Raw genomic sequence first — 54062 nt, 5'->3', positions numbered from 1 at the left:
TCGCCTTTTTCCAGCGCCACGTAGATGAACTCCACCGGCAGCTTCAAATGCCTGGCGACGGCGCAGGTTTTTCGCGGGTTCAGCGTGTCCGAGTAATAAAGCTTCATGCAGACTCATTTCATCGTTGATTTTCAGGCCGCCATGCGCGGCAGGTCGGACCACACCGGCCTGACCTCTATGGTCGCGGCCCTGGCCATGGGATGGCCGGCTGCGATGTCGATCGCCTCCTGCATGCCGGCGCATTCAATCAGCCCGTAGGCTGCCATTTTTTCCGCGCTATCGGTGAAGGAGCCATTGGTTACCGCGCGCTTGCCGCCGCGCACCCGCACCGTCATCGCGTCTCCGGGCGGGCGCAGCGGGTTGCCGTGCTTGAGGATGCCGCGGCTTTCCATGTCCCGGACCCAGGCGCCTATGTCGGCCACCAGCATCGGCGTGGGCGCGAAGGCCGCGTCGTGGCAAATGATCAGCAGGAATTGCATGGGCCTTCCCATCAGGGCATGGGCAGAGGCTTGATGACCATCCACGACACGCCGAAGCGATCTTCCACCATGCCGAAAGACGAAGCGTAAAAGGTCTTCATGATGGGCATCTCTACCTTGCCGCCGTCGCTCAATGCCTTGAACAGGCGCTGCGCTTCGGCATCGCTGGCCGCAGTCAATGAGAGCGAGAAGCCCTTGAATTCCGGCTTGCCGTTGCCCATGCCATCGGAGGCCATCACTTCCGTTTCGCCGATCCTGAAGCTGGCGTGCATGATGTTCTCACCCGGGATGGCGCCGCCGTCCGGCCCGCAGCCTTCGGTCATGGGTTCCGGGTTCTCCTTGAAGCGCATCATCATCTTCACTTCGGCGCCAAGCGCCTTGCGGTAAAACTCGATGGCCTCTTCGCAGCGGCCGTTAAAAAAGAGGTAAGACTGGATCAGCATGATGGACTCCTTCGTGGGTTGATAAGGTTGGGGGATTTTTTTCAGGCACTCATTTGCGCAGCGTGGGCTTCAACGTTCATCCAGGCGAGCTCCCAGAGATGACCATCCAGATCCTCAAAGCCGTGCTGGTACATGAATCCGTGGTCTTGTGCCTTGTTGGGCGTGGTCGCGCCGCCAGCCACGGCCTTGCTGACCATCTCGTCGACTTCCTGACGGCTGTCACAGGAAAGGCAGATCAGCACCTCAGTGCTTTTGCGTGCGTCGCTCACCGGCTTGGGGGTGAAGGTCTTGAAATAGTTCTCGACCAGCAGCATGACGAAGCTTTCCTCGCTCACGATCATGCAGGTGGCGTTTTCATCGGTGAATTGCGGGTTGAATTTGAAGCCCAGCGCGGTGAAAAACTTCACCGATTGGTTCAGGTTTTTCACGGGCAGGTTCACAAACATCTTGGTCGTCACGGGTTTCTCCTTGAATGATTGAATGAGTAGGTGCTTCTTCAGGCCCTGTCATAGGCTTCCTGGAGTTCCTTGATATTGATCTTGCGCATCTTCAGCATGGCGCTCATGGCGGCGCCGGCCTTGGCCGGGTTCTTGTCGCCCAGCATGTCGCCGAGCGCGGTGGGGATGATCTGCCACGACAGGCCGAATTTGTCCTGGACCCAGCCGCACTGATTGGGTGCCCCGCCCGCGGAGAGCTTGTCCCAGAGCTCGTCCACCTCTTCCTGCGTCTTGCAGTCCACGAACAGCGAAATAGCCGGCGTGAAGCTGAAGTGCGGGCCGCCGTTGAGCGCCATGAATTCCTGGCCTTCAAGCTGGAAGCTGCCGGTCATGACCGAACCCTCCGGGCCCGGGCCTTCCTTGCCGTAGCGCCTGAGCATGGTGATCTTCGAGTTCTTGAAGATCGAAACATAAAAATTCATGGCTTCCTCGGCCTGGTCGTTGAACCACAGGAAGGGGGTGATTTTCTGCATGGTCTGGTTCCTTGAAAGAAGAGCGTTTAAAGAATCGTTAAAGGCTTGCGGGCCTTGTGCGGTGGCTAAATCAGCAGTATTGTGTACACCGTCCACAAAAGAATAGCAAAGATAATGAACACTGTCCACATAAATAAGTAACAAGCCATGTCGAGTGCGCCCCCTTCCCAGCCAGTCCCGCCGCCGCGCAGCACTTACCGCCACGGCGACCTGCGGCGTGCCCTGCTGGAAGCCGGGGTGGAACTGGCCCGCTCCGGCGGGCCCGGGGCCGTGGTGTTGCGCGAAGCCACGCGCCGCGCGGGCGTTGCGCCCAACGCGGCCTACCGGCATTTCGAAAACCGCCAGGCCTTGCTGTATGCGGTTCGTTCAGCCGCGCTGGCGGCCGTGGCCCGCGCGATGGAGGCCGAACTGGCTGCGCTGCCCCGGGGTTTGCCGCCAGCCGAATTCGCCCGCGCCAACGTGCGCGCCGTCGGCGCCGGCTATTTGCGTTTTGCGCAGGCGGAAAGCGGGTTATTCCGCACGGCCTTTGGCCCCTCGGATGATTTGAAAGAAAGGGCCCAGGGCGCGCCGGCCAATGCCGAGCGCAAAGGGGGAAGCGGCCTGGACCCGTTCGAGCTGCTGGGCGCCGCGCTCGACAAACTCGTGAGTGCGGGTGTGCTGTCGCCCGAACGCCGCCCTGGCGCCGAATTCCTCGCCTGGTCGGCGGTGCACGGCCTGGCCATGCTGGTGATCGACGGCCCGCTGGGCCCTCTCATCGGTCCGCAGATGCAGCAGATCGGCGAGCATCTGCTGGACATGGTTGAAAAGGGTCTGTGCGGGGACTAGGGGGAGTTGACGCCCATTGATTGAATTCGCCCGAGATTTGGCCGGTGCATTGATGACAAAAGCCCGCCGGAGGCGGGCTTTGTGTACCAGCTATTTACGCCAACGCCTGGGCGCTCAGAAGTTGTGCTGAATGCCAACCCCGTAAACGCGGATCACGTCATTGGCGACGCGGTTGTTGGGATCGTTGCGGTCGTAGAAGGCGTACAGCGAAGTGCGGTTGCTCATCTTGTAGGAGTAGCCCGCCTGGAAGCGCTTGAGCTTGGCCGCAGGATCGCTTTGCACATCCTTGCGGATGTAGTTGGCCATGACCTTGCTGCTGGGCGTGATGTCCCACGAGGCGCCGATCATCTGCGCCGCCACCTTGCTGCGCGACAGCGCATTGCCCTGAAAGTTGTCACGGTTGTAAACCGCCCAGGCCCGGATCCCGCCGAAGTCGTAGGAGCCCACCAGCATCCACTTGTTCTTGAAATCATTGAGCAAGGCACCCCCGCGTTTGCTGTCCTTTCCGTAGCCGACACCCAGGCCCAACGGGCCGCCGCCTTCACCGTAGCTCAGCGAGACGTCGGTCTGCTTGTAGTCGCTTTCAAACCGGATCGGGCCCGCCGGGGCTTCGGTCAGGCCTTCACCATTGAAGTAGTGGCCGGCGCGGAAAACGAAGTTGCCGATCACTGGGCTGGCGTAGCCGATGGCATTGGACACACGTGAGCGTGCATTGAAAATGGATGTACCGATGGCGGTGGCGCCGCCGTCGTGGATAACGTACTCCACATTGCGGCTGAGAATTGCATAGATTGGCGTGCGGCTCGGTGCGGCCGAGTCGATACGCCCGATGTTGACCACTCCGAAGTCACCGCCTATCCCCACGAAAGAGTTGCGGTACATCGGCGAGGTCGTCGCCCCGGTGTCGGAAGAGATCGCAGCCTCGATCCCGAAGAAGGCCTTGAGCCCTCCGCCCAGGTCCTCGGTTCCCTTGAAGCCGAACCGGGACGCGTTGCCCGTAACAAGCGCTTGCGATACGGAGCCGGTCTTCGAATTCTCAAAGCTCGTATCGATTTTTCCGTAAATCGTCACCGTGCTCTGTGCGAGCGCGGCAACAGGGGTTATTGCACCGGCGGCAACCGCTGCCAAGCAAACCATTTTGTAGTTCATTCCTCACTCCTCAAGTCATTTTGTTGATGGCGATAGATCAATCACCGCCGTATGGATATTCACGGGCAAAGTTCGCCCAGGCCCGAGAAGATTTCGTCTTCAACAGGACAGCAAATTCACAGGTACGTGTACGTGCGCGTCAACCGTCTGGCTGTGGCATCGTGGTGAGATGGTGGAGATTCATATGCGGCTATTCCAGAACAATCTTGTTGGCCTGGGCGATGTCCTTGAAGAAGCGGATCCGCTGGATCACTTCCTGCCGGTATTCGGCCGGCCGCACGTTCTCGGGCAGCATTGCGCCGCGTTTGCGCCAGGCTTCCAGCGTGTCCTTGTCACGAAGGATGGTGCGCACTGCGTCGTAGAGCTTCTGCACGATGGCCTCCGGCGTTTTTGCCGGCGCTGCCAGCCCCGTCCACGACGTGAGGTTCAGGTCGGGCAGCTTGAGTTCGTCGAAGGTGGGAACGTCCGGCAACTGCGGCGCGCGCAGCGGCGAGGCGACGGCCAATGCGCGCAGGCTTCCGCTCTGCAGCATGGCCAGGTTGGAGGGCAGGTTGTTCCAGGTCAGCTGAACCTGCCCCGAGAGCAGGTCCGTCAGTGCCGGTCCGGCGCCCCGGTAGGGAATGTGCGTGATGAACAGACCCAGCTTGGACTTCAGAAGCTCCATGCTCAGATGTGCCACCGAGCCATTGCCTGACGAGGCATAGTTCAATTTGCCGGGGTTGGCCTTGGCGTAGCGCACAAACTCCGCGAAGTTTTTGACCGGAAGCTTGGCGCTGGCCACCAGCACGTTCGGCAGCCTGTCGATCAGCGTGATGTAGGCGAAGTCATTCACCGCGTCATAAGGCAGGTTGGGCGACACCGCCGGATTGACCACATGGGTCGACTGCGAAGTGACGACCAGCGTATAGCCATCGGGCGCGGCCTTTGCAACAATGCCGGTGCCAATGGCGCCACCTGCGCCGGCCTTGTTGTCGATCACGACCGGCTGCCCCAGCAGCCTGCCCAGTTTGTCGGCCATTGCGCGCGCGGAGATGTCCACCGCCCCGCCGGGAGGGAACGGCACGATGAGGGTAATGGGACGGCTCGGGTATGCCTGCGGCTGGCTGAATGCCGGGCAGGCCACCGCGCCCGCCGCACCGGCCGCTATGCCCAGGAATTTCCGACGGCTTGGGACGATGTTCATGCTGTGTCCTTGAGGTTGACGTGGCGTTTCGGGTGAATGGATTCTTCCCTGATGTACCCCGCGATGCCCTGCAGCACCAGGTGAATGCGCTTCTTGAGTTCAGGAAACTGCCGCTTCGGTTCGCGTGTTGTTTCGTTGAGGTAGAGAGACCTGTTGATCTCGATCTGCAGGCTGTGCTGTCCGTGTGCGGGCCGGCCAAGAGTGCGCACCAGGTCTTGCCCTGCGTAAGGATCGTTCAGCGCGACGGTATAGCCTTGCCGCTTGAACGCTTCCCCGACGAAGTCAGCGAAAGCCGCGCTGCAGCTGGCGCCATGCAGGTTGCCCAGCACGATGTCGGCCAGCGGCTTGTCCGGCAGCCCCAGGCGCACATACGCGTTGCTTGGCATGGAATGAAGGTTGAGGTGCCACCGTTCACCCTGCGGGGTGCTTGACTGGGCCAGCGCGTCCTCTAGCGCATGGCGATACGGCCGCCAGCAGCTTTCAATCCGGTGTTTGATTTCGCTGGCATGAAGCCGGCGGCTATAGATCGGCTGTAGCGTCGGCGTCTTGCTGAACACCAGGCCGTTACCCAGCCGCAGGCAGGGTTGAGAAGGGGCCACCGGCTCAGCCCACTCTCCGTCCAGCATCGCAAGGTCGATGTCGTCCTCACTGCGGTTGGGGTCGATGTAGCTGCGCGGAAACGTCGCATGCACCAGCGTCGCGCCGACCAGCGGTGCGGCGTCCCAAAGCTGCTCGATCAGCGTGTCTTCGCACTGCCGCAGTTGCTGCAATTCAATCGAGAAATCGAAGTCCTGCGGATAGTAGGTGCCGCTGTGGGGAGAGTCGCACACCAGTGCAATGGGGTCGACGACGGGGCGGACGATCTTGACGGGTTCGGCGCGGGATGCGGCTTGATTCTTCATGGCTTGGCTCATGGCCGGTAGTGTGGCGCTGCGGGTGCCGCGCGACAAACGACAATTTCAAAGCTGCTGATTAGATGATCTAATACGGCCATGAAATTCAAGTCGCCGTCGCTGGCTGAACTGCACGCGTTTCTCGGGGTCTGCCAATTGGGGAGTTTTCGCCGCGCGGCGGAAGTTCTTTCCGTCACGCAGGGTGCCGTCAGCCAGGCCATCCTTCGCCTGGAGCAACGGCTCGGCTGCAGCCTGTTCGACCGCCAGCAGGCGGGTGTTGTGCCCACGGCCCGCGGGCGCGAATTCCAGAAGCTGGTCGAAACCCATGTCGCCGGGCTGGAGGCGGCCGTTACCCAGTTCGGAGGCGCGTCATCGCAACGCAAAGTGCGGGTGAGCGTCATACCAACCCTCGGAACGCGATGGTTGGTCCCCAGGCTCGCGCAATTCAAGTCCTTGAACCCCAACGTCGAGGTGGAGCTGCGCCAATTCCATTTCGACGAAGACTTCAAGCGCGACGACGTGGACCTGTGGATCGCGCTCAGGCGTGCCGGAAGTAGGTGGCCACGCGGTATCCGCGGACGTTATCTGCTGGGCAACGAGATCACGCCCGCCTGCACGCCCGCACTTGCGCGAAGCATTCAGCATCCGCGGGATCTCGCCGCACATACCCTTCTTCATCACATCAACTACCCCGACAACTGGGCCGTGTGGATGGAGGGTGCAGGTTTAAAGCAGCCCAAGCCAGCATTGGGCCCGGGGTTCGATCTGGGCAACAACCTCATCGTCGCGGCATGCGCCGGCATGGGGGCCATCGTCATCCAGCCGTGCCTCATCGAGAGCGAACTCGAAAGCGGCAAGCTGGTCTTGCCCTTCGACACCCGGGTCCTGATCTCGCGCGGGTATTACCTTTGCCAACGATCAGCTGCCGCCCACAGCAATCGCGCCGTTGAAGCGTTTGCCTCATGGCTGCAAGAGCAGGCCGGCAACACGGCCGGCGCCTGACCTCTCCCAGGCGCTGCGATCAGGCTGCGCCGGCCCCGTCCTCGCGGGCCGGCAGGCCCATGCCTTGGGCAATCCCTCGCGCAGTGCTTCGATAAAGCGGCGCAGCTTGGCTGGGTAAAAATTCGAATAGGGGTAGATCAGGTAGACCGGCAAGGGCTCGGCGCACCACTGCGGCGTCAGATGCAGCAGCCGGCCTTCGGCCACGTCGCCCGCCACCAGCCAGGTCGAAGCGATGCTCGCGCCCAGGCCCAGCAGCGTGGCGTTGCGCAGGGCAAACAGGCTGTCAGTGCCCAGGCGCGGCTGTATCGCAAAACGGTGCTCTTCGCGGCGCTGGTCGGCGTGGCGGCGGATCAGCACCACCTCGTTGCGGTAGAAGGTTTGCAGCGCCAGCCAGGGCAGGGCCTGCAGACCGGTGGGATGCAGCGGCGGCGGTTTGTCTTGCAGCAATGAGGGGGCTGCCACCACGATGCGCCGGACTTCAGCGATCTTCACAGCCACCAGGGAGGGGTCTTCCACCGCGCCCACATGCACCGCGCAGTCGATGCCTTGCGTGATGAAGTCGGGCGTGCCGTCATGCAGCAGCCATTCCACCGTGACGCGTTCGTGGCGCCGCAAATAGTCGACCACCGGCCCCACCAGCTGCTGCTGGCCCAGCGCATGCGGCACCACCACACGCAGCGTGCCCTCCGGCACTTCCTGGGTGCCGCGCAAGTCGGCCTCAAAAGCCCCCCAGTTGCCCAGCAGCTCCTTGGCACGGGCAAAGCAGCGCTCGCCGCCCTCCGTCAGTTTCATCGCGTGGGTGGAGCGCTGCAGCAGCTTCAGGCCCAGCGAACGTTCCAGCGCCTGAAGGCGCCGGCTGACTGTGGGTTGCGTGGCGTTCATCTGCGCTGCGGCGGCGGACAGGCTACCCGCCTCCACGATGCGCACAAAGGTCTGCATGAGTTCGATCCGGTCCGGCGCGGTTTTCATGAGGTACCCCAGGTTGCTTATGCGTTTTGCGTATGGCCATTGTGCCCAATAGCAGCCTTCACAGCGCAAAACCCCGCCCGCATACTCGCGTCCTGCATCAAATCGGGATTTTCCTCATGACTTCTACAGCTAATACGCATGACCAAACCGGGCCCGGCTTGCCGTTCCCATTGATTCTCCTGCTCGCCACCGGTGCCGGCCTGGCCGCGGCTTCGCTCTATTACAGCCAGCCCATGCTGGCCTTGCTGCTTGCTGAATTCAAGTCCACCCCCGCCGCCATCGGCCTGGTGCCCACACTGACAACGCTCGGTTACGCGCTGGGCATCGGGCTACTCGCGCCGCTGGGCGACCGCTATGACCGCCGGCGCATCATCCTCGGCAAGGCCGCCGCTCTGGTGCTGGCGTTGCTGCTCGCCGCCGCCGCGCCGTCCGTGGCGGTGCTCGCACTGGCCAGCCTCGCGATCGGTCTTGCGGCCACGCTGGCGCAAGACATCGTGCCGGCCGCCGCCACACTCGCACCCGAAGCCCAACGCGGCAAAACCGTGGGCACGGTGATGACCGGCCTGTTGCTGGGCATCCTGCTGTCGCGTGTGGTGGCCGGCGTCGTGGCTGAGCAGCTTGGCTGGCGCAGCATGTTCGTGGCCGCGGCCCTCAGCATTGCGCTGCTGGGCGTGGCGGTGTGGCGGCACCTGCCGCGCTTTGCACCCACCACGCAGCTGCCCTACCTGGCGTTGCTCGGCTCGCTGGCCACGCTGTGGAAGAGTCACGGGGCGCTGCGCCGCGCGTCCGTCGCCCAGGGCCTGATCAGCATCGGCTTCAGCGCCTTCTGGTCCACACTGGCCATCATGCTGCACGCAGAGCCCTTCAACCTGGGCAGCGGCGCCGCCGGCGCCTTCGGCCTGGCCGGTGCCGCCGGTGCGCTAGCCGCGCCGCTGGCCGGCCGCATCGCCGACAGCAAAGGCCCTGAAGTCGTGACCCGGCTGGGCGCCGCGCTGGTCGTCGCGGCCTTCATCGCCATGGCCCTCGGACCCAACCAGCTGTGGCTCATTGCTTTGGGCGCGGTGGTGTTTGACCTGGGCGCGCAGGCCACGCTCATCGCGCACCAGACCATCGTCTACGGCATTGAACCCGCCGCGCGCAGCCGGCTCAATGCGGTGCTGTTCATCGGCATGTTCAGCGGCATGGCCGGCGGTGCGTGGCTCGGCAGTGTTGTGCTGGCGCATGCCGGTTGGCAGGGCGTGTGCGTGATGGCCGCGGTATCGGGGGCGGCAGCGTTGGTGGTGCGGCTGTGGCCAGCGAAGAAACTGGTGCGCTGCGCCGCGTGAAAACGACGCTGAACCGTCAAGCCATTTTGGGAATCGTGGCCACCATGCCCGCCGTGCGTGCCCTGACCTCCGGCGTAGCCAGGCAGGTCATCACCGCCTCGTAGCCCGGCGCGCCGGGATAGGGCACGACGCGAACCGGCGGGCTGTGGTTGGCCGGGCAAAGGATGATGGCTTCCTCCGCGCCCATCGCCGCCAGATCCAGAATCGACGACGAACGTGTCATCAGAAAAAGCGGGCGTGCGCCAAGCCCGGCACGTTGGCGCAGGTAGATGATGAGCGCTTCCTGCGTGGCCTGGTCCAGCCCTTGCTCCACCGTGTCGACCACAAAGACGGCGGGCCCTTCGGCTTCCAGTCCCGCCAGCAGCGCGGTCAGTGCTTCCGAGACTACGGCTCCTTCATCCACCAGCCACGCCAGTGTCCTGTCAACACGCTGCTTCAATGCAGCATCCTTGTCCGTGTTGTCCAGCCGGTCCAAACCCAGAAAGACCGCATTCGGCAGCCGCTCAGCCAGCAGCATCGCCAAACGCGTCTTGCCGCTGCCAAGCGGCCCGATGATGTAGTTCAGCGGGCGTATGCCGGCAAGCTCAAACCACTCGCCGCCCCAGGGCCAGGGCAACTCAAAACCCACGCTGAATTTGGCATAAGGATGAAGCACACGCGCCAGCTCCCCCTGGCCCGGCGCCCTGCCGCGAAGAAGGTCCGCACGCAACGTGCGGACCTTGCCTATCGTGTCTACGAGTTCGCGCACTTCCGATTCGAGCGCCACCTCGTGCAAGGCAAGCGCAGGCTCCAGGCTTTGCGGGTCACCCACAAAAGCCTCTGCCACCTGAGCCAGGCTCAGGCCCAACTTGCGCAGCGTCACCACCTCGGCGGCACGCGCCATCGCGGCGGGGCCATAAATCCGGTAGCCGGTGGCGGTGCGCTCCGGCGTTACCAGGCCGCGCTGTTCATACAGCCGCAAGGCTTTGATCGATACGCCAAGCCGCCTGGCCGCTTCGGAGGCGCCTGGGTGCGCGCGGGAAGAATTCATGAGAGACCTCTGGGTTGCTTCAGCATTGCTTTTTGAACTTTCAGCATCATGAAGGCGGACCCAGGGGCCAAGTCAACAGGACATTGAAAAACTCAGGCCATCAGCGCTTCTTTCGGAAAATCCGTCGAAGCCGACAGCGCCTTCCATGCCTTCACCTCGGCCTCCACAAACGCATGCTTGTCTGCAATCACTTTCAGCGTGTCGGTGCCCATCGGCAGGCGCAGCGGTGGGGTGTCGGTCTCCACCAACTTCAACATTGCCTGCGCCAGGCGCAGCGGGTCGCCCGCCTGGTTGTGGTTGATCTCTTTGGCAGCGTCGCGCACCCTGCCCGCGCTTTGGGCGTAGTCGTCCAGGATACGTGGCGACACTGCCAGCGAGGCGTTGTCCAGGAAGTCGGTGCGGAAGTAGCCCGGCTCCACGCTGGTGACGTGAATGCCCAGCGGCGCCAGTTCGCCATGCAGTGCTTCGGTCAGGCCTTCCACCGCAAACTTGGTCGAGCAGTACACGCCAAACCCCGGGCCGGACTGGTAACCGCCCAGCGACGAGATGTTGATGACGTGGCCGCTGCGGCGCGCACGCATGGTTGGCAGCACAGCGCGTGTTACGTTCAGCAGGCCGAACACATTGGTCTCGTACAGGCGCCGCACCTCGTCGCCGGTGGCTTCTTCCACCGCGCCCAGCAGGCCGTAGCCGGCGTTGTTGACCAGCACATCGATGCGGCCAAAACGTGCCAGCGCGGCCTGCACGGCCGCCGCCGCCTGCGCCTCGTTGGTCACGTCCAGCGGCAATGCCAGCAGCGCGTCGCTCGCGGGAAATCTTTTTTGCACTGAGGCGGCGTCGCGCGAAGTCGCCACCACCGCGTCGCCATGCGCCAGCGCCGCTTCGGCAATGCGCGCGCCAATGCCGCGCGCTGCGCCGGTGATCATCCAGATACGTTTGAAGTCAGTCTTTGCATTCATGGTCTTGCCCCTTAAAAAATGTTGCTGAGGAGGGCAATGTAGGTTTTTGATTAAGCGCTGAATAGCCCACAATCGGTGAGTTCATAATCAAGCTAGTCGTGACAATCAGGGGCTTGCTTCCCGTAAAACCGCCAGGAGCCGCCATGGCCTTCAATGAATTGCGCGCCGTTTCCACTTTCGTCCGGGCCGCCGAACTCGGCAGCCTGCGCCAGGCCGCCGCTGCACAGGCGATCACGCCGCAGGCCGCCAGCCAGGCGCTGGTCCAGCTTGAACAGCACCTGGGCGTGCGCCTTTTTCACCGCACCACGCGCAGCCTGAGCCTCACCGAAGAAGGCGAGCAGTTCCTGCAGGCCGCGCAGCCCGGCCTTTCGACGCTGCAGCGGGCGTTGCAAGGCGCCCGCCGCACGCGCGAAGAAATTGCCGGGCCGCTGCGCATCGTCGCGCCGCGCTCCATCATGCTCGAAGTGTTGTGGCCCGTGCTCGAGGAATACTGCCGCCGTTATCCGCAGGTGGATCCCGACATCCAGATGGACGACCGCATCGGCAACTGGGTGGAAGACCGCGTCGACGTCGGCTTTCGCGCCGGCGCGCCGCCCGCGGGCGGCATCATCTCGCGCCGCATCCTGCCGCTACAACTGGTGGTGTGCGCGTCACCCGCCTACATCGCGCAGCATGGCGCGCCCCAGACCATCGAAGACCTGGCCGGGCACCGCTGCACGGGCTTTCACCACACGGGCACCGGCAAGACCATGCCCTGGGAGTTCAAGGTGGGTGAAGAAGTGGTGGCCCGTACCGTCGCCGCGTCCTTCCTCACCAATGACGTGGACCTTGAAGCCCGCGCTGTCGTGGCCGGCCAGGCCATCGGCCAGCTGATCGGCGCCACCGCTGCGCCGTTGGTGCGCGCCGGCCGGTTGGTGCCGCTGTTGACGCAGCATGTCACCGAGCATCTCGGCCTCTATGTCTACTACGGCAGCCGCAATGCGCAGCCTGCCCGTGCGCGGGCCTTCATCGACCTCGCGGTGGAGCGGCTGGTCGGCAACACGCAGTTTTACCTGGAGCCGCATGAATTGCGACCCCATGCCGCCGCGCGAAAAACGCGCCGCGCCCGCGCGGCCGGCTGACGCGCGGGTGCCACAGCATCAGCGCCGCACAGACATCTCTTTCTGTATCTTTCTTATCCATCCGTTTGCGCGCAGTCGTTTTCTTGGCGTCGCCTACAGCTGCGTTAGCCCACGGCTGACGCGCGGCGGGCGAATGTGGGAATAAATTGGGAGCCTGTACGGACGCATCAGGAAGAATAAAAAGTGTCAGCTATCTCGCGCCTTCGCTCCGCCTTTTTCACTGGCCTGGTGCTCGTGCTGATCGGACTGATACTGACCTTGCCGGGCATCTGGCTGGTGGTGCTGGGAGGTTCCTGGTACTACCTGGTGGCTGGCCTCGCATTTGTGTTGACGGGCGTGCTGTTGATCCAGTACGGACCGATAGCGCTGTGGAGCTACGCGCTCTTGCTGCTGGGCACGCTGGCATGGGCGTTGTGGGAAGGCGGGCTGGACTGGTGGCCGCTGGCCGCGCGCGGGGGTGTGCCATTTCTCATCGGTCTCTTTCTCCTTACCCCCATGCTCGCCCGTGCCATGCAGTCCGAAGCGCCGGGCCAATCCGGCGTGCGCGCCGGCCAGTGGGCGCTGGGTGCCGCGCTGGCGCTTTTTTTTATCGCGTCGGTGGCGACCTGGCTGCATGATGCCAACCGCGTGACGGGCATGCTGCCGCTGCCGCCCACCGGCACATCGGCCGCGCGCCCGGCGGATGCCGTGCCCGCCGGCGAATGGCATGCCTACGGGCGTACCGGCCAGGGGCAGCGGTATTCGCCGCTCAGCCAGATCACCCCCGACAACGTGGAAAACCTGGGAATGGCGTGGCAGTACCGCACCGGTGACATGCGTGGCCAGCCTGGCGACCCGGCAGAAACCACCTTCGAGGTGACCCCGCTGAAAGTGGGCAACCGGCTTTTCCTGTGCACGCCGCATCAGTCCGTCATTGCGCTGGACGCTACCACCGGCGCGGAAGCCTGGCGTTTTAACCCCGAGATACAGGGCAAGCTCGCACTGCAGCACCTGACCTGCCGCGGCCTGTCTTACCAGCCGCCTGCCCCTGCGACTGCGACAGTTGCCGCCGCGTCCATCGACTGCCCGGCCAAACTGTTCATGCCCACGGCAGACGGCCGCGTGATTGCCCTGAACCCCGACACCGGAAAGGTCTGCCCCTCTTTCGGCGGCGGCAAGGGGCAGATCGATCTCTGGGCCGGCATGCCCAACGTCAAGCCCGGCGCCTACTACTCCACCTCGCCAGTGGTGGTGACATCAAAGCTCATCATCGTGGGCGGCACGGTGCTCGACAACGTGTCCACCAAAGAGCAGTCCGGCGTGATCCGCGCTTACGACATCAACACCGGCGCGCTGGTCTGGAACTGGGACTCCGGCAAGCCGGACGCCACCGCTCCGCTCGCGGCGGGGCAAACCTACACCGCCAATTCGCCCAACAGCTGGTCCGTTTCCAGCGTCGACGAAGCGTTGGGCATGGTCTATGTGCCGCTGGGCAACCAGCCGCCCGACCAGTGGGGCGGCCAGCGCAGCCCCGCGGTGGAAACGTATTCGTCGTCCGTCGTCGCGCTGGACCTGGCCACCGGCAAGGTGCGCTGGAACTTCCAGACCGTGCACCACGACTTGTGGGATTACGACGTGCCGGCCCAGCCCAGCCTGGTAGACCTTACCGTGGGCGGCAACCGGGTGCCCGCACTGGTCCAGCCCACCAAGCAGGGCGAGATCTTTGTGCTTGACCGCCGCACCGGCACGCCGCTTTTGCCTGTTGTGGAAACAGCGGCACCGCAGGGAGCCGCGCAGGGCGACCGCACCGCGTCCACCCAGCCGAACTCGGCGCTGTCGTTCAACCCGCCGCCGCTGACGGAGCGCGACATGTGGGGCGCCACCCTGTTCGACCAGCTCTATTGCCGCATTGCTTTTCACCGGCTGCGTTATGAGGGCCGCTTCACGCCGCCTTCCACGCAAGGCTCACTGATCTATCCTGGCAATTTCGGCGTGTTCAACTGGGGCGGCGTGGCGGTGGACCCGGAGCGGCAGATGGTCTTCGCCACGCCGACCTACCTGGCCTTTGTCTCCAAACTCGTGCCCCGCACCGACGACACCAGCCTCCTGGTGCAGGGCAAGGAGCGGCCCGAAGGCAGCCTGCCCTCGCTCAATGAAAACTTCGGTGCGCCCTTTGCTGTCAAGCTCAGCGCGTTTGTGTCGCCGCTAGGCATTCCGTGCCAGGCGCCGCCCTGGGGCTACGTGGCCGGCGCCGACCTGACGACGGGTGCGATTGCCTGGCAGCATAAAAACGGCACTGTGCGCGACCTGTCGCCCGTGCCCCTGCCCTTCCGCATGGGCGTGCCCAACCTGGGTGGGCCCCTGACCACAGCGGGCGGCGTCGCCTTCCTGTCCGGCACGCTGGACTACTACCTGCGTGCCTATGACGTGAATACCGGCAAGGAAATCTGGAAGAGCCGCCTGCCCGCCGGCGGCCAGGCCACCCCCATGACCTACACCGGCGCAGATGGCCGGCAATACCTGCTAGTAGTGGCCGGCGGTCATGGGTCACTGGGGACGCGTGCGGGGGACTATGTGCGGGCTTATGCGTTGCCGCGCTAGTTGAGCCGCTCCTATCCGGCCCGGCTCATGACGTCGGCAACCCAATCCACGAACACGCGCACGCGCGGCGACAGTTGCCGGTGGTGCGGGTACAGCACCGACACCGGCATGGGCGCGGGCCGGAAAGCGGCCAGCACTTCCACCAGTGTGCCCGCTTCAAGTTGCGCGGCCAGGTGGTAGCGCGGCACCTGGATAAAACCCAAGTGCGCGGCGCAGCAGGCTTTGTAGGCGTCGGCGTCCGTCACCGCGACCGGGCCCTTGAGCTGCACCTGACGCGGCGCGCCGTCCACGATGAAGTCAAAGGGCAGCGCCTTGCCGGTGCGGCTGGATAAAAAATTCACCGCGCGGTGGCCGCGCAGCGCCTCCAGCGTCTCGGGCGTGCCGTGTTTGTCCAGGTACTCGCGGCTCGCGCAGGTCACCTGTTCGAGCAAGGCCACGCGCCGCCCCACCATGCTGGACTCGGCCAGCTCGCCCACGCGCAGCACGCAGTCCACTCCCTCGCGCACCAGGTCCACCAGCCGGTCGCCCATGCCGATCTCCAGCTCGATGTCCGGGTAGCGCTCAAAAAAATCACCAATCACCGGCAGCAAAAAATGCTTGGCCAGCGTGCCGTGCAAATCCACCCGCAGCTTGCCGCGCGGCTTGCTGCCCGTGTTGACAAAGGCCGACTCGGCTTCCTCCAGGTCGGTCAACAGGCGCAGGCAGCGCTCGTAATACGCCGCGCCGTCCTGCGTGGGGCTGACATGCCGCGTCGTGCGCTGTAACAGCCGCGCGCCCAGGCGTTTTTCAAGCTGCTGCACCGCATGCGTCACCGTGGCGCGCGGCAGCAGCAGGTCGTCGGCCGCCTTCGTAAAACTGCCCAGCTCGACGATGCGGGTGAACAGCTGCATCGAATGAAAACGGTCCATAACGCGTGCTTCTATTGTTGGTATTTATTGAACAATGATGGCAAGTTTACGGTATTTATCGTGCGTGAATTGAATAGAACAATACCTTCACTGGCTCACCAAAGGCGCACAACACACGCAGCACCCCGGGCGGTCAGAACCAACCCACTTTTAACCATCAGGAGTTTCAAATGACCGCTTCCAGCAACAACGCCACCCAGGTGGCCATCGTCACCGGCGCCTCGCGCGGCATAGGCGCGGCCGTCGCTCGGCGCTTGGCACAAGAGGGCTACGCCGTCGTCATCAACTATGCCGGCCAGGCTGAAGAAGCCCAGGCCGTTGTGCAGTCCATCATGGCCAGCGGCGGCCAGGCCGTTGCCGTGCAGGCCGACGTCGCCAGTTCCGCCGCCGTCACGCAGCTGTTCGATGACAGCATCCAGGCCTTTGGCCGCGTCGATGTGCTCATCAACAACGCCGGCATCATGCCGCCCAGCCTGCCGGCGCTGGCCGACACCGACGACGACACCTTCGACCGCCTCTTCGCCGTCAACGTCAAAGGCACCTTCAACACCCTGCGCGAAGCCGCCACGCGCCTGCAGCCCGGTGGCCGCATCGTCAACTTCTCCACCAGCGTGATCGGCCTGGCCCTGCCCGGCTACGCGGTCTACGGCGCCACCAAGAGCGCGGTGGAGACCTTCACCAACATCATGGCCAAAGAGCTGCGCGGCAAAAACATCCGCATCAACGCGATTGCTCCCGGCCCTACGGCCACGGCGCTTTTCCTCAACGGCAAGACCCCCGAGACGATTGAGCGCATGTCCAAGATGGCGCCCCTCGAACGCCTGGGTACGCCGGAAGACATCGCTAGTGCGGTGGCCTTCCTGGTCAGTGACAACGCAGCATGGGTTAACGGCCAAACACTCCGTGCCAACGGCGGCGTTGTTTGAGCACGCGCACTTTCTCTAACCCCTCAAACACTCTTTTCAAACCATTTCCAGAAAGACACCCATCATGAAATCCGTCATCCTCGTCACCGGTGCATCCACCGGCATCGGCCACCTCACCGTCCGCTCACTGGCCCAGGCCGGCCACACCGTCTACGCCAGCATGCGCGACATCCAGGGCCGCAACGCACCCAAGGTGCGTGAGCTGCGCGACTGGAGTTTTGCCAACGGCTTTGACTTGCGCGCTGTTGAGCTCGACGTGCTGTCGCAAGCTTCCGCAGACGCCGCCGTGGCGCACATCATGGCCGAGCAAGGTCGCCTGGACGTCATCGTGCACAACGCCGGCCACCTGGTGGTCGGGCCCGCCGAGGCCTACACGCCCGAAGAAATCGTCAAGGTGCTGGACACCAACTTCCTGGGCAGCCAGCGCGTGAACCGCGCTGTGTTGCCGGCGATGCGCAAGGCCGAAGCTGGCTTGGTGCTGTGGGTCAGCAGCAGCACGGTGCGCGGCGGCTTCCCGCCTTTCCTCGGCCCTTACGCCGCCGCCAAGGCTGCGATGGATTCGATGGCCGTGACCATGTCGTACGAGCTCGCCCGCTTCGGCATCGAGACCTCCATCGTGGTGCCCGGCGCCTTCACCAAAGGCACGGCGCACTTCCCCAGCGCTGGCAAGCCGGCCGACGAAGCGGTCACGGCTGCTTACGCGCGCTACGACGGTGTCATGGACAAGGTCGGCGAACGCCTCTCGGCGCTGAGCCCCGACCACGCCGACCCGCAAGCCGTGGCCGACGACATCACCCGCATCGTCGGCCTGCCCGCCGGCACGCGGCCTTTCCGCTCGGTGACCGACTTCATCGACGACGGCGCCGGTGAAGTCACCGTGGTGGCCGAACGCGTGCGCGAAGAGTTCGCCCACCGCATCGGCATCGCCGACATGCTCAAACCGGTGGTGCGCCGCGCGGCTTGAGCTTGAGTTCGAAGCGGATGGCAGCGCAGGCCCCCATCCGCTTTCTACCTGCTTCCATATAGAGGACCTTTACCATGAACCCCGCGCTTGTCCTTGCCCTGGACCGCACGCTGATGGCCCTGGCCTTTATAGGCCCTGGCGCTTCGCATTTCCTTGATTCAGCCAAACAGCGCAACTACACGGCCGCTGCCGTCGGCGCGGTCGAAGTCGCCGCAGGCCTGGCGCTCGCCTTCGGCTGGCAGGTGCGCTGGCTGGCTCTCGCCGCCGCGGCCTTCTTGCTGGTCGACGCCGTCCTCGCCCACAACTTCTGGGAGGCCACGCCGCAGGAGCTGCGCAACCAGGTCCTGCACTTTTTCAAGAACCTCGCGCTGGCCGGTGGGTTTGTGTTGCTGGCTGTGGGGACACGCTAAGCGACCTGCCCGCTGGCACGCGATTCGGCGTCGGCTCATCGACATGCTCAAACCGGATGCTTGGGCATAATCCCGCACCTTTACGCCACCCCCTTGACCCATTCACGCGGCGAGACACCCGTCTTCTGCGCAAAAAGGCGTGATAGCGCCGAGGCGTTGGCGTAGCCCAGCTGCGCGGCAATGGCCTTGAGTGATTGGCCATTGCGCAGCTCGGCCTGCGCAACGGCCAGCCGCCACGTCGCCAGATAGTTCGCGGGCGTTTGCCCCACTTTTTGTTTGAACAACGGTGCAAACGCACTGCGCGACATGCCGGCCGATTGCGCCAGGCGCTCAAGGCTCCACGCATGGCCCGGGTTTTCATGCACCGCCGCCAGTGCACGCGCCAGTCGCGGTTCGGCCAGCCCGGCCAGCAGACCCTCGGGTGCGTTGCCTTCCTCCGGGTGGTCCAGCAGCCAGCGCAGCAGTTGCAGCAGCAACACCTCAAATAATCGGTCGGCCAGCAGCCGCTGGCCGCAGCGCACCTGCGCGGTCTCGGCAAACAGCAGGGCCAGCGTGTGCTCCAGCCCCGGTACGCGCGCCAGGGGCAATACCACCAGGGCCGGCAGCGCACGCGCCAGCGGGTGGCTGGCGCCGCCGTCGAATGCCAGCGTTGCGCAGGTGAAATCAGCGCCCTCCACCGGCGCATTGTGAAAGTCGTGCGCGAGCGGACGCGGGTAAAACACCAGGCTGGGCTCGCTCACCTTCACCCGCCTGGGCGCACCCGTTGCCGCGCGGTGCGTCACCACCATGGTCCCGCGACGCATCACGTGCAAAAAGCCCAGCCCGGCCTCTGGCGTGAAGCGCGTCACGCCGCACAGCGGCCCGTTGTGAAACATGTGGGCCCGCACGCGAAAGCGTTCCATCAGGGCGGAAAGCCGGTCAATTCCTTCGGAGGGCGTGGTCATGTGTGGGCTGGCGTTGAGACTTGATTGGACGGTAAGGATGATTTGATGGACGAATTCATCCAATAAGTCCTGATTGTCGCGCGAAACTTCTTCCTGTGCAGCGAGCGCACCTACACGCCCCGCCGCGCGAAACGTCATCCCTCAACCGCGACTCTTCAACCTCCAAAGGACTTCACATGCCACGCATTCCATTGATCGACCGTAACGCCACTTCCGCCGATCGCAAAGCCCTGCTCGATCAGGTCACCCAAGCCTTCGGTGCCACGCCCAATATGTTCAAGGCCGTCGCCAATTCACCCGCCGCGCTCAAAAGCATGTGGGGCTCGTTCGGCGCGCTGGGGGGCGGTGTCATCAACGCCAAACTGGGCGAGCAGATCGCTGTGGCAGTGGCCGACCGCAACGCCTGCGAATACTGCCTGGCCGCGCACACGGCCCTGGGCCGCAAGGCCGGCGTCAGTGCTGAAAGCATGGCCGCTGCGCAGCGCGGTGAATCCGCCGACCCGGCCACCGCTGCGGTGCTCGCGTTTGCACTCAAGCTGGTGAATGAACGCGGCAACGTGTCCGGGGCCGATTTGCAGGCCGTTCGCCAGGCCGGCTTCAGCGACGAGCAGATCGTGGAAATCCTCGCGCATGTGGCGCTCAACCTTTTCACCAACTACGTCAATGTGGCGTTTGCGGTGCCGGTTGATTTCGCGCCAGTCAAGCTGAGCCGAGCCGCTGCCTGACGCTTCGCCGCCCGGGTCTTTGACCCGACGTGCGCGATCTGCGGCATGCGGGCCGCGCTGAAAGTATTTTTTGAAAGCCTTCATGCAAACCAAAAATTATTCTCTCGCACCCGCCTGGCACATCGCGCACTGGCTCAACACACCGTCGCCCATCACCCTCGAATCTTTGCGCGGCAAGGTCATCGTCATGCACGCCTTCCAGATGTTGTGCCCGGCCTGCGTGAGCCACGGCCTGCCGCAGGCCGTAGCGATACGCCAGGCATTTCCCGAAGCGTCGGTCGCCGTCATCGGCATCCACACCGTGTTCGAGCATCACCGCGTGATGAACCATGAGGCGCTGCAGGTATTTGTGCATGAGCAGCGTCTGCGTTTTCCCATTGGCGCGGACTTGCCTGCAACGGACGGCCCCATCCCGCAAACCATGGCGGCTTATCAGTTGCGCGGCACACCCAGCCTGGTGCTGATCGACAGGCAGGGCCATTTGCGGCTGAGCCACTTCGGGCACCTGGACGATCTGGCCGTCGGTTCGGCCATAGGGCAACTGCTTGCCGAGACCGCTGGCGAAGTCACGAATACAGTTTCGCCCCCGCCGCGAATTCTGCCTTGAACACCTCGGCCACCCAGTCGGCAAAGGCGCGCACCTTGGCCGTCAGGTGGCGGTTGCGTGGGTACAGCACCATCATCGGCAGCGCTTCGGGCTGCCAGTCGGGCAGCACGCGCACCAGTTCGCCGCTGGCCAGCAGCGCGCAGGTACGGCGTGTCAGTGGCGGTTGCGACAAACCCAGGCCGGCCAGCACCGCGCCCATGTGGCTGTCGGCGTCGTTGCAGCTGACCCAGTGCGGGCGGTGAACCTGCCGCACGTCGCCGTCCCTGGAAAACTCAAACGGAAACACCCGCCCCGTCTTGGCAGAATGAAAGTTCACAAAGCGGTGCTGCTCCAGGTCTTCGAGGGTCTGCGGTGTGCCGTACTGCGCCAGGTAAGAAGGCGCGGCGCAGGTCACTACCGCCAGCCGGCCCAGCGGCCGCGCTACCAGCGTTTCGTCGTGCACCAGGCCGCCACGGATCACGCAGTCCACGCCTTCGGCCACCAGGTCGACCGGCCTGTCGGTGCTGCCCAGTTCCAGCACCATGTCGGGGTAGCGTTTGAAAAATTCCGGCAGCGCCGGTGAGATCACGTGGCGGCCCACCGCCGCCGGCACATCCACCCGCAGCCGCCCGGCCGGCGTGGCCACTGCGCGGCGCAGCGTGCCTTCCAGCTCGCCCATGTCCTGCACCATGGCCTGCGCGCGCTGGTGGTACAGCGCGCCGTCGTCTGTCAGGCTCAAGGTGCGCGTGGTGCGGTTCAGCAGGCGCACCCCCAGGTGTGCTTCAAGTTCCTGCACCACCGTCGTCACCCTGGCTTTGGGCATGTGCAGCGCGGTGGCTGCCGCGGTAAAGCTGCCAAGGTCCACCACGCGGGTAAAGACTTCCATCGCCTTGTAGCGATCAACGCTCATGATTTCGCCCTTATTGTTCTTTAAATGGGTAACAGTTATTTCAATTAAAGGCAGTTTATTCTCTTTATTCAAACCAATACAGTTCATTCATCTGCTCACTTATCTGCCCATCCAAACACTGATCCACTTTTTACGAAAAGGCTCCCCATGAACACGAATATCCTTTCCCCCACCCGCTTGGGCTTTCGCGGCCCGCAGTCCGTCTCAGCCATCGGCCTGGGTGCCATGGGCATGTCGGGCATGTACGGCGCCCACGACGAGGCGCAAAGCATCGCCACGATTCACGCCGCGCTCGACGCAGGCGTCAACCTCATCGACACCGGTGACTTTTACGGCATGGGCCACAACGAGATGCTGATCGGCCGGGCGCTGAAAGGCCGGCGCGATGAAGCGCTGATTTCCGTCAAGTTCGGCGCGCTGCGCGACCCGTCTGCCGGCTGGATCGGCATGGACGGCCGGCCCGAAGCGGTGAAGAACTTCCTGGCCTACACGTTGCAGCGCCTGGGCACCGACCACATCGACATCTACCGCATCGCGCGGCTTGACCCAAACGTGCCGATCGAAGACACCATAGGCGCGATGGCCGACATGGTGAAAGCCGGTTACGTGCGCCACATCGGCCTCAGCGAAGTCGGCGTGCAGACCATCCGCAAGGCGCACGCCGTGCACCCCATCAGCGATTTGCAGATTGAATATTCGCTGGTCAGCCGCGGCCCCGAGGCGGAAATCTTTCCCGCGCTCAAGCAGCTGGGCATCGGTGTCACGCCCTACGGCGTGCTGTCACGCGGTTTGCTGTCGGGCTCCAAACCCACGGGGCCTGGTGACTTCCGCGCCCACCTGCCGCGCTTTACCGGCGACAACGCGGTGAAGAACCAGCAGCTCGTTGATGTATTGCACCAGCTGGCCACCGGCATGGGCGCCACAGCATCACAGATAGCGATTGCCTGGGTCATCGCACGCGGCAAGGCCCTGGGTGTCGACATGGTGGCGCTGGTCGGTTCCCGCAAGCCGGGCCAGCTTGATGAAGCGCTGGGCGCGTTGAAACTTCAGCTCAGCGCCGAAGACCTGCAGCGCATTGAAGCCGCGCTGCCCGCCGACGCGGTGGCCGGCACACGCTACGACGCTTACCAGATGGGCCACCTGGACAGCGAGAAGCAGGCGTAAATTTATGCGAAAACGGCCTGCAACCCTTGCAGGACGAGCGCAAGCAGCTATTAATTCAGGAGCAACCGCCGGCGTGAAAACGAGAGACGTGAAACTTAAATCACGTTCTTTTCTACCAACGCACGCCCCTCCACCAGCCGCTGCGCCGCCAGCGGCGACAAGTCCAGGCTGGTGTAGCCGCCTTCGGCAATCCACTCCGCGAGGCCGCGCCCCACCGCCGGCGACTGCTGCAGCCCGTGCCCGCTGAAGCCATTGGCCAGCAGCAGATTCGGCAAGGCCGGGTGCGGGCCCAGCAGCGCGTTGTGGTCGTGCGTGTTGTATTCGTAGTAGCCGGCCCAGGCGCGTTGCATGCGCACGGCCTCAAAGCCTGGCACGCGGTTGGCCAGTGTCAGCCAGGCTTCATCAAAGAGGTCGTAGTCCACATCCAGCGGCGCATCGTTGTGGTCTTGTGCCGGCGGCAGGCCGCAAATCCAGATGTCGCCTTCGGGCCGAAACCACAAACCGCTCGGGTCAATCACCAGCGGGCAGTCAGGCGTCTTCGCGGGGCTGGCAAATGCATACACACAGCGCTTGCGCCCATACACCGGCAAGTCAAGGCCCGTGCCGGCCAGCAGCGGCCGCGCCCATGCACCTGCCGCATTCACAGCCCAGTCGCACGGCAGCTGCGCGCCGCCCTGCAGCATCACGGCGCTCACGCGGCCATTGCTGTGCGCAAAGCCCGTGGCCTCAGCCTTCACATACTGCACACCCAGGCTGCGCGCCTTTTGCTTGAAGGCCATCAGCAAACCATAACCGTCAAACCAGCCTTCACCCGTGAGGCCGAGCGACGCCAGCGCCAGGTCGTCCACCTGCAGCCACGCAAAGCGCTGCTGCAGCTCGGCAGGTGTCATCAGCATCACATCCACACCGGCTGCGCGCTGTGTGGCGTGGTTCTCTTGCAGCGTGGCCGCGCCGGCTTCAGTGGCCAGGTACAAATAGCCGCGCTCGGTCAAACCGATGTCGGGCACATCACCATCGACTGCCAGGTGCTGTTGGATGTTGCGTAAAAAATCAATGCCGAACTGCGACACCGCAATGTTCACGGGCTGTGAAAACTGCTGGCGTATCGAGCTGGCCGACAATGCCGAAGAGGCTTGCGTATAGGTCGGGTCACGCTCGACGACAGTGATGCTCCCATCGAAACGCGGATGCATCGCCAGAAAGTAGGCGATGGCGCTGCCGATCACGCCACCGCCGACGATGACGATCTTTTGTGCGGATGTTGCGGGGTTCATGCTGGTGCTTCATTCATTACACAATGGAAGCGCCACATCCTACAGGCCAGCGCAAAACGGGGCGCTATTGTCGCCATACAGCGACAAGCGATGTAAGGCGCAGGTGTGTTGTGCAACGGTGTGTATGCCGGGTCAACAGTGCCGCACCCCATCCCGTTGAACATGGGCTACGTGATAACAATAATTTCCATCATCCATTCATTCAAAGGACTCTCTCATGAACAAATTGCTCGCTACTCTTATTGCTACCCTCTTCGTTGGCATTGCTTCTGCACAAACGCCGGCACCTGTCGAATCGTCCACGCAAACCGCTCCGGTTGCCGGCAAGGCTGAAGCCAAGGCCGACAAGTCTGTGACGTCTGCTGTTAAAAAAGAAGCCAAGGTAGACGCCAAGGCCGACGCGAAGGTCGAAAAGGCAGAAGCCAAAGCTGCAGAGAAAACCGCCAAGGCAGATGCCAAGGCCGCTAAAGCCAAAGCAAAGGCCGAAGCCAAGGTTGAAAAGGCAGACGCTGACGACAAAGCCAAGGCCAATACCAAAGCTGAAAAGGCCACCACCAAGGCAGATGCCAAAGCAGCCGGCGTTGCCATCGATGCCAACGCAAAGGTGGATACCGTGAAGGCCAAAGCCGCCGCCGACAAGGCCAACGCTGCTGTCGACACCAGTGCAGTCAAGGCAGAAGCCAAGACCGACGTCAAGGCCGCCGGCACCAAGTAAGCGGCAACGCGGGTCATATGCCCGCTGATCCAAAAAGACAGGCTGAGGCCTGTCTTTTTTTTGCCTGCCTCTTTGTGACCGCATGTACTGCAGCTCGTCCTTTCCCTTGTCAGCGCATTCCGACTTTCCAGGGCTCCAGTGGCTGTCATCGGGGAGCATCGCCTGCCTCGAGCATGGAACTTTTGACACCAGGAGATTCCCATGCATATCATTCTTGGCGGAACAGGACACGTCGGCTCGGCGCTGGTCAAACGCCTTATCAGCGCGGGCGAGCCCGTCACCCTCATCACACACGACCCCAAAAAATCCGGCCGGGTCGGCAAGGCAAAAAACGACGTGCCCCAACGGGCGAAGGTCGCGCTGGCCGACGTTCACGACGTGCCCGCGCTGCGCAAGGTGTTCCAGCAGGGCACACGCCTCTTTCTGCTCAACCCGTCCGCCGACCCGACAACCGACACCGATGCCGAAGAGCGCGCCACGGTCAAATCCATCATCGAAGCACTGCAAGGCACGCAGCTCGAGAAAATCGTGGCCGAGTCCACCTATGGCGCGCAGCCCGTCCAGCGCGCAGGCGACTTGGGCATCCTTTACGACATGGAAAAAGCCCTGGAGGCACAAGCTGTGCCCTTCAGCGTGATACGCGCGGCCTACTACATGAGCAATTGGGATGCAGCACTGAAAACCGCGCAGGAAGAAGGCGTGATCGACTCCATGTATCCCGTGGACTTCAAGCTGCCCATGGTGGCGCCGCAAGACCTGGGCGAGCTCGCCGCCCGGCTGATGACGGAGCCCGCCGGTAAAACCGGTATCTTTTATGCCGAAGGACCTGAGAAATACAGCCCAGGCGATGTGGCCGCAGCCTTTTCAGAAGCGCTGGACAAACCGGTCTCGGTGCGCGTTACGCCGCGCGAGAAGTGGGTAGAGGGTTTCAAGGCCATGGGCTTTTCGCCTGCTGCGGCCCAGTCCTATGCGGCCATGACAGAACTGACGCGGGACCATCCCTACACCGCCGATGCGCCCGTGCGCGGCCGCACTACGCTGCGCGCGTATGTGCGGGCGCTGGTGGACAGGCAGGGTAGCTAGCGCATCCAAGCCGGCCGGTGGGCTCAGCTCAGCGGTTTGCTCACAAACTCAATCACCAGCCCTCGCGCCGTCACGGTGATGCGGTCGGGCTGCACGCCCATGCTGTTGGGCAATGCCAGGTCCTGCGGGTTGAGTGAATGCAGCACGGCGCCCTGCAGTGCCTGTTCCGCCAGTTGCGGGCCGTAGCCTGACACCAGCATCGATGCCTGCGGGGGCAGGCCCTCAAACTGCAAGGTGTTCACGCGCAGCTGGTGCGCGCGTATCGTCATGTCGCTGGCTTCGTAGCGCAGTGCAAAGTCCAGGTCAAAGGTGCCGGGGTAGGCGCGCTGCAGCGCAGGGCCGGCGGCTTCCACCGCCATGGTGGCGCCCAGCCGGTTTTGTTCGGTCAGCAGGCGCAGCTGCGGTGCCTGCACGGTCATGTCCAGCAGGCCGTTGGCGCGTTTGCGTACCGGAAAGCGCTTGCCCACTGCGTCCTGCAGCTGGGCCATGCTGACGGTGTAGCTGGGCTGGGCCTGTGCGCCCGTCAGGGTGAAATACACAGCGCCACCCAGGCACAGCCGTGCGGTGGTGGCAAGAAGCAGTCTTCGTTTCATTCATTGTCCTTTCACCCAGGAATAATGCGCCTGGCATTCCGCTGCGCATGTCATTCAAAAGCCCGTGTCAGGGTCAGCGTTCAACCGACGGGGCTGAAGCTGCCGGCATTAGCGGGGCACGATCCCATATTCCTGTATGGTCGGCCTGATGCGAATGCTTTTGACTTTTCTGCTGTTTCCAGCCGCCACGCTGGCGACGGCGCAACCCACCAAGGGCGAGCAGGATGCGCTGGCCCTGGCGATCAGGTCGCAGCGTGTCCTCAATGAATACGCCATCGGGGCCATGGAGCCGGAGGCCATGAAATACGCCCAGCGGCTGCGCCTGACCCAGGCCGCGCTGGACGGGCAGCGCAAGCAGTGGCCTGCGGCCAAGGAAGGGCCTGATCCGTTTGATCAATTCCGGCCTTGCAAAAATGCGCTTGAAACAGCGTCTTACCTTGCTGGGCTTTCGGGCAAGAAGGCCGTCAGTGCGCTCGACGACAAGGTGTTTCATGCCGGGAAAGACAAGCTGCAGAAGCTTCGCGCCGAGTGCGATGCGCTCATCAAGCGCGCCAACGCAGAGCGGTAAGCCGCCTGTGGTTGAGTCGCCTTAGCGGCCCACCACCGACCAGCCGGCCTTCTGGTTGGTCTTGTCGTTCTCATACTCCCACGCCGTACCGCAGCGGTCGCACTTGTAGCGGGTGATGGTGATCAGCCCATGGCGACGGGTTTCATGGCGGGGGTCGCCCTGCACCAGTTCCGGGTGGCCCGGCGCCTTGCGCCAGTTGCGCTGTATGCCGGCGCAGGAGTCGCACAACTCCATTTTCTTGAGTTCACTGGCGCGGTTGGGGTCTTGGGTCATGGGCTGCTTTGGAATCGGTTGTTGACCCCGATTGTCGCCGGTGCGGGGCTGCGCAAAATGAGGCGACCCTGTTGGCGCTGGGGCGATCATTTGACCGGCTCAGACAGCAGGCCTATTCTTGAATTGCCCAGTCACTTCATTCGGGAGATACATCATGTACAAGCGAATTTTGCTGGCTTACGACGGCTCCCAATCGGGCCAAAAAGCGCTGCTGGACTGCCGCGAGATCGCGCAGTGGAGCGGGGCGGCATTGACGCTGATTGCCATCACCCCCCTGCAGCGGCAGGTGGTCGCCGCTGAAGGCGTGATCTATGAACAAAGCGTCGCCGACCAGGACAGGGAAAGGTACCAGGGCATCCTCAACGACGGCTTGCGCCAGTTGCTGGAGTCAGGCCATGAGGCTGGGGGCGAGGTGCTGTACGGCGAAACCGTCGATGAAATTGCGAGGTACGCCAAACAGATGGACGCCGACCTGATTGTGGTCGGTCACAAGCACCTCGAAGGCTGGGCCGCGCGCTGGTGGCGCGGCTCGGTATCCAAATCGCTGATCGCGCAGGCGCCCTGTAGTGTGCTGGTGGTGATTACCCGCTGAGGCAAGGCGCGGGTCCGGTCCACCCCAATCGGCCGGTCAACAAAAGGGTTTCCAAAGAGGGCTTGACTTAGAGCGCGCTCGAAGTTTTACAGTCCCCACATGACCACCGCACCCACCGTCTCTTTAAGCATCGCCGAAGCCGCGGAAGCCTCAGGCCTCAGCGCCTACACCCTGCGCTACTACGAGCAGATCGGCCTCATCGCCCCCATAGGCCGGCGCAGCGGCGCGCGGCGCTACAGCGACGCCGACATGCGCTGGCTGGAGTTCCTGGTGCGTCTGCGCGCGACCGGCATGTCGATGCGCGACATGCAGCGCTATGCCCAGCTGCTGCGCATAGGCAACTCCTCCGCCGCCAGCCTGGCCGAGCGTCAGGCCCTGCTGGAAGGCCATGCCGAGCGCCTGGAAGCCGAGATACGCGCCCAGCGCGAAACCCTGGCCTACATCCGCAAAAAAATCCGTCTCTATGAAGAGATGCGCGCCGAACCCAAGCGGGCCTGAACACCCACTCGCCATTTCACACACACCCTCCAAAGGAATAAACACCATGATCAAAACCCGCACCCTCGGCCGCAACGGCCCACAAGTCTCCGCCATCGGCCTCGGCTGCATGGGCATGAGCGACTTCTACAGCAACCGCGACGACGCCGAGTCCATCGCCACCCTTCACCACGCGCTCGACCATGGCCTGAATTTCCTCGACACCGCCGACATTTACGGCCCGCACACCAATGAGCTGTTGATCGGCAAGGCCATCGCCGGCCGCCGCAAAGACGTGTTCATCGCGACCAAGTTCGGCATCACGCGTGACCCGGCCAATGAAGCGGCGCGCGGCGTCAACGGCCGGCCCGACTATGTCAAGGCCAGCTGCGACGCCAGCCTGCAGCGCCTGGGCATCGACCAGATAGACCTCTACTACCAGCACCGCGTCGACAAGACCGTGCCCATCGAAGACACCGTGGGCGCCATGGCCGAACTGGTGAAAGCCGGCAAGGTGCGTTACCTCGGTTTGTCCGAAGCCTCGGCCGCCACGCTGGCGCGTGCCTGCAAGGTACATCCCATCGCCGCGCTGCAGAGTGAATATTCGCTGTGGACACGCGACCCCGAAGTCACCGGCGCCCTGGCCGCCTGCCGCGAGCACGGCGTGGCCCTTGTCCCCTATTCGCCGCTGGGCCGCGGTTTCCTGACCGGCGCCTTCAGCAAACCTGAAGACCTGCCCGCCGACGACTACCGCCGCAAGTTCTCGCCGCGTTTTGCCGAAGAGAATTTCCAGCGCAACCTGGCCCTGGTGGATGCCGTCAAGGACCTGGCCGCGGCAAAGGGCGTCACCGCGTCACAAGTGGCGCTGGCCTGGGTACTGGCGCAGGGCGACGACATCATTCCCATCCCCGGAACCAAGCGCCGCAGCTACCTCGACCAGAACATCGCCGCACTCGACGTCACGCTGAGCCCGGCCGAGCTGGTCCAGCTCGACAAGGCCTTTCCGCCCGACGCAGCCGCCGGATTGCGTTACCCCGCGTCGTTTCTGGGCACGGTCAATGCCTGACACAGGCTGACATCCTTACGGGGGGCACAAGCCAGCGGGCTCCGTCTGCGCTGAACTTGGGCCGTCGAGTTCTATTCCGTGAAGCGTCCCTGTTCTGTGTTCCCTCTGGTCAAAAGTCCCTCGCCGCCTGATGATTCTGTAAGGCCGGTGCAGCGAAAATTCCGGAGTTGTTGTATCGTACAACAATACAATGTATCATTCAACGATACATTTGTATTTTGCCTTGCTGTAAAGGCCTGGCCTAACTTCATGGAGCTTCAGAATGGGAATCGCACTAATTTGTCCCCGCCGGTTGCTGGCGGCTGCTGTGGCTGTGACGCTTTCGGGTATGACGTCAGCTGCCGATCTACGGATCGGGTTCAAGGCTGAAGTCACTTCTGCCGATCCCCATGTTCTGGGCGCCGCAAATCGTGGCGTCTGGATGAACGTCTACGACTCTTTGATTGGCCAGGATGAAAAGCTGCATCCCATTCCTCTGCTGGCCTTGTCCTGGAAGGCGATAGACGAAAAACAATGGGAATTCAAGTTGCGCCCCGGCGTCAAATTTCACAACGGCGAACCGATGACGGCCAACGACGTGAAGTTCTCGCTGGACAGGGCCAGGGCGCTGGCCGGCCCGCGAACATTCAAGACGTATTTGAGAGCGGTCGACAGCGTTCGGATCCAGGATCCGCTGACAGTCATCATCAAGACGAAGGAAGCCGCGCCCACTCTGCCTGAAAACGTAGGTCTCGTAGCCATTCTTTCGAAAGGAAGCGGGGCGGAGATCAAGGAGGAAGACTTCGAGAACGGCAAGGCGGCGGTGGGCACCGGTCCCTTCAAGTACGCAGGACTCATTCCAAGCCAGCAAGTGACCATGACACGCAATGACGCGTACTGGGGCTCAAAACCGGCCTGGTCAAAAGTGATTTACCAATTCATCCCGAAAGAACCGGCGAGAGCGGCGGCAATGTTGGGCGGAAGTGTCGATGTCATTGATGGCGCTGCCGGTAGCTTGAGCGAGACCTTGAAGAAAAGCGACAAGGTGTCGGTGGTCTCTACGACCTCCTATCTACTCAACTACCTGTCCATGGATCAATTTCGGACGGTTTCGCCTTATGTCACCAGTCATGACGGGAAACCGCTGGCCAAGAACCCGTTCCAGGACAAAAGAGTCCGCCAGGCCATCACAGTGGCCATTAACAGGGACGCCATTAACAAGTTCGTCATGAAAGGCGATGCGGAACCAGCGACGCAGATCGTTCCCGTCGGCTTTTTCGGGTACGAGCCCGCACTGAAGCTTCAGCCCGGGGACACGGCGCGGGCTAAAGCCTTGCTGACCGAGGCAGGCTACCCATCCGGATTCAAGGTGGTCCTGCACTGCACCAATGACCGGTACCTCAACGACGCACGGGTCTGCGAAGCAATTGCCCAGATGTTGACCCAGGCGGGGATAAAAACCGACGCTAGGACGCTCCCCTACGCGAACTTTGTTACCCGGGCGACAAGCGGCGGAGCTGGTGGCGAGCCTGAATTCAGCCTGGCCATGTTTGGCATTGGTGCGGTTCTCGGAGATTCGCTGGAGCCTTCCACCGCCGTTGTCCATACCTTTGACAAGGCCCTGGGGACCGGAGCCAACAACTATGGCCGGTACAGCAACAAGGAGTTTGACGCGGCGATCCGCTCTGCGTCAAAAACATTGAGTGAAAAGGAACGCGAAGAGTTGCTGCGAACGGCCGCAAGGGTTGCCGCGGAGGACGTTGCCATCGTGCCGGTGCATAACGCGAAGGTGGCGTGGGGGTTGCGCAAAGGCCTGAGCATGGTCCCGCGAAGTGACGGGTTCACGGTGGCGAGTGCCATCAAGGACGCAGCTTCGAAGTAAAACAGATCAACGAATAGGGGTGAGGTGAGGGGGTCACCGGTGCTGGTGTCAGCACCGGTGGCGCTCCAATCCGAGCCGAACCAGGGTAATCAATGAAAGACTCGACGTTCAGCAATCTTGCTGTGGTGATTGAACGCAATGTGATGGTGCCGATGAGGGACGGCGTGAGGCTCTCGACCGATATATATCGCCCGAGACAAGAGGCGGGAGAAGATCCGAAACCACTCCCGGTCATCATGGAACGCACTCCCTATGGGAAGCACCTTGAAAGCCGCACCGAACGCGAACCGGGGAGCACGCGCCCCATGTCGCGTGAAGAGGTGGCAACGTATTTTGTAGCCCAGGGCTATATCGTCGTGTACCAGGATTGCCGCGGCAGATATGGGTCCGAAGGCACATTCACGAAATACCTGAGCGAGGCCAACGACGGCCACGACACCTGTGATTGGCTTGTGCGCCAACCCTGGTCCGACGGCAGGATTGGAACCAAGGGCCTTTCCTATGCGGCACATACGCAAATGGCCCTGGCGTCTACCGGCGCACCTGGCCTGCTGGCCATGTATGTCGACTCCGGGGGGTTTTYAAATGGCTATCAAAGCGGCATCCGGCAGGGGGGGGCATATGAGTTGAAGCAGGCCGCGTGGGCCGTTCTCTTCGCATCGAGCATTGCCCAGCGATCGGAAAATACGGCCGTCGCCAGCACCTTGAAGAATATCGACGTCGACGACTGGTTCAGAAGAATGCCATGGCGCCGTGGAAACTCACCGCTTTCGGATGCACCGGAATATGAAGAGTTTCTCTTCGATCAATGGGAGCGTGGTACGTTCGATGCGTACTGGAAGCAGCCCGGAATTTATGCGGAGGGGTTCTACCATCACCTCAAGAATGTGGCGACAGTCCATATGTCTTCCTGGTATGACGTCTATACGCGCACCGCAGCCGAAAATTACGGCAGCCTCAAGAAAATCGGCGCTCCGGTAAAGCTCGTCTTTGGTCCGTGGGTGCACGGAAACCGGTGGTTGACCTATTCGGGCGATGTGGATTTCGGCGAGAAATCCACTTTTGGCCATCACGTTGCCACAAGCTTTCTTGAGGCAAGGCTCAAATGGTTTGACCACTGGCTGAAAGGCCTTCCGGCCGCTGAAGACAACGCCAACGTGAGGCTGTTCGTGATGGGCGGCGGCTCCGGCAGAAAAAACAGCGAGGGGCGTCTTGACCACGGCGGAACCTGGCGCTCCGAGCAGGACTGGCCGATTCCGGATACGCAGTGGAAGCCCTACCATCTTCACGTTGATCGTTCGCTGTCCCCCTCTCTTCCCGAGAGGCATCACGGTGCGCTGGCGTATCGGTTCGACCCCAAAAATCCGGTTCCTACCTTGGGCGGCAGCGTGGTTTCACGCCCGCCCGGCATACTGGCCGGGGCATTTGACCAGACGACCGATGAGCGCTTCTTTGGTTGCGCAGAACCGTTTTACCCGCTGACCGACCGTGAAGATGTGCTTGCCTTTTCGACCGAACCGCTGGTGGAGGATGTCGAGATTACCGGGCCGGTGGTGGCGAATTTGTGGATATCTTCTGACTGCCCGGACACGGACTTCACCGTCAAGCTGATCGATGTGTATCCGCAAAGCGAAGACTACCCAAAGGGTTTCGCCATGAACCTCACTGACGGGATTCTGCGCGTGAGGTACAGGGACTCATGGGAGCACCCGGAGCTGATGACGCCGGGAACGGTGTACCCCATCCGCATTGAGGCGTTTCCGACAAGCAACCTGTTCAAGGCGGGGCATCGCATCCGGGTGGACATTTCGAGCAGCAACTTCCCGCACTTTGACGTCAACCCGAATACTGGAGACCCCGAGGCGCAGGCAACGACGAGCAGGACGGCGCTCAACAAGGTGTACATGAGCAGCCAGCATCCATCGCATGTGGTGCTCCCTGTGATCCCGAAGCGTTCTCAGTAGTGGCTGCAGCGCACCCCACCAGGTGCGCTGCCGCTAATCGGCAGAGGCGTCGGAGCGACGGTATCCGAGCTCAACCGAAAGGTCGTAGGCAGCCGCGCACAGCGGCTTGGCCAGCTTCTCCAGCCCTTTGGCCGTGATGCGGCTTGAAGGAATGGAGATGGCCATTGCGGCGATGACTTTTGAGGTGCCGTCGCGCACCGGTGCCGCCACGGAAAGCACCTCATTCGTGATTTCGCCCAAGGAAGTGGCGTAACCCTGCTTGCGGATCTTGATCAGCTCCTCGTTCCATTTGGCGCGTTGAACGATGGTGTTGGGCGTGAACTTCTGAAAGTCCTGCGCGAAAAATTCGCTCAGAAACTCTGCGGGGGCATAGGCCAGCAGGACTTTGCCCGAAGCACCGCCATGAAGAGGCCGCCTCATGCCGACGGACCCATGGATACGCACATCATGGGTGGAGTCCCATCGGGCCACAGAGACGGATTCAAAGCCGTCACGGACACGGATCTGGACAATCTCGTTGAATTTGCTGGCCAGCTGCTGAAGATACTTGCTGGCCTGCCTGACCAGGCTGACCTGCTCGTCGGCAGCCAACCCCACAAGCAACGCGTTGTAGCCGAGATGGTAGGTCGCAGCATCACCCGATCGCTGCACAAAACCGCGCCGCTCCAGCGTGCTCAAAAGGCGGAACGCCCTGGCTTTGGTAATTTCAGATCTTTTGGAAAGCTCGGTCACACCCAGGCCGGGGTTCTGGGCTACAAGCATCAATAAGCCGAGTGCTTCATCTACCGACGCTACGTTATAGTCCATTGCCTTCTTGCCGCTGGCTTGCTTCAACGGGTATGTTTGAGTTAGCGAAGCATTCTACCGTCAGGGCCTAGTACGACGACGTCGACATAAGTCGAGCCCGAGTGATTTGTCGGGGAAAAGTTGACGGAGAATCCGCCGAGATTTAGATCCCTCAATGACTCCAGGGCTCGTTTCAGCTTTGCGGAAGTGGGATTCGGTCCGGCGCGTTTCAGGCCTTCGGCCAGTACCCTGGCCGCAATGTAGCCTTCGGTCACCGCCAGATTTAAATCAGATCCTGGTGCGCCAAATTTCTTGTGGTCCTCCTGCATTTCCCTGATGAGCGTGGAGGTCTTGCTGGACGGATCGGGCACCACCAGCGCTATCCCCAGGCCGTATGCGGCCTGCTTGCCGATTCTTTTCACAACGGCGGCACCGTCGGTGACCGAAAGCGCGACGACAAACGCCGAACTTCCACCTTGACGAAAATTCCTGTAGAACTCGGCGGTCGCAGCACTCGTCGCCACTGAAATAACCGCGTCGGGTTTGGCCTTGAGAATCGTTTCGACCGCTTCGCTGACATTGGTCGTGCCGTATTCGTAGCTCGCACTACCGGAGAGTTGAAGGTTCTTCCCCTTGATCGCGCGCTGCGCCCGGTCGTAACCTTCAACGCCAAACGGGCTCTTCTCGTAGAGAATCGCGATGCGCTTGTGCCCGATGATGCTCATGTGGGACACAATCTTTTGCACCTCCTGGGCATAGTTGGCGCGTGTGTGAAAAATCCAGGGGTTCACCGGTTGATGAAGCGAGACAGCGCCCGTTCGTGGCCCGACCAAAGGGATGCCGGCCGCAGCCAGCACCTTTTCCTGAACCAGCGCTTCAACAGGCGCAGTTCCGGAAAATCCGATCAATGCAACAGGCTTTTCTTCCTGGATGATTTCCCGTGTTTTTTCCACTGAGTCCGGCCCGTCCGGTCCCCGGTCTCTGGTGACAAGTTTCAGCTTCGCCCCGTTAACACCACCCCGGTCGTTGACGACATCAAAATACAGTTGCACGCCCACCTTCACCTGGCTTGCCGCGGAATTCGGATCCTTAAGCTGGCCGATCTGGCCTATCACGATGTCTTGCGGAGCGGATGAGGCAACGACACAAACTGTTCCCAGAATGACTGTACTGATCCAATGTTTAAGTGACATACCCATGCTTTCCAAAATGATGGCGCCCATCCAGGGCGTTCCTGCTATCCATGACAAAAGCCCGCCGGAGGCGGGCTTTGTGTACCAGCTATTTAGGCCAACGCCTGGGCGCTCAGAAGTTGTGCTGAATGCCAACCCCGTAAACGCGGATCACGTCATTGGCGACGCGGTTGTTGGGATCGTTTCGGTCGTAGAAGGCGTATAGCGAAGTGCGATTGCTCATCTTGTAGGAGTAGCCCGCCTGGAAGCGCTTGAGCTTGGCCGCAGGATCGCTTTGCACATCCTTGCGGATGTAGTTGGCCATGACCTTGCTGCTGGGCGTGATGTCCCACGAGGCGCCGACCATCTGCGCCGCCACCTTGCTGCGCGACAGCGCATTGCCCTCAAAGTTGTCACGGTTGTAAACCGCCCAGGCCCGGATATCACCGAAGTCGTAGGAGCCCACCAGCATCCACTTGTTCTTGAAATCATTGAGCAAGGCGCCGCCGCGTTTGCTGTCCCTTCCGTAGCCGACGCCCAGCCCAAGCGGGCCAGCACCCTCACCGTAGCTCAGCGAGACATCGGTCTGCTTGTAGTCGCTCTCGAAGCGGATCGGGCCGGCCGCCGCTTCCGCCAGGCCTTCACCATTGAAGTAATGGCCGGCGCGGAAGACGAAGTTGCTGATCACCGGGCTGGCGTAGCCGATGGCATTGGACACCCGGGTGCGTGCATTGAAGATGGAGGAGCCAATCGCGGTGGCGCCGGCGTCGTGGATGACGTACTCCACGTTGCGGCCCAGGATCGCATAGATGGGCGTGCGGCTGGGCGCGGCTGAGTCGATTCGGCCGATGTTGACCACCCCGAAGTCACCGCCTATCCCCACGAAAGAGTTGCGGTACATCGGCGAGGTCGTCGCCCCGGTGTCGGAAGAGATCGCAGCCTCGATCCCGAAGAAGGCCTTGAGCCCTCCGCCCAGGTCCTCGGTTCCTTTGAAGCCGAACCGGGACGCGTTGCCCGTGATGAGCGTCTGCGAGACCGAGCCGGTCTTTGAGTTCTCGAAGCTCGTATCGACCCTTCCGTATAGGGTTACTGTGCTTTGCGCCAGCGCGGCAACAGGGGCTATTGCGGTTATTGCGCCGGCGCCAATCGCAGCCAGGCAGGCTATCTTCAATTTCATTTCTCACTCCTGAAAAGTTTTGTAAATGGCGGCGAATCATTCGCCGCCGCATGGGTGTTTACGGGCGAAGTTCGCCCAGGTCTTTCCTGCTTCCCTCCTCGCCGACCGCCATAAATCCTGAAAACTCGCTTGCTTTTTTGTATTGACTAGCGATACACTGTATCAAACAGCGTTACAACTAGATCATGAAGCGGTGATGGCTGTCAAGAAATTTCGCGGCGCTGTTGCCGCGAATGCACAAGGTGAAAGCTGGCAAGGGCGTTGGTTGGCCCCTAAATTGCGAGCGGTTGTGCGAACGTGACGTATCTGCGGGAGGCCTCCCGCTGACTGGAGTTTTTGATGAAAGTGACGTGCAATAGGGGACCTGTTGTGGCCTCCCCGGGTGGAGGCCGCGGGCTCGAGCGAAGCGGTGTGCGATATGAAGGGTTGGCCCTTGTCGCGGTCAGTGATAAGGACGCAATCTGATGTTTGGCCCCATATTCCAGCGAATGCGCGACAGCCTCGTCGTCGTTGCGCTGATGTCTGCCATCGCGTTTACGGGCATTCACCTCATTGGTGACCCCATACACCTGCTTGTCAGCCCGAATGCCTCCACCGAAGAGGTGGAGGTCGCGGCGCGCAGCCTGGGGCTGGACCGGCCGATCTACGAGCAATACGCACTGTTTGTGAAGCATGCGGTCGAGGGAGACCTTGGCAAATCGTTTGTCTTCAACCGGCCGGCGCTGGGAATTGTTCTGGAGCGCATGCCCGCAACCCTGGAGATGGCGTTTGTCGCGCTGATACTGGCACTGGCCATCGGCATTCCTCTCGGGCTCGTCGCGGGCTTGATGCCGGACTCCTGGGTTCACAAGCTCATTGCGGGATTTTCAATCGCGGGGGTCACCATTCCCACGTTCTGGAAGGGGCTCATCCTCATCCTCATCTTTTCCGTGAACCTCGGATGGCTTCCGTCAGGCGGGCGAGGCGATACGGAACAGCTCTTCGGCATCGCCTTCAGCTTCCTGACATGGGACGGCCTCAAGCACATGATCCTTCCGGCAACGACGCTTGCCATATTCCAGATCGCCATGGTGATCCGCCTGACGGAGACCGGCACCCGCGATGTGGTGCAACAGGAATACGTGCGGTTTGCGCGTGCCAAAGGCGTGTCCGGCTTAAGGCTCCTGGCGAGACACATTGCCCCGAACGTAATGATCCCCGTGGCCACCGCCGTCGGGCTCGAGTTCGGTCACCTCATTGCTTTTTCCGTGGTGACCGAGTCGGTCTTTGCATGGCCGGGCATGGGAAAACTCATCATTGACTCGATCCTCCATCTCGACAGGCCGGTTGTCGTGGCCTACCTGATGGTCACCGTTCTTCTGGTGGTCTCCATCAACCTTCTGGTCGATCTCCTGTATGTGATTCTTGATCCCCGGCTCAGAGCCCGCAGCAAATAAAAACGAGGTGACCCCATGATCCAGACCGAATCGTTGAATCCGGAAGAAAAGCTGGCGGACCCGCCGGCGGCGCAGCCGGCAAAAACCCCGTGGAGCCGGATCCGGCGGCAATTCCTGCTCAGCAAAATTGCATTGGTGGCGCTTGTCGTCTTTGGGCTGCTGCTCATCGTGGCACTGGGCGCACCGCTTTTCTCACCGCAGAACCCGTATGACCTCGCCGCCGTATCGATCGTGGACGCGGAACTCATTCCAGGTGCGCGCAGCGAAGCGAGCGGGATGCTGCATGTCCTCGGCACCGATGGCGCCGGACGGGACCTGATCAGCGCAATCTTCTACGGGCTTCGCATCAGCATGGCGGTCGGCCTTCTGAGTGCATTGGCCGCGCTTTGCATCGGAACAACAGTGGGCCTGACGGCCGCCTACTTTGGCGGGCGTGTTGATTCGTTCTTCATGCGAATCGTTGACTTGCAACTGAGCTTGCCGGCCATCTTGATCGCCTTGGTACTTTTGGCATCGCTGGGCCAGGGCGTCGACAAGACCCTGCTGGCCCTGATCATTGTTCAATGGGCTTACTACGCCCGCAACGTGCGCGGGGCCGCGCTGGTGGAGCAACAAAAAGAGTATGTGGAGGCGGCGATGGGGCAAGGCTTGCCCCCCAGGCGGATCATGTTCAGGCACGTGCTGCCGAACTGCATGGGAACGCTGATCGTCACCGGCACCCTCCAGACGGCGCACGCCATCAGCCTGGAGGCAACGATGAGTTTCCTGGGCATAGGGCTCCCTCAGACAGAACCTTCGCTGGGGTTGCTGATTGCCAATGGCTTCGAGTACATGCTCACGAACAAATACTGGATCTCGGTCTACCCGGGTTTGGCATTGGTGCTCCTGGTGGGGTCGATCAACCTGATCGGTGATCGTCTGCGTGTTGTTTTCAACCCCAAGCTGGATCAGGTATGAGCACAAGCGCGTTAAAGGTCAGTGGGCTCACGACCCATTTCGAGACCAAGGCCGGCGTCGCCAGGGCGGTGAACGACGTTTCCTTCTCGGTCGAACAAGGGCAAATAGTTGCCCTGGTGGGCGAATCGGGATCGGGGAAGTCCGTGACGGCAATGTCCCTGATGAATCTGGTGGACCCTCCCGGCCGGATCGTTGCCGGTGAAATTCTCCTTCGGGGAAATAACCTGCGTTCCGTCTCCGCCCGCGAATGGAACAGGATTCGGGGTAAAGAGATGGCGATGGTTTTCCAGGATCCCATGATGTCGCTCAACCCTGTCATTCGGGTGGGAGACCAGTTGACGGAAACCATCCGGATTCACGCCAAAGTATCACGGTCAGATGCCACGGAGCGGGCATGCGCCGCGTTGGCCGCGGTGGGAATACCGGCGCCGGCAGAGAGGATGCGGGCGTATCCGCATGAACTGTCGGGTGGCATGCGCCAGCGAATCGCCATCGCGAACGCCATCGTCAATGAGCCGGCGGTGATCATCGCCGACGAGCCGACGACCGCCCTCGACGTCACGATCCAGGCGCAAATCCTCTACCAGATCCGCAAGCTGACAAAAGAGCGCGGAACGGGACTGGTGTGGATAACGCACGATCTGAGTGTGGTGAAAGACCTCGCCGACTACGTGTGTGTGATGTATGCCGGCCGCATTGTTGAGAAAGGCGCGGTCGCTGATGTGATCAGGTCGCCGAGACATCCTTATACGCGCGGCTTGATCGACTCATTGCCCAAGTCACAGGATCGCGGCTCCCTGCTCAAGCCCATCCCCGGAAGTACGCCGCCATTGCTCAACCTGCCGTCCGGTTGCGCGTTCGCACCCCGCTGCAGCCGGGCAACGCAAGCGTGCACAAAGATGCCCGGCCTGACCCGGACAGATGACCGGGAGTTTCTTTGCTTTCATCCCTATACCACCCACAACTCATGACCACGATACTTGAAGCGGCCAATGTCTCGAAACGGTTTGGTGCCGCGCAAACCTGGAGCGGGCAACTGGCGCACAAATTGAAGCTGGCCCGCAAGACACCCAAACAGGTGTCCGCGGTGAGTGACGTCAGCCTGCAGATCGAGGCAGGGGAGGTGGTCGGCCTGGTGGGTGAGTCGGGCTGCGGAAAATCAACCTTCGGACGAATCGTCGCGGGCATTCTGGAACCGTCCAGCGGTGACGTTGTGGTTCATCAGGTGCCGGGCAAGCCCTATCTTTCGGATGTCCATCGAAACGTCCAGATGGTCTTTCAAAACCCCTATGGCTCGCTCAATCCGCGGCTGCGTGTTGACCAACTCCTCAGTGAGGCGGCGATCTATCACGGGCTGATTTCCGCAAAGGACAAGGCCCCGTTCGTGAGAGGCCTCCTGGGACAGGTGGGTCTTGACGCCAGTTACGGCGAACGCTATCCGCACCAGTTCTCGGGTGGGCAGCGGCAGCGAATCGCCATCGCAAGGGCGCTGGCACTGAAGCCGTCGCTTGTCGTCTGCGATGAGGCCGTTTCCGCGCTTGATGTGTCCATCCAGGCGCAGGTTCTCAATCTTTTCCAGAAGCTCAGGCGGGAGCAGAACCTTGCCTACCTGTTCATCAGCCACAACCTGGCCGTGGTGGAATATCTTGCCGACCGGGTCGCGATCATGTACCTTGGCCGCATTGTGGAGCTGGCCAAAACAGAGACGCTCTTCAGTCAACCCAACCATCCCTACACGAAGGCACTCATTGCCGACGCACCGCGCATGGACGCGAAACCGCTCACGTACCGGCCGATCGCGGGCGAGATGCCGAGCCCGATGAACGTGCCCAGTGGCTGCGCGTTTCACCCCCGGTGCCCGCATGTCATGCCCATTTGCCGGGAAGTCCGGCCGGCCCTGATCGAGGTCGGGGCATCGCAGATATCGGCCTGTCATCTGAATACTGCCACTTCAAAAGCCGCAGAGCCCTGACGCCGGTGCTGTCTTGAAGGGGCTCCAGGAGGGCTGGCCCGCCGCGCATTCCCGAGGCATCATGACGCCCATGCCCTCCACATCTGCATCACCCGCCCACCAGGGCCGCGTTTTCGGCTCGCCGTGGGCAGGCATTTACACAACAGAGATGCAAAGCGCGCGCCACTTCGGTCGCCACTGGCACTCCGTCTATGGCGTAGGGTTGATGGAGCATGGTGCGCAAAGCTCGGCCAGCGGGCGCGGCCCGGTCGATGCCTATGCCGGTGACGTCATCATGTGCAACCCCGGTGAGGTGCATGACGGCCGGCCGCTGGGCGGCACTTCGCGTCGCTGGCGCATGCTGTACTTTGAGCCGGCGGTCATCGCGTCCCTGGTGGCCGATGCGCCAGATGCCTCGCCGGCCACTGAGATCGAACTCACGCGCCCCGTCGCGCAGGACGCGCGCCTGCGCACAGCGTTGCAACACCTGCTCGGCCGCCTGCAGCAGTGGGACGCTGGTGTGGAGCGCAGCGGCGCAGATGCCCTCGCGTGTGAGGAGTCGCTGGTTCGCGCCTGTGCCCTTCTGCTGCACCGCCATGTTGTTTCACCTGTCACGCACTCGCAAGTCTCATTGTCCACTTCACCCTCTTCACCTGAGCTGCACCGCGCCCGCGACCACCTGGCCGCTGACTTGCTGGCCCCGCCTACCTTGACGGAGCTGGCGCGCACCGCAGGCCTCAGCAAGTTTCAGCTGCTGCGCCGTTTTGAAAAGGCTTTTGGCCTTACGCCCCACGCCTGGTTGCTGCAGCAGCGTGCCGAGCGTGCGCGCGGCCTGATCCGCGGCGGCGCCGGGCTGGCGCAAGCGGCTGCGGCCTGCGGCTTTGCCGACCAGAGCCACATGACGCGATTGTTTGCGCGCCAGTTCGGCTTCACGCCCGGCGCCTGGCAGCAGGCCATGAATAAAACCCCGCTGCAATAACGTTCAAGACGGCGTGCGCGCGCAGTGGCATGCTGGCCGCTGTTTTCACCCATCTAAAGAAGGCAGCCGCGCATGTTCTTTCGCCATTCCCCGGCCATCTGGGCCGATTACCCCGAGCTGGTGCCTGGTGTGCTGGCCGCCAGCGGCATCACAGCCGATGCAGACGTCTCCGCCCAAGTCGCCCGCTTCAATGCCATCGCTGCCGCCCGCCTTGCCAACTGCGCCGAAGGCGAACTGCCCGAAGTGCAGGCCTGGCGCCGTACCTTTTCAAAAATGGGCTTCAAGCCCACGCAGTACCGCTGCGCGTCTGAATCACTGTTGCGCCGCTTTCGCAAGGAGGGCGCACTGCCGCAGCTGCACCCGCTGGTTGACCTGTGCAACGCCGTGTCAATCGCGTTCGCCATTCCCATCGCCGTGTTTGATGTAGCGCCGGTGGTGCAGCAGCTGGAGGTGCGCTACGCCACCGGCACCGAAAGCTACCAGGCCTTCAGCGGCGAAACAGAAATTCCCGAGCCGCATGAAGTCATCTTTGCCGACGCAGCACAGCCGCCCGCAGCTCACGCCCGCCGCTGGACGCACCGGCAAAGCGGCCTCTCGGCCGTCAGTGCCGGAACGCGCAGCGTGCTCATCGTGGCCGAGGCCTTGCACGCCACGGCGGCAGACGACGTGCGCCGCCTCATCAGCACACTCGCCGCTGAGCTGGCCGCCGTCTGGCCGGCGGCGCCCGTCACCGCGGTGCTCAGCAGCACCGCGCCGCAGTTTGATTTTCCGGGTGAGTAAGGGTCGCGTGGCCTGATGGAAGTCTTTTCAGGTCATTTTGTGGCATCAAAAATGGCTGCAACCCAATAAGAACGTGCGCAAGCAGCTATTAATTCAGTAGCAATGTGCGACCGTCCTGCTCGCCTCGTCACACCGAGCCCGGCCGAGCTGGCCCAGCTCGACAAGGCCTTCCCGCCCGACGTTGCTGCCGCCCTGCGTTACCCCGTGTCTTTTCCGGGCACGGTGAATGCCTGAAACCAGAAGCTGGAAACTAGAAGCGAATGTCCACCACCGAACCTTTGCTCACCGCCGATGAAATGGCCAGCGACCATTTGAAGCGCTCGCAGATCCGCTTCGTCAAAAACAGCCCCAGCCCCCGGCCGCCGCCGGGCTTCATCGACGTCTGCAAGGCCGCGCTGTAGCTGCGCGCGGCCTCCACCGGGTCGAAGCCTTCGCCGGAGTCGCTCACCCGCAGCCTTTGCGGTGTGAGGCTGACCGTGACGTCCCCCTTCTGCGTGTTCTCGGCCGCATTCCTCAGGAGGTTGGCAATGACGATCCTGACCATTGCTTCCGGCGCATTGACCGAAAGGCTCACGCACTCGACCAGCACAAAGCGCGCGGGCTTGAAGGCCAGCAGGTGCTCATGGTCCTGCATCAGCTCCTGCAGCATCAGGTCGACCCGAGTGGTTTCCACCCTTGCGTTGCCGTCCGGCTCGCGTGACAGGTAAAGCAGGGCGCTCATGGTTTCGGTCAGGTTGTCGACCGTGCCGCGGATCCGGTCCAGCGGGCCTTTTGCCTGCGCGGGCAGCGCTTGCCTGGCCAGCACGTCCACCGCGCCGCTGATCACGGCGACCGGGGTGCGGAACTCATGGCTGGCCTGGTCCAGCAGGCTGCGTTCCCGCTCGATGAAGCGCTCCACCCTTTCAAGGTGGCGGTTGACCTGCACCGCGATGTCGTGCAGCTCCGCCTGCGGGTAATCAACCGACAGCCGCTGCGAGGGCTGCTCCGGGTCCAGGGCTTCCATGCGCTGCGCCAGGGCCCTGGCCGGCTTGCGCAGGCTGCCGTGTAGCCAGAGCAGCGTGGCGCCCACCAGCGCCAGGTTGACCAGCACAAAGATCAAGCCCCCGATGCCGACCTTGTTCTGCAGGGTCTCGATGTCGGTCATGTCGATGACGGTGACCACGCGGCCGTCCGCGACCGGCGTGACCAGGGCCGCGTAGTCGTGCTCGTCAAACCGGTCCAGGTCCTGTTCGCTGTAGAACCCGGCGGGCAGCGTGGCCAGGTAGGGCGGCATGTCGGCGGGCAAGGCCGTGCCGCTCTTGAGGTGCCATCCCTTGTAGGCGCCCTGTGTCGGCAAGGGTACGGGCGTGTTGCCCGTGCTGCCGGCAATGTAATGCTGGGTGGTCGAGCGCAGTATCTGCTCCCACACCGGGTGCGTGATCATCACCTGGCCGAAGCCCACCGAGACGCTGACGCCCAAGGCCAGCAACACCCCGAAAGCGACGAACAGGGCGCTGATCCGCCAGTGCAGGTCGAACATGCGTGGTTTATTCGCCATCCTGCACCCGTATGCTGTAGCCCTGCCCGAGCACGGTGTGCAGGATTTTCGGGGCGCCTTCGCCATCAACCTCTTTGCGCAGCAGGTGCATGTGCGATCGCAGGATGTCCTTGTCCAGCGTCCGCTCGCCCCAGATCTGCGCTTCGAGGTGCTCGCGGCTCACGATGTGCGGCGAGCGGCGCATCAAGACCTCCAGTATCTGCCGCTTGATCGGCGACAGCGACAGCTCGCGGTCTCCCCGGGTCACGACCAGCGACTGCAGGTTGAAGCGCAGGTCGCCGACTTCCAGCACCTGCCCCGGGGCCTGCGCCGCGTGGCTGCGTGTCACCAGTACGCGCAGTCGCATTTCGAGTTCCGGCAGCGCGATGGGTTTGACGAGGTAGTCGTCGGCCCCAGCCTCAAAGCCCTGCAGCTTGCTGTCCAACTGGTCCTTGGCCGTCAGCATGATCACCGGCGTCCTGGACTTGAGTTCGCCCCGAAGCTGCGTGAGCATGGTCAGGCCGTCCATGCGCGGCATCATCCAGTCCAGCACGATCGCGTCGTAGTGATTCGCCTGCACCATGCCCAGCCCCGATTTGCCGTCGGGCGCAGCGTCGGGCTTGTGGCCGCAGGCTTCCAGGTAGTCGTAGATATTCGCCGCCATGGGCGCGTTGTCCTCGACGATCAGGATGCTCAAGGGGCCTTCAATCATGTCCATCTCGGTTCTTTCGCGTGGTGGCGCGGCGGGCGTCAGAATTTCCTCGAAACCCCGACAAAAACAGAAGTTACCCCATTAGCGTCCCTGTCCACCAACGGGCTGTTGCGGATCTTGCCTGGCAGCGCGCTGTAAGACAGGCTGCCCGCCAGAATCCACTTGTCGGCGAAGGGCCGCATCACCTCAATACCGACACGCGGAATCACCGCACTTCCCGGCTTGTAGTTCACCACACCCCGGGCGACTTCCGCGTCCAGTGTTCCGTAGTAATAGTTGGCCAGCTTGGCCGAGTAATGGCTGACCGCGATGTTGGGCGTGATCGTGGTCGATCCCCACTGCAGCGGATAGCCGTATTTGGCCGAGGCCTCGTAACCCTTGCTCGCGCCCGACACGTCGGCCTTCAGCGCTAGCTCCACCACGCCCATCCCGCCCTTGAAGGACCCGGCAATCCCCAGGTCCAGGCCGCCGTCGCGGTCTTCCAGCAGGTTGCGGTTGATGCCCCGGGCCGCAAGCTCGGCTACGCCGAAATCATCTTTCTTGATGCCGCCCAGCCGGGCACCCAGCGTGGCATCGAATGTGAAACCGTCGCGGCTGAGCAAGTGGTAACCCCCGCTGATGCCGCGCCAGAAGAACTTCTCGCCCTGGTAGCTGATCAGCGGCACTGCGCGCAGCTTGGCGCTTTCGCCCGCGTAAATGTCGGTTCGGGCCGCCATGCCCACACCCAGGCCCCAGGGTGAAGCCCCGGGCTCGGGCTTCGGCTGCGCATAGGCGCCCGTAATGCCCGTAACGCCCGTGAGCGCCGACAGCAACACCACACCGGCGGGAACAACAACAGATTTGCGCTTCATAGGGAGATTTCCTCTGGGACGGTTTTTGGAAAAAGGCCGCCGGCGGACCGCCAGGCTGGACGCACTGTGCCGCCCCGCTGTCGCGGAGATGTCGCGGCCGGGATGCCGCGTGGAAGCACGCGTCGCGACATCCCGGCGACAGCCAGCGCCGACCATCACCGCCTTTTCCTTCCCTTTTCCCTTTTTGAAACCGGACCTCTCAGGATGACAAAACGCCAAGCCCGCCCTTACGCCGCACCTTCCCCGGCCGCCAAGCCCGCAGCCCTTGCCCGCACCGAAACAAACCCGCACCCGCTCAAGCGCGACCCTTCCGCCACGGCCGCGCTGCCGCTTTTTTCGATGTTTTTCCTGGGCGCATGGACTGGCAAGCCCGGCGCGTTGCGCGGGCGCAAGCGATGAGGAGGTGATGCCGGGAAAGGTGGTGCGCGGGCTGCGGGTCCGCCGGCCTCAATGCGCAATCGCAATTTTAAGTGGCTGCAGCCCAATAAGGCTGCGCGCGAGCAGCTATTAATTTAGGAGCAAATCGCGGCCGCCCACGGTAACCAGCCGTGGCCTGCTTTGAGTTACTTCTCCGTGCCGGGAAAGTACGGCGCGCCCTGCATCGCCGTCAGCGGCAGGTAGAAAGTCTTTACCGGCACCAGCGGCGCATTGCGCACCACCACCTTGCCCAAGGCTGCGGCGGCTTTGTCCTGGGCTTCTTCTTCGCTGCCCTCTTCCGCCGGGCGTTTGGCGCCCGGCACCAGCGCCGGCCGTATGCAGGCCGCGCGTATGCCTTCGAGGATTTCGCCCGGCAGCTCGTCGCGTGTGCCAAAGCGGCTGCCGTCTACATGCAGCACGCTGCCTTTCAGCGTGGCAGACAGGTTCAGCGGCGGGTTGCCAAACGACTGGTCGTAGCCCACGGCCAGCGTGTTCGCGTCGCCGCGCCGGTACTGCACCACGCGCAGCCGTTTGGGCTGGCGGTTGGCGTCCACCTCCACGTCGCCTATATAAAAGTAGCGCACCTGCGCCACCGGCAGAGGCGGCAGCTTGTAGCTGTCAGACCAGTTGCTCTGGTCTTCCTTGAACAGCGGGCGCAGTGTGGTGGGCAGCGCGTCGTTGCTGGAAGTGGCAAACACGGCAGACGTTGCGTTCGAAAGCGAATAGCCGTGAAAGTCAAACGCCACCGTCTCTTTCTGCTCAGGCACCTGCTTGCCATAAGCGGGGAAGATCGCGCCGTTCTGCCGAACCTCCTGCAGGCGCACACCGTTGCCTTCGGCCTTCCAGCGCCCACCGGCCAGCATGTCGAGCGAGCCGCCCATGAAGGTAAAGCAAAAGGTGTTGTCGTCCAGCAGCATCAGCTGCGCACGCGAATCAACGGAGCCCTGTGTGTAGCCACCCACATACGGCTTTTCAGCCGCAGTTACCGCATGCGCGCCGGCCATCGGCAGCAAGGTGAGGGCGAAGGCGGCAAGCGTGGTGCCAAGAGGCTGGGAGATGGAGCGCATGGGCAGTGAGTCCGGTGGGTGTTGAACCCAATGAATGTATTACAGCGGGTGCCCTGGCTGCGCCGGTATCAATAACAGGGCTTCGTTGCGCGACGGATCCTGGGTGCTGGAAAAACACTCCTGTAGAGCATTTTCAGGCATCAAATATGCCTGCAGCCCAATAAGAACGAGCGCGAGCAGCTATTAATTTAGTAGTGTCCCGTGCGACGACCCAGCAAACTGTCTGGCCTACTTGTCTTCAGAAAAGTACGCCGCGCCCTGAATCGCCGTTAGCGGCAGGTAGAAGGTTTTCACCGGCACCAGCGGCGGCTGTTTCACGGACGTCGCGCGTCCGGCCGCTATCTCAGCGGCTTCTTCTTCGCTGGGGCGCTTGGGCTCAGCCAGCGCGGGCCGTATGCAGGCCGAGCGTATTCTTTCCAGGGCTTTTTCCGGCAGCTCCTTGCGCGGGCCAAAGCGGCTGCCGTCGACATGCAGCACTTCACCATCTTTCAGCGTGGCAAGCTGGTTCAGCGGCGGGTTGCCAAACGCCGGGTTGTAGCCCACACGCAGCGTGTTCGCATCGCCACGCCGGTACTGCACCACGCGCAGCTGTTTGGGCTGGCCGTTGGCATCCACTTCCGCGTCGGCTATATAAAAGTAGCGCACCTGCGCCGCCGGCAGGGGCGGCAGCTTGTAGCTGGATGACCAGCCGTTGTGGCCGTCCTTGAAGAGCCGGCGCAAGCTGGTGGGCAAGGCCTCGTCGCTGCCCGTGGCAAACGCGACCGACACCGCGCGAGACAGCGAATGGCCGTGAAAGTCAAACTCCACGGGCCCTTTCTCAGGCAGCACCGCCCTGCCAAAGACGGGGAAGACGGAGCCGTTCTGTCGCACTTCCTGCAGACGCACGCCGTTGCCTTCAGCCTTCCAGCGCCCGCCGGCCAGCATGTCGAGCGAGCCGCCCATGAAACTAAAACAAAACGTGTTGTCGTCCAGCAGCATCAGCTGCGCACGCGAATCGACCGAGCCCTGGGTGTAGCCACCGACATACGGCTGTTCAGCCGGGGTAACAGCCTGCGCGCCGGCCAGCGGCAGCAAGGTGAGGGCGAAGGTGGCAAGCGTGGTGCCAAAAAAAGACCGGGAGCTGAGGCGCATGAGTATCCAGAAGGTGAAGAAGGAAGTGACTGTATTGCAGCGGCAGCATGGTTGCGCCGGCCTCAATGCAAGCAGATGTCAGCACGCGGACTATGCCACTAAGGCACAAAGCGCGAAGCCACAAACGCCAGCCCCGCCAGCCCGCCCCACAGCAGCGCCGTCACCAGCCGGTTGCGTTCGTTTTCATGGTGCGTCATGAAGAGATGGCCCAGCAGCCAGGTGATGCCCTTGAAGCCAAACAGCAGCCCGATGAGAACGGCCGTGCCGACGTAGACACCGTGCATCCACAGCGGAATCGACAGGAAAAAATACGCCACACCCCGCGACGGATAAATCAGGTACATGCCAAGAAACAGCGAAACCTCAAAAAGCGGCACGGCCACCAGCGCAGCCACCAGCCGCCATAGCAGGCCTTCGCTTTCGTCCGACGGGGAATGCCGTTTGCGCAGGTAGCCAGGTTGGTTCATGGATAGTGCCGGTAATGCTGAGTGCTGGTTTGACAGTGTGGACTATAGGGCCGACATAGCCGATTTAGCGGATGTTGCTTGCGCCGCTTCGCGTTTGGCCGCCAGCCAGGATGGTCCCGCGCTTGCTTAAAGAAAGGGAAGGCAAGCGCGGTAGGTGGCCGTGGATACCCGGTCTTGAACAAGTATCAAGGCCACAGTGCTGCCGAGAAAAAGCGCAGCCCACAGCCAGCCTGTGAAAACCATGGAATTGAGCTTCGCATCCTGGAGGTTTTTATGCTCACCACGCCACAGGTACTGATTCATGGCGGCGCTCTGCATGTCACCATCCGCAAACATGACCTTGCGCTGGCGAAGGTCGGCCCACACCTCGGGATGCTTTTGCTGGAGATGGGATGCCAGCTTTCCCTCGTGGAGCGCTCCTGCGATGAAAGCGAACACGATGCCGGCGATAGCCAAGGCATGCACCAAAACCAGGGGGCTGCACATCAGGGTACACCTTCAAAAACCGAAGGTGTTGCCCCTGAGCGTAGCTCGCGCAGCCGCTGGTGCGCGGCATCTTCCAGCTCCAAAGGCTGTTGTTGCTTGGCCTTGAGGTACCGGTTGGTAAACACATCCAGGTAAGCCTCCAGCGTTTGCGCCGCATGCGTTTCACCGGCCAGCTCCAGGCACAGGGCGGCCACTTCAGACGTGCAAAAGTGCGTGTCGCGTTGCGAGCGGCGCAGCTTGTAGCGAGAAAGCTGCTCGCTCTGCAAACTCAGCACCGGCAAATGGTTGAGGTAGGGGCTTTTGCGAAACATTTTTCGTGCCTCGGGCCAGGTCGCGTCGAGCAGCACAAACAGCGGGCGCTTGCCCTTTGTGCCATCAGTCGGGTCGGCAGGCAACACATCTGGCACCACCCGCTCAGCCGCCACAAACTCGCCCGGAAACACCAGGTAGGGCTGCCACTGCGGATCCGCCAGCAGGGCCAGCAGCGCAGGGTCAACCTCGGTGCGCGCCCACTCAAACGCAAACGTGTCCGCCACCACATCGGCAATCAGCCAGCCCGTGTTGCTGGGTTTCAGCGCCTCGATGTCGGCCATGACCAGGCACACACCCGCACGCGTGGGTACGCTGGGGCGCAGGGCGCACATGCAGTGGCTGGGCATCAGGCGGCAACCGGCGCAGCGCACATTGCGCGGGCCGCCACGGGCCAGAAATGGTTTGGAGGCGCGCGCCAGCCGCGCGGTGCGCAGCCGGGAAACTGCGTGAGCGGCTGGGGAAGTGGAAGTCATAGGCAGAGTATCGCCAAATCGCGCCGGGCTACTCCAGCCTGCTTCAAGCGGCTTCAGGCCTTCTCAAGCTCTTGTTTTGCATGGGCGGCGCCCGGCCCGTTGGGCGCCAGCTCCAGGTAGTTGCGAAAAGCCTTCTTCGCCTTTTCGCCATCGCCTGCCCGTGCATGGGCGTCGCCCAGGTTCAGGTAGGCAACTGCACGCGACGGATCCATCTTTACAGTGTTCTCAAACCAGCGTGCCGCTTCCTTGAACTTGTCTTGCTTGAAATACACAAAACCCAGGTTGTTGGCGGCCAGTGCAAAGTCGGGGCGCAGCTTCAGCGCTTCGGTGAACTGGGCTTCGGCTTCGGCATACAGCTTTTCTTTATAGAGCTGCAGGCCGCGGTCATTGGCGCGCTGGGCCAGTTGCCGAGCCGAGCTGGGCACCGCCAGCGACGTGGTGATCTTTTGTTCACCACCCTGCAGGTCTTTCACCACCACGGTTGCCGTGGGCGGCGCCGTCACCGGCGCATCGCTGCCGGCTGTGGGCGCCGCAGCGGGCGGGCGTGTGGCGTCCAGCTTGCTGTTCAGCGCAATCGCATCGCCAGACAGCTGGCTTGTCTGCGCGCTCAAAAACTCGGCCTCTGCCGGCAGCGCAAACACAAAGTCGCCGCCTTCCGAGCCCGGCAGGCTGCCAAAGGCCGGCGTTTGCCGCGACACTGACGCCACGGCCGGCGCCACATAGGCGGCCAGCTCGGTGGCCGTGATCAGCCCGTCGCCGTTCAGGTCGGCCTTGCCGCCCATGGCTTGCAGCAGCGTCCAGGTAAACACCGAATGCCCGTTCGGCCCGCCGTCGGCCACCAGCTGGTCGGCGCCGCCGGCCGTCAGCATCTGCCGGCCCAGTCGCTTGGCGTTGTCGCGCAAAAAGTTGCCAGAACCCGCGCCGCGCGTCAGGCCCAGCCCGCTGTAGCAGGCGTCCATCACAAACAGCACATGCTTGGCCGTCAGGCTTTCGGCAATGTTCTGCAGCTCCGTCATCGGCACCGCGTCGGTCGCAATTTTGTTCGGGTCTGAATCTGCCGGAATGATGTACCCCAAATCGCGGCCCGAGCTCAGCTGCCGTGTGGCGCCGTGCCCGGCAAAGAAGACAAACAGCCGGTCATTTTTCTTCATGCCGCTGTGCGCCAGCTTGTCGTGAAAGGCGGCCAGTATGCCGGTGCGTGTGGCCTCGCGGTTTTCCAATGAAATCACGTGGTCGGCGGCAAAGCCAAAGCGCTGGATCAGTGTTTCACGAATGGCACGCGCGTCGCGCACCGCGTACTGCAGCTTGGGCCAGCTGGCGTAGTCGTCAATGCCAATCACAATGGCCCACGAGTCGCTGTAGCCCGGGTTGGTGGCCTGCGGGGCGGGTGCCACGCCAGCGCCCTTGGCCACGGTAAAGCCACTGCCGTCCCAGCTCGCAAACTGGTAGCCGTCGGCCACCAGGCGCTCCAGAATGGCCGGCAGCGCCTTCACCGTGCGCTCATGAATGTCATGAAACAGCACAATGCCGCGGCCTTCTTTTTCTACCGACTTCAGCACGCGTTCCACAATCGAGCTGGGCACCGGGTCGGCCCAGTCGAGCGAGTCAATGTTCCACATGACAGAGCGCAGGTGCGCGGCCGACAGCACGTCCAACCCTTCGTCATTGCGCGCGCCATACGGAAAGCGAAAAAGCGGCGAACGCCGCGCATCCACCGCTTTGAGCAATTCATCAGTGCCCAGCATTTCTGATTTAAGGCCCGCGCCATTGAGCTTGGAAAGCTGCGCATGCGTCATGCTGTGGTTGGCCAGCGTATGGCCGGCTTCCAGCAGCTTGCGGCTGATGTCTGCACGCGGCCCCAGCTTGGTTTTGCCGTCAGCCGCCACCGTGCCCAGGTTGCTGCCCACCTGAAAGAAAATGCCCGGCGCGCCGTACTGCTTCAGGATGGCCGCAATCTCATTGGTGTAAACGCCGTGCGGGCCGTCGTCAAACGTCAGCACGATGGTCTTGGGCGGCAGGCTGTAGCCAAACACCTCGCCCTCTTCTTCGTCTTTGCTTTTGCGCGTGGTGGGCTTGGGCAACGCGTAAGGCATCACCACGCCAAAGTCTTTCAGAATCTGCTCACGTGTGTAGCGCTTCTTCAGGCTAGCTACGTAATCTTCCCAGCGCTCACGCTTCAGCTCAATCGCCCGCGGCTCAAAGCGGCCGAAGACCAGGCGAATTTCTTTTTCGTAGTTGCGCTCAATTTCAACCAACGCGTCCAGGTCTTCACCAATGCGCTTGTGCAGCTTGATGGCCGGTAGTGACGAGTCTGCCGCCACACTGGCCTGCAGGCTGCGCAGCAGCTCCCGAAAAGCCAGCCGGTCGGCGTCAAAGAGGCCCTTGTCGCTTTCCACATAGTCCAGAATGCCCGCAATCGCATCAAAGCGCTGCGGGTTGCCAGAAGCCACCAGCGCCGCCAGCTGCGCCTCAATCTCGGCCACCCGCGCAGGGTTGTCATGAAACAGCCCCTGCCCCACCTGGTTGGCCATGGCCCGCTCACCCGCACCCAGCTTTTTCTCATCGGCAAACAGCACGATGATTTTTCGGTAGCTGGCTAGCAGGTCCTGCATGCCCGTCAGGATTTTGCTGGTGTCGAGTGGGGCTGCGGCCAGAGCCGTCGCAGGCGGTGGTGCGTCTTTCTTGCTACGGTCAGAGTCAAGGGTAATGACGATGGCGGTGGCCACTACCAGTAACAGGGTTCCTCCGGCTGCGGCGAGGGCGATCTTGGTCTTTTTGTTCATGGGTTTGTTTTTATTTGGCCTGGGACTGGGCTTTTTCCGAATCTACCATTTGGCGTTTTATAGCTACTCGAATTGCCGGGTTTCAGCGTCTCGGTGTCGGCCATGAGCAGGCACACACACCCGCATGCGTGAGTACGGTAGGGCGCAAGGCGCACATGCAGTGGCTTGGGATCAGGCGGCAACCAGCGCACGCGCGTTGCGCGGGCCGCCGCGGGCGAGAAAAGGTTTGGAGGCGCGAGCCAGGCGCGTGGTACGTAGGCGGGAGACGGCCTGGGGCATGAAAATGTCAAAGCGGGCAATTGGCAGAGATGCAGTTGGCCCGTTGTTGGTTGGATGTCTGCGGCGGCATCCTATCGCAGACCGACAATTCGTAGGCATTCGCATTCTTTTCGATGCAATATCTAACTCGATTGCGAAGCGGTATCCAGAAAACTAAATAGCATTTTCTAGCCATCGTGTTGTAACTACAGCGACTGCAGCAGCATCAAGCGCTGGCTGCACCCATCCGCGGACAAAGCTGATGTCATTTGAATCCGGCAGCTGGTGCGGAGGCAATTTTCTTATTCGAATTCGGGCCGGTAAGGCCGCTGCTTCGCCAACAAATATAGCTTCGCGTCGAGAAAGGGAGGACAGCATCCGAGTGATTCCCGCAAGGCCATCAGGAAGAAATCTCCCAACATGCTCCTGGTCGGCGCCGTTGCTGAGGCGAAGAACAATCCAAGAATTACATTGTGAAAGAACAGTGCTCTCCACGTCGGATGGCCTCTGTGAGACTAGCATTAGTCCCAATCCGTACTTCCGCCCCTCTTTAGCAATTCGTCGAACCGCGTCTTGTGCTTCTCGATACTGGGCTTCACCACGATCTGGAACGTATCGATGCGCTTCCTCGCAGACCAGCAAAATTGGATCCCGATCACGTTCGGCACGTGTTTGCCACACCTTATAGTTAAAAAGTAAGCGACAGATCATTGCAGCCAGCGTGCCTGCGACTTCGTTTGGTGCTCCGGAGACGTCAATTATTTTGACCGTGGCGCCGGCTACCGTTTGACCAGTAAGCTGAAGAATAGCGCCATCCAGCGAATCTCCAGCCTCTTCTTGCATTAAAAATTTGATGCGAGGATCGGTCCGCAAGACATTCAATTTGTCCAAAATGGATTCATGGGATTTACGATCCGTCGCAGACGCTGATTCTGTTTTGTTAGGTTTCCGCCCTTGAACTTTATCGATGTGTTTTACAAACTCATCTAATGAAAATTTGGAGGGCTTATCACGATCAAAACCCGAAATGTTCGCATCTGTTTTTCCGGCGCACAGAACTGGTGATTGATCTCCGAGTGGGTCTGCTGGTAGTGGTTGAACAATTCCAGCACCGACCATGCGGGCATGTTTCAAAGCCTTATAAACGATATTATTTTGAGAGGTAGCTTCTGCTGTTGAATTCCGTCGAAATCTGATCCACTTAGCGCAGTAATTTCCATCCAAAACTGACCCACGTAGGCACTACTCTGCTTGTTTTAAAAGCAGGGGGAAATTAGGAGTGATAGACGTGGCGACATTGAATGTCATCAGACGTTGGGCATTGCGGGATCAGATGTCCATCCGCGAGATCTCAAGGCGTACAGGCCTGGCTCGCAACACCGTGAAGAAGCACCTGCGATCAGAGGAGAGCGAGCCTAAG

Annotated in this window: 58 protein-coding genes and 1 pseudogene (1 of these 59 running past the window's edge); 28 read left to right on the top strand and 31 right to left on the bottom strand. The window is 62.2% G+C overall.

From position 1 onward, the window contains the following. The 5 genes in view from AC1DYQ_RS19425 to AC1DYQ_RS19405 are tightly spaced (at most 50 nt apart) and all read right to left on the bottom strand, a layout consistent with a single transcriptional unit that may run on beyond the window. Positions 1 to 107 carry the start of a glutathione S-transferase family protein gene (locus tag AC1DYQ_RS19425; RefSeq protein WP_477688168.1) on the bottom strand. The gene continues 502 nt to the left of window position 1, outside the view, so 107 of the gene's 609 nt are visible here — the first part of the coding sequence; its start codon is at positions 105 to 107; the stop codon falls past the left edge of the window. Between the two features lie 24 nt (positions 108 to 131). Next, the gene (locus AC1DYQ_RS19420; protein ID WP_477688167.1) at positions 132 to 479 is read right to left on the bottom strand and encodes a YciI family protein; all 348 of its coding nucleotides are present in this window, start codon (positions 477 to 479) and stop codon (positions 132 to 134) included. A gap of 11 nt (positions 480 to 490) precedes the next feature. Then, positions 491 to 922, bottom strand: coding sequence for a VOC family protein (locus AC1DYQ_RS19415; RefSeq protein WP_457281969.1), 432 nt, complete (start codon positions 920 to 922; stop codon positions 491 to 493). Positions 923 to 963: 41 nt separating this feature from the next. Then, positions 964 to 1368, bottom strand: a complete 405-nt coding sequence (locus AC1DYQ_RS19410; RefSeq protein ID WP_477688225.1) for a VOC family protein — start codon at positions 1366 to 1368, stop codon at positions 964 to 966. A 50-nt stretch (positions 1369 to 1418) separates the two neighbouring features. Continuing rightward, positions 1419 to 1892 (bottom strand): VOC family protein, encoded by a 474-nt coding sequence (locus AC1DYQ_RS19405; RefSeq protein ID WP_477670496.1) that lies wholly within the window; start codon positions 1890 to 1892, stop codon positions 1419 to 1421. Between the two features lie 147 nt (positions 1893 to 2039). Between AC1DYQ_RS19405 and AC1DYQ_RS19400 the strand changes: the two genes are divergently transcribed. Next, positions 2040 to 2717 (top strand): TetR/AcrR family transcriptional regulator, encoded by a 678-nt coding sequence (locus AC1DYQ_RS19400; protein ID WP_477688166.1) that lies wholly within the window; start codon positions 2040 to 2042, stop codon positions 2715 to 2717. Positions 2718 to 2831: 114 nt separating this feature from the next. Here AC1DYQ_RS19400 and AC1DYQ_RS19395 read toward each other — a convergent pair whose 3' ends face one another. From AC1DYQ_RS19395 to AC1DYQ_RS19385, 3 genes are all read right to left on the bottom strand, one after another. Further along, positions 2832 to 3866: a porin gene (locus AC1DYQ_RS19395; RefSeq protein WP_477688165.1), complete on the bottom strand. Its 1035-nt coding sequence runs from the start codon at positions 3864 to 3866 to the stop codon at positions 2832 to 2834. A gap of 190 nt (positions 3867 to 4056) precedes the next feature. Further along, a complete protein-coding gene (locus AC1DYQ_RS19390; RefSeq protein WP_477688164.1) occupies positions 4057 to 5049 on the bottom strand; it encodes a Bug family tripartite tricarboxylate transporter substrate binding protein in 993 nt (330 codons plus the stop codon). Beyond that, positions 5046 to 5951, bottom strand: coding sequence for an N-formylglutamate amidohydrolase (locus AC1DYQ_RS19385; RefSeq protein ID WP_477688163.1), 906 nt, complete (start codon positions 5949 to 5951; stop codon positions 5046 to 5048). Before AC1DYQ_RS19385 ends, AC1DYQ_RS19390 begins: the two co-directional genes overlap by 4 nt. A gap of 90 nt (positions 5952 to 6041) precedes the next feature. On the opposite strand from AC1DYQ_RS19385, the gene AC1DYQ_RS19380 reads away from it, so the two are divergent. Further along, entirely contained in the window at positions 6042 to 6944 is a 903-nt protein-coding gene (locus tag AC1DYQ_RS19380; RefSeq protein WP_477688162.1) for a LysR substrate-binding domain-containing protein, read from the top strand. Here the strand turns inward: AC1DYQ_RS19380 and AC1DYQ_RS19375 are convergent. After that, positions 6903 to 7913 carry a LysR family transcriptional regulator gene (locus tag AC1DYQ_RS19375; protein WP_477688161.1) on the bottom strand — a complete coding sequence of 337 codons (1011 nt, stop codon included), beginning with the start codon at positions 7911 to 7913 and terminating at the stop codon, positions 6903 to 6905. The genes AC1DYQ_RS19380 and AC1DYQ_RS19375 overlap by 42 nt on opposite strands. A 116-nt stretch (positions 7914 to 8029) precedes the next feature. Here AC1DYQ_RS19375 and AC1DYQ_RS19370 point away from each other — a divergent pair, with 116 nt between their 5' ends. After that, a complete protein-coding gene (locus AC1DYQ_RS19370) occupies positions 8030 to 9238 on the top strand; it encodes an MFS transporter (protein ID WP_477688160.1) in 1209 nt (402 codons plus the stop codon). Positions 9239 to 9254: 16 nt separating this feature from the next. Here AC1DYQ_RS19370 and AC1DYQ_RS19365 read toward each other — a convergent pair whose 3' ends face one another. Together AC1DYQ_RS19365 and AC1DYQ_RS19360 are read right to left on the bottom strand one after the other, a co-directional pair. After that, complete coding sequence (locus AC1DYQ_RS19365; protein ID WP_477688159.1) at positions 9255 to 10268, bottom strand: MerR family transcriptional regulator; 1014 nt, start codon at positions 10266 to 10268, stop codon at positions 9255 to 9257. A 92-nt stretch (positions 10269 to 10360) separates the two neighbouring features. Further along, the gene (locus AC1DYQ_RS19360; RefSeq protein ID WP_477688158.1) at positions 10361 to 11227 is read right to left on the bottom strand and encodes an oxidoreductase; all 867 of its coding nucleotides are present in this window, start codon (positions 11225 to 11227) and stop codon (positions 10361 to 10363) included. A 143-nt stretch (positions 11228 to 11370) separates the two neighbouring features. Here AC1DYQ_RS19360 and AC1DYQ_RS19355 point away from each other — a divergent pair, with 143 nt between their 5' ends. Both AC1DYQ_RS19355 and AC1DYQ_RS19350 read left to right on the top strand, forming a co-directional pair. Next, on the top strand, positions 11371 to 12348 hold the full coding sequence (locus AC1DYQ_RS19355; RefSeq protein WP_477688157.1) for a LysR family transcriptional regulator: 978 nt from the start codon (positions 11371 to 11373) through the stop codon (positions 12346 to 12348). 183 nt (positions 12349 to 12531) lie between these two features. Beyond that, entirely contained in the window at positions 12532 to 14928 is a 2397-nt protein-coding gene (locus AC1DYQ_RS19350; RefSeq protein WP_477688156.1) for a glucose/quinate/shikimate family membrane-bound PQQ-dependent dehydrogenase, read from the top strand. An 11-nt stretch (positions 14929 to 14939) separates the two neighbouring features. On the opposite strand, the gene AC1DYQ_RS19345 is transcribed toward AC1DYQ_RS19350, so the two are convergent. After that, on the bottom strand, positions 14940 to 15836 hold the full coding sequence (locus tag AC1DYQ_RS19345) for a LysR family transcriptional regulator (RefSeq protein ID WP_477688155.1): 897 nt from the start codon (positions 15834 to 15836) through the stop codon (positions 14940 to 14942). A gap of 170 nt (positions 15837 to 16006) precedes the next feature. Here AC1DYQ_RS19345 and AC1DYQ_RS19340 point away from each other — a divergent pair, with 170 nt between their 5' ends. The 3 genes from AC1DYQ_RS19340 (at position 16007) to AC1DYQ_RS19330 (ending at position 18136) form a co-directional block, all read left to right on the top strand. Next, on the top strand, positions 16007 to 16762 hold the full coding sequence (locus AC1DYQ_RS19340; protein ID WP_477688154.1) for a glucose 1-dehydrogenase: 756 nt from the start codon (positions 16007 to 16009) through the stop codon (positions 16760 to 16762). 64 nt (positions 16763 to 16826) lie between these two features. Continuing rightward, the gene (locus AC1DYQ_RS19335; protein ID WP_477688153.1) at positions 16827 to 17726 is read left to right on the top strand and encodes an SDR family oxidoreductase; all 900 of its coding nucleotides are present in this window, start codon (positions 16827 to 16829) and stop codon (positions 17724 to 17726) included. A 74-nt stretch (positions 17727 to 17800) separates the two neighbouring features. Next, positions 17801 to 18136 carry a DoxX family membrane protein gene (locus AC1DYQ_RS19330; protein ID WP_477688152.1) on the top strand — a complete coding sequence of 112 codons (336 nt, stop codon included), beginning with the start codon at positions 17801 to 17803 and terminating at the stop codon, positions 18134 to 18136. Between the two features lie 80 nt (positions 18137 to 18216). On the opposite strand, the gene AC1DYQ_RS19325 is transcribed toward AC1DYQ_RS19330, so the two are convergent. Next, positions 18217 to 19080: an AraC family transcriptional regulator gene (locus AC1DYQ_RS19325; protein WP_477688151.1), complete on the bottom strand. Its 864-nt coding sequence runs from the start codon at positions 19078 to 19080 to the stop codon at positions 18217 to 18219. Between the two features lie 176 nt (positions 19081 to 19256). On the opposite strand from AC1DYQ_RS19325, the gene AC1DYQ_RS19320 reads away from it, so the two are divergent. Further along, positions 19257 to 19805, top strand: a complete 549-nt coding sequence (locus AC1DYQ_RS19320) for a carboxymuconolactone decarboxylase family protein (RefSeq protein ID WP_477688150.1) — start codon at positions 19257 to 19259, stop codon at positions 19803 to 19805. 82 nt (positions 19806 to 19887) lie between these two features. After that, the gene (locus tag AC1DYQ_RS19315; protein ID WP_477688149.1) at positions 19888 to 20412 is read left to right on the top strand and encodes a peroxiredoxin family protein; all 525 of its coding nucleotides are present in this window, start codon (positions 19888 to 19890) and stop codon (positions 20410 to 20412) included. Here AC1DYQ_RS19315 and AC1DYQ_RS19310 read toward each other — a convergent pair. Beyond that, complete coding sequence (locus AC1DYQ_RS19310) at positions 20372 to 21301, bottom strand: LysR family transcriptional regulator (RefSeq protein ID WP_477688148.1); 930 nt, start codon at positions 21299 to 21301, stop codon at positions 20372 to 20374. The two genes, AC1DYQ_RS19315 and AC1DYQ_RS19310, sit on opposite strands and share 41 nt — an antisense overlap. Before the next feature lie 147 nt (positions 21302 to 21448). Between AC1DYQ_RS19310 and AC1DYQ_RS19305 the strand changes: the two genes are divergently transcribed. Then, complete coding sequence (locus AC1DYQ_RS19305; RefSeq protein ID WP_477688147.1) at positions 21449 to 22465, top strand: aldo/keto reductase; 1017 nt, start codon at positions 21449 to 21451, stop codon at positions 22463 to 22465. A gap of 95 nt (positions 22466 to 22560) precedes the next feature. On the opposite strand, the gene AC1DYQ_RS19300 is transcribed toward AC1DYQ_RS19305, so the two are convergent. Next, positions 22561 to 23739, bottom strand: a complete 1179-nt coding sequence (locus AC1DYQ_RS19300) for an NAD(P)/FAD-dependent oxidoreductase (RefSeq protein ID WP_477688146.1) — start codon at positions 23737 to 23739, stop codon at positions 22561 to 22563. Between the two features lie 217 nt (positions 23740 to 23956). Between AC1DYQ_RS19300 and AC1DYQ_RS19295 the strand changes: the two genes are divergently transcribed. Further along, the gene (locus AC1DYQ_RS19295) at positions 23957 to 24454 is read left to right on the top strand and encodes a hypothetical protein (RefSeq protein ID WP_477688145.1); all 498 of its coding nucleotides are present in this window, start codon (positions 23957 to 23959) and stop codon (positions 24452 to 24454) included. Between the two features lie 201 nt (positions 24455 to 24655). Beyond that, positions 24656 to 25537: an NmrA family NAD(P)-binding protein gene (locus AC1DYQ_RS19290; protein ID WP_477688144.1), complete on the top strand. Its 882-nt coding sequence runs from the start codon at positions 24656 to 24658 to the stop codon at positions 25535 to 25537. A 23-nt stretch (positions 25538 to 25560) separates the two neighbouring features. Here AC1DYQ_RS19290 and AC1DYQ_RS19285 read toward each other — a convergent pair whose 3' ends face one another. Continuing rightward, a complete protein-coding gene (locus AC1DYQ_RS19285) occupies positions 25561 to 26130 on the bottom strand; it encodes a DUF1439 domain-containing protein (protein WP_477688143.1) in 570 nt (189 codons plus the stop codon). 154 nt (positions 26131 to 26284) lie between these two features. On the opposite strand from AC1DYQ_RS19285, the gene AC1DYQ_RS19280 reads away from it, so the two are divergent. Then, on the top strand, positions 26285 to 26698 hold the full coding sequence (locus AC1DYQ_RS19280; protein ID WP_477688142.1) for a hypothetical protein: 414 nt from the start codon (positions 26285 to 26287) through the stop codon (positions 26696 to 26698). Between the two features lie 21 nt (positions 26699 to 26719). Here AC1DYQ_RS19280 and AC1DYQ_RS19275 read toward each other — a convergent pair whose 3' ends face one another. Continuing rightward, complete coding sequence (locus AC1DYQ_RS19275; RefSeq protein ID WP_431099316.1) at positions 26720 to 26971, bottom strand: hypothetical protein; 252 nt, start codon at positions 26969 to 26971, stop codon at positions 26720 to 26722. A gap of 154 nt (positions 26972 to 27125) precedes the next feature. On the opposite strand from AC1DYQ_RS19275, the gene AC1DYQ_RS19270 reads away from it, so the two are divergent. The 5 genes from AC1DYQ_RS19270 (at position 27126) to AC1DYQ_RS19250 (ending at position 32931) form a co-directional block, all read left to right on the top strand. After that, a complete protein-coding gene (locus tag AC1DYQ_RS19270) occupies positions 27126 to 27563 on the top strand; it encodes a universal stress protein (RefSeq protein WP_477688141.1) in 438 nt (145 codons plus the stop codon). Between the two features lie 99 nt (positions 27564 to 27662). Then, a complete protein-coding gene (locus tag AC1DYQ_RS19265) occupies positions 27663 to 28061 on the top strand; it encodes a MerR family transcriptional regulator (protein ID WP_477688140.1) in 399 nt (132 codons plus the stop codon). 46 nt (positions 28062 to 28107) lie between these two features. Continuing rightward, on the top strand, positions 28108 to 29106 hold the full coding sequence (locus tag AC1DYQ_RS19260; RefSeq protein ID WP_477688139.1) for an aldo/keto reductase: 999 nt from the start codon (positions 28108 to 28110) through the stop codon (positions 29104 to 29106). 262 nt (positions 29107 to 29368) lie between these two features. Next, positions 29369 to 30967: an ABC transporter substrate-binding protein gene (locus tag AC1DYQ_RS19255; protein ID WP_477688138.1), complete on the top strand. Its 1599-nt coding sequence runs from the start codon at positions 29369 to 29371 to the stop codon at positions 30965 to 30967. Between the two features lie 92 nt (positions 30968 to 31059). Next, the gene (locus tag AC1DYQ_RS19250; protein WP_477688137.1) at positions 31060 to 32931 is read left to right on the top strand and encodes a CocE/NonD family hydrolase; all 1872 of its coding nucleotides are present in this window, start codon (positions 31060 to 31062) and stop codon (positions 32929 to 32931) included. A gap of 33 nt (positions 32932 to 32964) precedes the next feature. Here the strand turns inward: AC1DYQ_RS19250 and AC1DYQ_RS19245 are convergent, their stop codons facing one another. The 3 genes from AC1DYQ_RS19245 to AC1DYQ_RS19235 form a co-directional block, all read right to left on the bottom strand. After that, positions 32965 to 33738 (bottom strand): IclR family transcriptional regulator, encoded by a 774-nt coding sequence (locus tag AC1DYQ_RS19245; RefSeq protein ID WP_477688136.1) that lies wholly within the window; start codon positions 33736 to 33738, stop codon positions 32965 to 32967. Between the two features lie 41 nt (positions 33739 to 33779). Continuing rightward, a complete protein-coding gene (locus tag AC1DYQ_RS19240) occupies positions 33780 to 34940 on the bottom strand; it encodes an ABC transporter substrate-binding protein (RefSeq protein ID WP_477688135.1) in 1161 nt (386 codons plus the stop codon). 82 nt (positions 34941 to 35022) lie between these two features. Further along, positions 35023 to 36066: a porin gene (locus AC1DYQ_RS19235; protein ID WP_477688134.1), complete on the bottom strand. Its 1044-nt coding sequence runs from the start codon at positions 36064 to 36066 to the stop codon at positions 35023 to 35025. Positions 36067 to 36530: 464 nt separating this feature from the next. Between AC1DYQ_RS19235 and AC1DYQ_RS19230 the strand changes: the two genes are divergently transcribed. The 7 genes from AC1DYQ_RS19230 to AC1DYQ_RS19200 all read left to right on the top strand — a co-directional run bounded on the left by AC1DYQ_RS19230 (position 36531) and on the right by AC1DYQ_RS19200 (position 42403). Next, complete coding sequence (locus AC1DYQ_RS19230) at positions 36531 to 37502, top strand: ABC transporter permease (RefSeq protein ID WP_477688133.1); 972 nt, start codon at positions 36531 to 36533, stop codon at positions 37500 to 37502. Positions 37503 to 37517: 15 nt separating this feature from the next. Then, positions 37518 to 38459, top strand: coding sequence for an ABC transporter permease (locus AC1DYQ_RS19225; RefSeq protein WP_477688132.1), 942 nt, complete (start codon positions 37518 to 37520; stop codon positions 38457 to 38459). Beyond that, the gene (locus AC1DYQ_RS19220) at positions 38456 to 39430 is read left to right on the top strand and encodes an ABC transporter ATP-binding protein (protein WP_477688131.1); all 975 of its coding nucleotides are present in this window, start codon (positions 38456 to 38458) and stop codon (positions 39428 to 39430) included. Before AC1DYQ_RS19225 ends, AC1DYQ_RS19220 begins: the two co-directional genes overlap by 4 nt. Next, positions 39427 to 40431 (top strand): ABC transporter ATP-binding protein, encoded by a 1005-nt coding sequence (locus AC1DYQ_RS19215; protein ID WP_477688130.1) that lies wholly within the window; start codon positions 39427 to 39429, stop codon positions 40429 to 40431. The genes AC1DYQ_RS19220 and AC1DYQ_RS19215 overlap by 4 nt, the downstream gene beginning before the upstream one ends. Before the next feature lie 70 nt (positions 40432 to 40501). Next, complete coding sequence (locus AC1DYQ_RS19210) at positions 40502 to 41389, top strand: AraC family ligand binding domain-containing protein (protein ID WP_477688129.1); 888 nt, start codon at positions 40502 to 40504, stop codon at positions 41387 to 41389. 72 nt (positions 41390 to 41461) lie between these two features. Continuing rightward, a complete protein-coding gene (locus AC1DYQ_RS19205) occupies positions 41462 to 42169 on the top strand; it encodes a B3/B4 domain-containing protein (RefSeq protein WP_477688128.1) in 708 nt (235 codons plus the stop codon). Positions 42170 to 42271: 102 nt separating this feature from the next. After that, positions 42272 to 42403, top strand: coding sequence for a hypothetical protein (locus AC1DYQ_RS19200; RefSeq protein ID WP_477688127.1), 132 nt, complete (start codon positions 42272 to 42274; stop codon positions 42401 to 42403). A 16-nt stretch (positions 42404 to 42419) separates the two neighbouring features. On the opposite strand, the gene AC1DYQ_RS19195 is transcribed toward AC1DYQ_RS19200, so the two are convergent. Genes AC1DYQ_RS19195 through AC1DYQ_RS19185 form a run of 3 tightly spaced genes read right to left on the bottom strand, consistent with a single transcriptional unit; the run spans position 42420 to position 45248 of the window. Further along, complete coding sequence (locus AC1DYQ_RS19195) at positions 42420 to 43706, bottom strand: sensor histidine kinase (RefSeq protein WP_477688126.1); 1287 nt, start codon at positions 43704 to 43706, stop codon at positions 42420 to 42422. After that, positions 43696 to 44403, bottom strand: coding sequence for a response regulator transcription factor (locus tag AC1DYQ_RS19190; protein ID WP_477688125.1), 708 nt, complete (start codon positions 44401 to 44403; stop codon positions 43696 to 43698). The genes AC1DYQ_RS19195 and AC1DYQ_RS19190 overlap by 11 nt, the downstream gene beginning before the upstream one ends. 32 nt (positions 44404 to 44435) lie before the next feature. Continuing rightward, positions 44436 to 45248, bottom strand: coding sequence for a MipA/OmpV family protein (locus tag AC1DYQ_RS19185; protein ID WP_477688124.1), 813 nt, complete (start codon positions 45246 to 45248; stop codon positions 44436 to 44438). Between the two features lie 204 nt (positions 45249 to 45452). Here AC1DYQ_RS19185 and AC1DYQ_RS19180 point away from each other — a divergent pair, with 204 nt between their 5' ends. Beyond that, positions 45453 to 45647 carry a hypothetical protein gene (locus tag AC1DYQ_RS19180; protein ID WP_477688123.1) on the top strand — a complete coding sequence of 65 codons (195 nt, stop codon included), beginning with the start codon at positions 45453 to 45455 and terminating at the stop codon, positions 45645 to 45647. A gap of 164 nt (positions 45648 to 45811) precedes the next feature. Here AC1DYQ_RS19180 and AC1DYQ_RS19175 read toward each other — a convergent pair whose 3' ends face one another. The 8 genes and pseudogenes from AC1DYQ_RS19175 to AC1DYQ_RS19140 all read right to left on the bottom strand — a co-directional run bounded on the left by AC1DYQ_RS19175 (position 45812) and on the right by AC1DYQ_RS19140 (position 53866). Continuing rightward, positions 45812 to 46732 (bottom strand): hypothetical protein, encoded by a 921-nt coding sequence (locus tag AC1DYQ_RS19175; protein WP_477688122.1) that lies wholly within the window; start codon positions 46730 to 46732, stop codon positions 45812 to 45814. A gap of 228 nt (positions 46733 to 46960) precedes the next feature. Then, positions 46961 to 47863: a hypothetical protein gene (locus tag AC1DYQ_RS19170; protein WP_477688121.1), complete on the bottom strand. Its 903-nt coding sequence runs from the start codon at positions 47861 to 47863 to the stop codon at positions 46961 to 46963. 98 nt (positions 47864 to 47961) lie between these two features. After that, positions 47962 to 48330, bottom strand: a complete 369-nt coding sequence (locus AC1DYQ_RS19165) for a hypothetical protein (protein WP_477688120.1) — start codon at positions 48328 to 48330, stop codon at positions 47962 to 47964. A 126-nt stretch (positions 48331 to 48456) separates the two neighbouring features. After that, entirely contained in the window at positions 48457 to 48816 is a 360-nt protein-coding gene (locus AC1DYQ_RS19160; RefSeq protein ID WP_477688119.1) for a hypothetical protein, read from the bottom strand. Then, positions 48816 to 49601, bottom strand: a complete 786-nt coding sequence (locus tag AC1DYQ_RS19155; protein WP_477688118.1) for a tRNA-uridine aminocarboxypropyltransferase — start codon at positions 49599 to 49601, stop codon at positions 48816 to 48818. Before AC1DYQ_RS19155 ends, AC1DYQ_RS19160 begins: the two co-directional genes overlap by 1 nt. A gap of 53 nt (positions 49602 to 49654) precedes the next feature. Then, positions 49655 to 52384 (bottom strand): polysaccharide deacetylase family protein, encoded by a 2730-nt coding sequence (locus AC1DYQ_RS19150; RefSeq protein WP_477688117.1) that lies wholly within the window; start codon positions 52382 to 52384, stop codon positions 49655 to 49657. A 68-nt stretch (positions 52385 to 52452) separates the two neighbouring features. Continuing rightward, positions 52453 to 52663, bottom strand: a pseudogene (locus tag AC1DYQ_RS19145) (tRNA-uridine aminocarboxypropyltransferase); the annotation flags it as partial. 153 nt (positions 52664 to 52816) lie between these two features. After that, positions 52817 to 53866 (bottom strand): ATP-binding protein, encoded by a 1050-nt coding sequence (locus tag AC1DYQ_RS19140; protein WP_477688116.1) that lies wholly within the window; start codon positions 53864 to 53866, stop codon positions 52817 to 52819. Between the two features lie 55 nt (positions 53867 to 53921). Between AC1DYQ_RS19140 and AC1DYQ_RS19135 the strand changes: the two genes are divergently transcribed. Then, on the top strand, positions 53922 to 54062 hold a 141-nt coding region (locus AC1DYQ_RS19135; RefSeq protein WP_477685834.1), incomplete at its 3' end, for a winged helix-turn-helix transcriptional regulator.

The sequence above is a fragment of the Polaromonas sp. P1_F4 genome (assembly GCF_056405675.1).
This window is presented reverse-complemented; position numbering and strand designations above follow the sequence as displayed.

Coding starts and splice junctions, on each gene's coding strand:
- AC1DYQ_RS19265 (WP_477688140.1), top strand. CDS start 27,663: ATGACCACCGCACCCACCGTCTCTTTAAGCATCGCCGAAGCCGCGGAA.
- AC1DYQ_RS19255 (WP_477688138.1), top strand. CDS start 29,369: ATGGGAATCGCACTAATTTGTCCCCGCCGGTTGCTGGCGGCTGCTGTG.
- AC1DYQ_RS19200 (WP_477688127.1), top strand. CDS start 42,272: ATGTGCGACCGTCCTGCTCGCCTCGTCACACCGAGCCCGGCCGAGCTG.
- AC1DYQ_RS19385 (WP_477688163.1), bottom strand. CDS start 5,951: ATGAAGAATCAAGCCGCATCCCGCGCCGAACCCGTCAAGATCGTCCGC.
- AC1DYQ_RS19285 (WP_477688143.1), bottom strand. CDS start 26,130: ATGAAACGAAGACTGCTTCTTGCCACCACCGCACGGCTGTGCCTGGGT.
- AC1DYQ_RS19215 (WP_477688130.1), top strand. CDS start 39,427: ATGACCACGATACTTGAAGCGGCCAATGTCTCGAAACGGTTTGGTGCC.
- AC1DYQ_RS19270 (WP_477688141.1), top strand. CDS start 27,126: ATGTACAAGCGAATTTTGCTGGCTTACGACGGCTCCCAATCGGGCCAA.
- AC1DYQ_RS19365 (WP_477688159.1), bottom strand. CDS start 10,268: ATGAATTCTTCCCGCGCGCACCCAGGCGCCTCCGAAGCGGCCAGGCGG.
- AC1DYQ_RS19225 (WP_477688132.1), top strand. CDS start 37,518: ATGATCCAGACCGAATCGTTGAATCCGGAAGAAAAGCTGGCGGACCCG.
- AC1DYQ_RS19325 (WP_477688151.1), bottom strand. CDS start 19,080: ATGACCACGCCCTCCGAAGGAATTGACCGGCTTTCCGCCCTGATGGAA.
- AC1DYQ_RS19420 (WP_477688167.1), bottom strand. CDS start 479: ATGCAATTCCTGCTGATCATTTGCCACGACGCGGCCTTCGCGCCCACG.
- AC1DYQ_RS19310 (WP_477688148.1), bottom strand. CDS start 21,301: ATGAGCGTTGATCGCTACAAGGCGATGGAAGTCTTTACCCGCGTGGTG.
- AC1DYQ_RS19380 (WP_477688162.1), top strand. CDS start 6,042: ATGAAATTCAAGTCGCCGTCGCTGGCTGAACTGCACGCGTTTCTCGGG.
- AC1DYQ_RS19180 (WP_477688123.1), top strand. CDS start 45,453: ATGACAAAACGCCAAGCCCGCCCTTACGCCGCACCTTCCCCGGCCGCC.
- AC1DYQ_RS19220 (WP_477688131.1), top strand. CDS start 38,456: ATGAGCACAAGCGCGTTAAAGGTCAGTGGGCTCACGACCCATTTCGAG.
- AC1DYQ_RS19335 (WP_477688153.1), top strand. CDS start 16,827: ATGAAATCCGTCATCCTCGTCACCGGTGCATCCACCGGCATCGGCCAC.
- AC1DYQ_RS19390 (WP_477688164.1), bottom strand. CDS start 5,049: ATGAACATCGTCCCAAGCCGTCGGAAATTCCTGGGCATAGCGGCCGGT.
- AC1DYQ_RS19185 (WP_477688124.1), bottom strand. CDS start 45,248: ATGAAGCGCAAATCTGTTGTTGTTCCCGCCGGTGTGGTGTTGCTGTCG.
- AC1DYQ_RS19160 (WP_477688119.1), bottom strand. CDS start 48,816: ATGTGCAGCCCCCTGGTTTTGGTGCATGCCTTGGCTATCGCCGGCATC.
- AC1DYQ_RS19240 (WP_477688135.1), bottom strand. CDS start 34,940: ATGGGCGCCATCATTTTGGAAAGCATGGGTATGTCACTTAAACATTGG.
- AC1DYQ_RS19175 (WP_477688122.1), bottom strand. CDS start 46,732: ATGCGCTCCATCTCCCAGCCTCTTGGCACCACGCTTGCCGCCTTCGCC.
- AC1DYQ_RS19405 (WP_477670496.1), bottom strand. CDS start 1,892: ATGCAGAAAATCACCCCCTTCCTGTGGTTCAACGACCAGGCCGAGGAA.
- AC1DYQ_RS19375 (WP_477688161.1), bottom strand. CDS start 7,913: ATGAAAACCGCGCCGGACCGGATCGAACTCATGCAGACCTTTGTGCGC.
- AC1DYQ_RS19330 (WP_477688152.1), top strand. CDS start 17,801: ATGAACCCCGCGCTTGTCCTTGCCCTGGACCGCACGCTGATGGCCCTG.
- AC1DYQ_RS19370 (WP_477688160.1), top strand. CDS start 8,030: ATGACTTCTACAGCTAATACGCATGACCAAACCGGGCCCGGCTTGCCG.
- AC1DYQ_RS19190 (WP_477688125.1), bottom strand. CDS start 44,403: ATGGACATGATTGAAGGCCCCTTGAGCATCCTGATCGTCGAGGACAAC.
- AC1DYQ_RS19315 (WP_477688149.1), top strand. CDS start 19,888: ATGCAAACCAAAAATTATTCTCTCGCACCCGCCTGGCACATCGCGCAC.
- AC1DYQ_RS19305 (WP_477688147.1), top strand. CDS start 21,449: ATGAACACGAATATCCTTTCCCCCACCCGCTTGGGCTTTCGCGGCCCG.
- AC1DYQ_RS19410 (WP_477688225.1), bottom strand. CDS start 1,368: ATGTTTGTGAACCTGCCCGTGAAAAACCTGAACCAATCGGTGAAGTTT.
- AC1DYQ_RS19395 (WP_477688165.1), bottom strand. CDS start 3,866: ATGAACTACAAAATGGTTTGCTTGGCAGCGGTTGCCGCCGGTGCAATA.
- AC1DYQ_RS19355 (WP_477688157.1), top strand. CDS start 11,371: ATGGCCTTCAATGAATTGCGCGCCGTTTCCACTTTCGTCCGGGCCGCC.
- AC1DYQ_RS19295 (WP_477688145.1), top strand. CDS start 23,957: ATGAACAAATTGCTCGCTACTCTTATTGCTACCCTCTTCGTTGGCATT.
- AC1DYQ_RS19320 (WP_477688150.1), top strand. CDS start 19,257: ATGCCACGCATTCCATTGATCGACCGTAACGCCACTTCCGCCGATCGC.
- AC1DYQ_RS19400 (WP_477688166.1), top strand. CDS start 2,040: ATGTCGAGTGCGCCCCCTTCCCAGCCAGTCCCGCCGCCGCGCAGCACT.
- AC1DYQ_RS19205 (WP_477688128.1), top strand. CDS start 41,462: ATGTTCTTTCGCCATTCCCCGGCCATCTGGGCCGATTACCCCGAGCTG.
- AC1DYQ_RS19260 (WP_477688139.1), top strand. CDS start 28,108: ATGATCAAAACCCGCACCCTCGGCCGCAACGGCCCACAAGTCTCCGCC.
- AC1DYQ_RS19195 (WP_477688126.1), bottom strand. CDS start 43,706: ATGGCGAATAAACCACGCATGTTCGACCTGCACTGGCGGATCAGCGCC.
- AC1DYQ_RS19235 (WP_477688134.1), bottom strand. CDS start 36,066: ATGAAATTGAAGATAGCCTGCCTGGCTGCGATTGGCGCCGGCGCAATA.
- AC1DYQ_RS19275 (WP_431099316.1), bottom strand. CDS start 26,971: ATGACCCAAGACCCCAACCGCGCCAGTGAACTCAAGAAAATGGAGTTG.
- AC1DYQ_RS19150 (WP_477688117.1), bottom strand. CDS start 52,384: ATGAACAAAAAGACCAAGATCGCCCTCGCCGCAGCCGGAGGAACCCTG.
- AC1DYQ_RS19300 (WP_477688146.1), bottom strand. CDS start 23,739: ATGAACCCCGCAACATCCGCACAAAAGATCGTCATCGTCGGCGGTGGC.
- AC1DYQ_RS19165 (WP_477688120.1), bottom strand. CDS start 48,330: ATGAACCAACCTGGCTACCTGCGCAAACGGCATTCCCCGTCGGACGAA.
- AC1DYQ_RS19290 (WP_477688144.1), top strand. CDS start 24,656: ATGCATATCATTCTTGGCGGAACAGGACACGTCGGCTCGGCGCTGGTC.
- AC1DYQ_RS19155 (WP_477688118.1), bottom strand. CDS start 49,601: ATGACTTCCACTTCCCCAGCCGCTCACGCAGTTTCCCGGCTGCGCACC.
- AC1DYQ_RS19360 (WP_477688158.1), bottom strand. CDS start 11,227: ATGAATGCAAAGACTGACTTCAAACGTATCTGGATGATCACCGGCGCA.
- AC1DYQ_RS19340 (WP_477688154.1), top strand. CDS start 16,007: ATGACCGCTTCCAGCAACAACGCCACCCAGGTGGCCATCGTCACCGGC.
- AC1DYQ_RS19245 (WP_477688136.1), bottom strand. CDS start 33,738: ATGGACTATAACGTAGCGTCGGTAGATGAAGCACTCGGCTTATTGATG.
- AC1DYQ_RS19415 (WP_457281969.1), bottom strand. CDS start 922: ATGCTGATCCAGTCTTACCTCTTTTTTAACGGCCGCTGCGAAGAGGCC.
- AC1DYQ_RS19210 (WP_477688129.1), top strand. CDS start 40,502: ATGCCCTCCACATCTGCATCACCCGCCCACCAGGGCCGCGTTTTCGGC.
- AC1DYQ_RS19230 (WP_477688133.1), top strand. CDS start 36,531: ATGTTTGGCCCCATATTCCAGCGAATGCGCGACAGCCTCGTCGTCGTT.
- AC1DYQ_RS19345 (WP_477688155.1), bottom strand. CDS start 15,836: ATGGACCGTTTTCATTCGATGCAGCTGTTCACCCGCATCGTCGAGCTG.
- AC1DYQ_RS19280 (WP_477688142.1), top strand. CDS start 26,285: ATGCTTTTGACTTTTCTGCTGTTTCCAGCCGCCACGCTGGCGACGGCG.
- AC1DYQ_RS19170 (WP_477688121.1), bottom strand. CDS start 47,863: ATGCGCCTCAGCTCCCGGTCTTTTTTTGGCACCACGCTTGCCACCTTC.